We start from the raw sequence: 55676 nt of genomic DNA, 5'->3' as shown, positions 1-55676 counted from the left end.
TGGCGCTCGGGCCGACCGACAAGCGGCCGGCCGACTTCGTTGCGGATACGGCGGCCGACCGGCCCGGCGCACTGGAGCGGTCGCGCCCGCGGGCACAGGACACCGACGATCCGGGCCGCCTCGACCAGCTGCTCGCCCTGCCCCGGGCGCACCTGATCGTCGACGGCTACAACGTCACCAAGCGCGGCTTCGCCGAGATGTCGCTCGAGCAGCAGCGCAAGCGGCTGATCACCGGCCTCGGCGGCATCGCCGCGCAGACCGGCGACGAGATCACCGTGGTCTTCGACGGCGCCGAGCGGGTGCACGGGCTGCCGCCCGCGCCGCGCGGCGTACGGGTGCTCTTCTCGCGCAAGGGCGACACCGCCGACGAGCTGATCCGCCAGCTCGTGCGCGCCGAGCCGCCGGGCCGCCCGCTGGTGGTGATCTCGTCGGACCGCGAGGTCGCGGACGGGGTGCGCCGGCACGGCGCGTACCCGATGGGTGCCGATTCCCTGCTGCGCCGGCTGGCCCGGTCCTGATTTTTGTCGTACCCCCTCCATAGCGTGACTGTCACCGATGGTGGTCGGTCCGCGACAGCTTTCCTCTCCCCCCGCGCGGGCCGCACCGCCAGGCCGAGGAGGGAAACGATGATCATCGACTGCGGGCGTTGTGCCGAGCGGCGCGATGAGTGCAACGGATGCCTGGTCAGCACGCTTTATGACACCCCGGACGGCATCGCCGACCTGACACCCGGCGAGCTGCGCGTGCTCGAGACGTTCGAGCTGGCCGGCTTCGAGGTCGAGCTGCTCGAGACGCCCCCGCCGCCCGTCGAGGTCCCGTTCTACCAACGCCGCCACCACGTGGCGTGATCACCGCTCTAGGATGTTCGGTCATGACAGGCGGACCGGACCGATGACACCGCGCCAGTGGGCGGCGTGCGCGCTCGGCGTGCTCGTCGTGGCGCTCGTCGTCTACGCCGCGGTGGTGATTCCGTGGCACCGGCCGCCCGCGCCGCGCGCCGACCAGCTCGACGCCCTCGGCCGGCTGCCCGGCGACCAGGTGCGGCGGGCCCGGGCGTTCCACGCCGACCTGCGCCCGGCGTCCTACGGCGCGCTCGCGGCGGGGCTCATCGGCGCGCTGGTGCTGGGGCTCACGCCGCTGGGCGCGCGCCTGGTGTCGTTCGCCGGGCGCCCGTTCGGCGACCGCTGGGTCGCGCAGGCCGTGCTCGGCGGGCTCCTCGTGGTGCTGGTCATCGAGGTGATCACCCTGCCGTTCGCGGCGTGGCGCCACACGATCGTGGTCCGCTACGGCATCTCCACCCAGAGCTGGGGCGCGTGGGCGGCCGACGTGGCCAAGTCCTATGCGGTCGGTGCGGTCATCGGCGGGCTCGCCCTGCTCGGCTTCTACACGGTGACCCGGCTCGCGCCGCGCTGGTGGTGGGCGTTCGGCGCGGCGGGCGCGGCCGGGCTGGTCGTGCTGCTGTCGTTCGTGCTGCCCGTGGTCGTCGAGCCGATCTTCAACCGGTTCACGCCGATGGCCGAGGGCCCGCTGCGCACCCAGCTGATGAGCCTGGCGGCGCGCGACGGCGTGCCGGTGCGCGACGTGCTGGTCGCCGACGCCTCGCGCCGCACCCGGGCCGTGAACGCGTACGTGTCCGGGTTCGGGCCGACCCGGCGCATCGTGGTCTACGACACGATGCTGACCGAGGCGACGCCCGACGAGGTCGTCTCGGTCACCGCACACGAGCTGGGCCACGCCAAGCGCGGCGACGTGGTCACCGGCACGATCATCGGCGCGCTTGGCGCGGCCGCGGCGGTGATCGTGCTGTTCCTGCTCGGCTCGCTGGGCTGGCTGCTGCGGCTGGCCGGCACCGACTCGATGGGCGAGCCGCGCACGATCGCGCTGCTGCTGGCGCTGGTCACCGTCGCCGGCCTGATCGGCGGCCCGATACAGGCGCTGGTCTCCCGGCGCGTCGAGGCCCGGGCCGACGCGCACGCCCTCGACCTGACCGGCGACGCGGCGACGTTCGAGGCCATGCAGCGCCGCCTCGGCTCCGTGAACCTCTCCGATCCCGACCCGCCGACCTGGGAGTACCTGATGTTTGCCTCACACCCGTCCACGGTGGAGCGGATGGCCGCCGCGCGCGCGTACGCCCGCGGGGAGCGCTGATGGGCCGGACCCTGCTGGTCACCAACGACTTCCCGCCGCGGCCGGGCGGCATCCAGCAGTTCGTGCACAACCTCGCGGTGCGCCGGCCGCCGGGCTCGGTCGTCGCGTACGCGTCCACGTGGAAGGGCGCGGAGAAGTTCGACGCGGAGCAGCCGTTCGAGGTCGTCCGCGAGGACACCGGCGTGCTGCTGCCGACGCCCGCCGTCGCCCGGCGGGCCGCCGAGATCGCCCGGTCGCACGGCTGCGACAGCGTCTGGTTCGGCGCGGCGGCGCCGCTCGGGCTGCTTGCCGACGGGCTGCGGCGGCGCTCGGGCATCGAGCGCGCGGTGTCGCTGACGCACGGGCACGAGATCGGCTGGGCGGCCCTGCCGGGCGCCAGGCAGCTGCTGCGCCGGACCGCACGCGGCAACGACGTGGTGACCTACCTGACGGAGTTCCAGCGGGTACGCCTCGACCGGGCGCTGCACGGCCTCACCGACCTGGAGCGGCTGACGCCGGGTGTCGACGTTGACGCCTACCACCCGGGCGTCGACGGCTCGGCGGTGCGGGCGAAGCACGGCCTGAGCGACCGTCCGGTGATCGTCTGCGTCTCCCGGCTGGTGCCGCGCAAGGGACAGGACATGCTGATCCGCGCCCTGCCGACGATCCGCCGCCGGGTGCCAGGCGCGGCCCTGCTCATCGTCGGCGGAGGCCCGTACCGGAAGAAGCTGCGGAAGCTGGCGCAGGCCGAGGGCGTCGAGTCCGACGTGGTCTTCACCGGCTCTGTCCCGTGGGAGGAGCTGCCGGCGCACTACGCCGCCGGCGACGTCTACGCGATGCCGTGCCGCACGCGCGGCGGCGGCCTCGACGTGGAGGGCCTGGGGATCGTCTACCTGGAGGCCTCGGCGACCGGGCTGCCGGTGGTGGCGGGCGACTCGGGCGGGGCGCCCGACGCGGTGCGCGAGGGCGAGACCGGCTACGTGGTCGGCGGCCGCGACGTGCCGGCGATCGCGGGACGGCTCGCCGACCTGCTGGCCGACCCGCTGCGCGCCAAGGAGATGGGCGCGGCCGGCCGGTCCTGGGTGGAGCGCGAGTGGCGCTGGGAGACCAAGGCGGCCCGGCTGACGGAGCTGCTGCGCGTGACCTGACGCCGGGGGTGAATGAGTAATCACTCCTCGTATATGGATGGACACGTCACGTGAGTGGGGCGTAGGAACGGCTCAGAGCCCACGGGACGGGAGCCGCCGATGCCGGACGCCATCCGCCAGGACGCCACCCACGAGCAGGACTCGAAACAGCAGGCCGACGAGCCGGACGGGGGCAGGGAACCGGAGGGCGGAGCAGGCCCACCCGGCAACCCACCCGGGCCCGCTCCCGGTAACCCACCCGGGCCCGCTCCCGGCAACCCACCCGGGCCCGCTCCCGGCGAGACGATGGGCGCCGGCGGTGAGGGCGAGTGGTCCGATGGTGAGGAGCTCGCCCTCCCGTACTGGCTGACCAGCACCGAGGAGGCCGCCAACACCACCTTCCTGCGGATGTTCCGGCGGCTGCCGCGGCTGCTGGTGTCCGCCTGGTCGCTCGCCTGGCAGGCCAGCCGGCGGACCACCGTCGCCGTCGCCACGCTGCAACTCGCCGCCGGGGTCGCCAGCGCGGTCGGGATCATCAGCGTCGTCGGCGTGTTCGACGGGCTGCTCCGCGACGGCGCAACGCCCGAACGCGTGCGTGCGGCCGTACCCTCGCTGCTCCTGCTCATCGGTGCCGTTTCCGTGCGGGGCCTGCTCAACTCCGCCGCCGCGGCGGCCAACGGCCGCCTGTCGCCCAAGGTCTACGAGGCGGCGGAGATGCGCCTGCTCGAGCTGACCACCCGGGTCGACCTGTCCACGTTCGACGATCCCGGCTGGCGCGACGCCATGGAACGCGCCCGCGACCGCGGGATCTCCGCCGCGCAGCAGCTCGTCGACCGGGCCATCGAGCTCGGCACCAACCTGATCGGCCTGGCCGCCGCCGCGGGCGTGCTGGCCGTGCTGCACCCCGTGCTGCTGCCGCTGCTCGTGCTCGCCGTGCTGCCCATCGGCTGGGCCGCGGTGCGGTCGGCGCGGCTCGGCTACCGGCGGGTGCTGCGGCTCATCGCCGTCTGGCGGCGGCAGCGGATGCTCGCCGAACTGCTCGCCGCGCGGGAGCCCGCGCCCGAGCTGCGGGCCTTCACCCTGCGCGAATACCTGCTCGCCGAGGTGCGGCGGCTGCTCGCCGTCTCGACCGGCGAGGAGATCCGCATCTCCGGCCGCCAGGTGCGCACCACCCTCGTCGGCACCGCGCTGAGCGGCGTCGCCACCGGCTTCACCTATGCCACGCTGCTCTGGCTGCTCTGGACCGGCCGCATGGAGCTCGCGGTCGGCGGCGCTGCCGCGTACGCGATAAGCATGGGCATCGGGAAGCTCACCGAGCTTGCCTTCACCGCCAACCGGGTCTTCGAACAGGGTCTGTACTTCGCCGACTTCCAGGGGTTCTGCGACCTGTCGCGGGCACGCACCGAGCCGGCGCCCGGCCGGGCGGCGCCGGCGCTGCCCCGGGAGATCCGCCTGGACGGCGTCACGTTCAGCTATCCCGACGCCGAACGGCCCGCCGTGCGGGACGTCAGCATGACGCTGCGGCGCGGAGAGATCATCGCGCTGGTCGGCGAGAACGGCTCCGGCAAGTCCACCCTGGCCAGCCTGCTCGCCGGCCTCTACTGGCCGCAGGGCGGCACGATCCGCTGGGACGGCGTCGACGTCACGGCCTGCGACCCGGACACGGTCCGCGGCCAGGTCGCGGTCGTGATGCAGGAACCGACCCGGTGGCCGCTCTCCGCGCGATCCAACATCACCATCGGACGGTACGAGCGCGGCGTCGACGCCGCGGTCGTGCTCGAGGCGGCCCGGGCCGGCGACGCGCACGACTTCGTCATGGAACTCGCCCGGCAGTACGACACGCTGCTCTCCCGGCACTTCACCGACGGCGCGGACCTATCCGGCGGGCAGTGGCAACGACTCGCGGTCAGCCGGGCGTTCTACCGCGACGCGCCGCTGCTGATCTGCGACGAACCGACCGCGAACCTCGACGCCCGCGCCGAACACGAGGTCTACCGCCGGCTGCGCCTCCTCGCCGCCGGCCGCACGGTCGTGCTGATCACGCACCGGATGGCGAGCGTGCGCGAAGCCGACCGGATCTACGTGCTGGACCACGGCACGGTGGTCGAGGAGGGCGACCACGGGTCGTTGATGGCCGAGGGCGGCATCTACGCGCAGCTGTTCGGGCTGCAGGCCAGCGCCTATCACTCGGCGTCGTAGGTCACATCGCGGCGCGGCCCGATCGCGTGCCAGAGTGGGCGGATGGACACCACCGGCCTGATCGTCGTCGCGGCGGTCCTGCTGCTGGGCACCGCCGCGGGACTGTGGCGGCGCCGCGCCGACGGGCGCCTGCGCTCCGTAAAGGCCCCGGGCCGGGCTCCGTCCGCTGCGCCGCCGCCTCCCGTCGCGGCCTCGCCTGCTGGCACGGTCTCGCCCGGTGGTGCGGTGCCGACTGGTGGTGCGGTGTCGGCTGGTGGCACGGTCTCGCCCGGTGGTGCGGTGTCGGCTGGTGGTGCGGTCTCGCCTGGTGGCACGGTCTCGCCCGGTGGTGCGGTGCCGGCTGGGGACGCGGTGTCGCCTGGTGGTGCGGTCTCGCCCGGCGGCGCGGTGTCGGCTGGTGGTGCGGTGTCGGCTGGTGGTGCGGTCTCGTCTGGGGACGTGGTGTCGCCTCTCGGGATGGTTTCGTCGCTGGGCGTTGCGGAGCCGGTGGATGCGACGGTCGGACGGCCGGATGCCGCGGGCGGCGCGGACCCGAGCGCGGCGGGGGAGCGGATCGACCCCGACCTGCTACAGGCGCTCGGTGTGCGGGCCGCGCCCGCCACCTTGCTGCAATTCTCCTCGGCGTTCTGTGCGCCGTGCCGGTCGGTGCGGCGGATCAGTTCCGAGGTCGCCGGCATGCTGCCGGGCGTGCAGCACGTCGAGGTCGACGCAGAGAGCCACCTGGCGGCGGTGCGGGCGCTGGGCATCTGGCGCACCCCGACCCTGCTGGTGCTGGACGCCGAGGGCCGGGTAACCAAGCGCGCGACCGGCGTGCCCGGAAAGCCGCAGCTCATCGCGGCCCTGGCCGACCTGCTGCCGGAACGCTAGGTCCCTGGCCGTTCGGAGGCGTGGGAGATCCACTTCATGGCCGAACTTTCCGCGCTGGTTCCCCCAAGGATTCATTGAAGGCGGATGCATGCGTCGTGGGTTGTCTCATGGATGCGCGGGCGACTTCTAGGCGTGGTGGTGACGTTTAGGCGCGGTGGTGACGTTAGGCGCGCTTGGCATCGTCGGGGCGGCGCCGCGCCCGGATCCGGGATCGGCCCTGGCCTGCGAATCTGCACCCGCGCGCCGGTGATGGGACTCACCACGACGGCGGGGCCTCGGCGTGCCACGCTCACAGAATGCAGCTTGATCCGCGTGGGCCGCGGTTCGCCGCGGTGCTGACCACCGTCGTCCTCGCCGTCGTTCTGGTGACCGGCTGGGGTTGGCTCGCGCTCGCGCAGACGATCGTCTTCGCGATCACGGCCGCCGACCCGCGCCGCGGACCCTACGCACTCGTCTACCGCGCCCTGATCGCACCGCGGCTCGGTCCGGCGACGGAGCGGGAGGACGCCGCCCCGGTGCGCTTCGCGCAGCTCGTGGGCTTCACCTTCCTCGCGGTCGCGTCGATCGGCTATCTCAGCGGCGCGACGGCGCTCGGCGTGGTGTTCACCGCTTTCGGTCTCCTAGCGGCGTTCCTGAACGCGGCTTTCGGCCTCTGCCTCGGCTGCGAGGCCTACCTCGCCGCCCGCCGCCTGACGGCCCGCCGCGCCTGACACCAAGTCACCCGACCCGAGGGCGGTACTGCCGGGCCGCCGGCCGCGCTCGACGGCAGGCCGCGCTTGCTGCGCTTAGCGGCGGAGGCGACCGCTTCGAGGTTGAGCGGTCGGCGGCGGCAGGTCGCGCTGAGGGGAGATCGCCCGGCCCGAGATGGGCGGTCGCATGCCGGCAGGTCGACCGATTCGACGCTGGACGTTGGGGACGCGGCAGGTCGCGGCTGGCGGCAGGCCGCGTTTGTTGTGCCTGGCGATGGGCGACAGCTCTGGGGCTGGTCGATCGGACGTGGTCGGCTGCGCTTGATGAGGGGCCTGGCGCGTTGGCGGTGGGCGACCCCGGTGCGGGCCGGGCGGGAGTGGTGTGGCGGGTGATCTGGGTGGCGGGTGGGTGAGTAGTGGGGCGTGTGGTGGGTGGGGGCGGTGGTGTTTCGACGGGTCTGGAATTGAGTAGGTCCAGAATCGCCCAGGATGCCGGGAGCGTGCCTGGAAAAGCGGATCCGCCCGCCGCCCCGGGTGGGGGTGACGGGCGGATGCGGGGTGGAGATCAGAACTTCGGGGCGTCCGGTGCTTCGAGGAGGCCGAGACGGAGTGCGGTCATCAGCGCCTGTGCGCGGTTGGCCGCGCCCAGCTTCTCGTAGAGCTTCGAGATGTGGGTCTTGGCCGTGGACTCGCTGACGAACAGCTGCTTGGCGATGCCGGCGACGCTCATGCCGTCCGCCAGCAGGCGCAGGACCTGGCCCTCGCGCGGCGACAACTGCGGGCCGGAGGGTGCCAGGCGTCGCTTCATCGCCTCGGCGAGGTCGGCGGCGGTGAAGGCGCTCGGTGCCGAGGCGGCGTGCCGGGCCGCGGCGACCACCTCGTCGGCGGGGGCGGTCTTGGGCACGAATGCGCTGGCCCCGGCCTCGAGGGCGCCGAAGAGCTGGTCGTCGCCCGCGTACATGGTGAGCACCACGATGCCCATGTTGGCGTTGTTCTTGCGCAGGGCGCGTGTTGCCTCGAGGCCGCTGCCGTCGGGCAGGCGCAGGTCCATGATGACCACGTCGGGCTGGAGTGCGCCGGCCTGCCGGACGGCCTCGGCGGCCGTGGCGGCTTCCCCGACGACCTCGAACTGCCGGTCCCGCTCGAACGCGTGCCGCAGCCCCTTACGAATCAGGTCGTGATCGTCGACGAGCAGCACCTTGGTGCGGGTCGTCGGCATCGGACTGGTCGACATGCTCGGGTTACTCCCCTTCTGGTGCGGAAACGCTATCCCGCACGCTATCGCGCCGAGCCGAGGTTCCGAGCACTACCGCAACGGTTGTCCCGCTGGGGTGTCGCGGTCTGATCTCCAGCCGGCCCCGGATACGTTCCGCCCTCTCGGCCATGATCGCAAGGCCGTAGCGGCCGTCCGGTCGATCATCGGCGAAGCCCTTGCCGTCGTCGGTGACCTCGATCTGCGCGTACGGCGGGTCGACCGTGCACGTCACCCAGAGGTTTGACGCGCCGGCGTGCTTGCGGGCGTTGGTGATCGCCTCCTGGGCGATGCGCAGGAGCTCGGCCTCCGTCGCGGCGGGCAGCCGGGCGGTGGACTCGTCGAAGGTGAAGTGCACCCGCAGGCCGGCCGAGGTGCCCAGCGTGCGGGCGTACTCGGCGATGGCCGCGGCCAGGCCGCCGTTGCGGTCCACCTCGGAGCGCAGCTCGAACAGGCTCAGCCGCAGCTCGGTGATGACCCGCGTGACCTCGCCGCGCAGCGTGCGCAGCTCCTCGGCCGTCTCGTCCGCGCCCTCGGGCAGCGTCGCCTGCGCGTTGTCGATGCCGTAGCCGACCATCACGAGCTCCTGGGCGACGCCGTCGTGGATCTCGCGGGCCAGCCGCTGACGTTCCTCATTGGTCGCCAGCGAGCGGACGTCGTCGAAGAGCAGCGCCGCCTCCAGCCGCAGCGCGGCCGGTCCGGTCACCTCGGTGACCCGGGCGACCACCGCCGACGGGTACGCGTTGGCGACGTCGGCCTCCAGGATCACCAGGCCGATCGTGCGCACCCCCGCGACCAGCGGCACCACCAGCGACGAGGCGTCGCCGCCGCGGTGCGAGCGTGCCTGCGAGCGCGAGGCGGTCTGCGGCTGCTGCGAGGCCCAGGCGTCGGCGATCGCCGAGTCGGCGTCGAGGGTGACCTCCCAGTCGACCCGCTCCGCCCCGGTCTGCGCCAGCACGACGAGGCGCCCGCCGCCGCTCGCCGACAGCACGGCGGCGCGGTGGCCGGGCGCGGCGGCGCGCAGCTCCTCGAGCAGGTGCTCGGAGATGCCGCCCGGGTCGAGGGTGGCGCCGGGCAGGGAGCGGGCGACGCTGCGCAGCTGGGTCAGCAGCCGGGTGGCCTCCGCGTAGGGCTGGGGCTTGTTCTCCACCGGGGCCATGAGCTGGCGCATGGTGTCGGCCGCGAACGTGATGATCGCGCCGAGCACCAGCCACTGGCCGCCGGCGGCCAGGTAGCCGGGCTGGGTGATGATCTTTACGCCGTTCGCGTCGCCGGACAGTATGCCGCCGACGACCATCGAGACGGTCGCGACGCCGAGCAGCGCGGCGCCCTCGGTCGGCCGGCGCCGCAACGCCGCGGCCAGCAACGGGACCGCCAGGTAGGGCAGCACCGCCTCGGCGCCGAAGCCCGCGTCGACGGTGCCGGTCGCGTTGGCCGCGGCGGCGACCGAGCCGGCGGCCAGGCCGGTGATCGTGACCTCGGCGAACCGGCCGAGCGGCGCGGCGATGCGGTGATCCGGGCAAAAGATGGCCGGCAGCGCCGCGACCAGCAGCAGGGCGATCCAGCGCAGCTGGCCGATGTCGTGGGTGGCGATCAGGGTGAGGACCGCGACGAGGGCGAGCATGACGAGGCGGGCCGCCACCGCGAGCGGATGGATGCGCTCGGGAACGCGGGCTGAGGCTGGCACGTGACGGATCGTAGCCGCACCCTGTGACAACGGCCCATCGGCGATCCGAAACGGCGGGCCGCGGCGCCGGCCTGGCCGGGTCACGGCGATCGAGATGCCGCCACGGTCCGGCGGCAGCCGGGCTTGGCGTATCGGATCGGGACTGGGCCTGTCTGGTGGTCGGCTGGGTCTGGCGTATCGGATCGGGGCCGGGCCTGTCTGGCGGTCGGCCGGGTCTGGCGTATCGGATCGGGACCGGGTCCGGGGCTGCGGATCCGACCCGGCGAACCGCGGTCCCCGGTGGCCCGGATCCGGGTCCGCACGGGGTAGCCTGCCAGCCATGGCGGACAGCTCGACGCAGTCGATCCAGGTCCAGGCGCCCCTTGATCAGGTGGCGGCGGTGATCTGTGACTTCCCGCGCTACCCCGAATGGGCGGACGCGATGAAGCAGGTCGAGGTCATCGAGGAGTACGAGGACGGCTACGCCGCCCAGGTCCGCTTCGTCATGGACGCGGGGCCGCTCTCCGACGACTACACCCTGGACTACGCGTACGCGGAGGATCTGTCCCGGATCGAGTGGCACCTGGTCGCGCCGTCGAAGATGCAGCGCACCCTGAACGGTTCCTATGACCTGTCCGACAATGGGGACGGGACGACCACGGTGCAGTACATGCTCGAGGTGGAGCTCTCCATCGGCATGCTCGGCATGTTCCGTCGCAAGGCCGAGAAAATGATCATGGACACGGCGCTGAAGGAGCTCAAGCGCCGGGTCGAGAGCCTCGCCGAGGCGTAGCCGGCCCCACGGGCCGGGCCCGTCGGCGGCCGGGAGCAAGGGGAGCAGGACATGCCAGGGACCACGGGAACGGCACGCCAGGAAGCCGAGCGGCTGGTCGCCACGGTGCTCGCGATGGTCGCGGAGGGCGGCGCGGGTGCCGCGCGCCCCGGCCGCGACGATTCATCCGGTACGCCCGGACTGGGCGACCTGCTGTCCGGCGTGGTCGGTCAGTTCCTGGGCGGCGACCGTAGCGAATCCGGGGCTGCCGGGCAGCAGAACGCCGGGCAGCATGGCGGCTGGGCGACGGGCAGCGCGGAGTGTTGCGTGTGTCCGGTGTGCCGGGCGATCGCCGGGCTGCGCAACCCGACCGCGGAGTCCGCCGAGCGGCTGGCCAGCGGCGCGGGCGACGTGGCGAGCGGTCTGGCGCGGATGCTCCGCGGCCTGTCGGCCATCTCCAGCGCCGCCGGGGTCCGGTCGAAGCCGCAGCCGCCGCCTCGGCCGACGCCCACTCCGGACGAGGCGTGGTCGGCGGCGACCCGCGGCGGGACCGCACGGCCGGCGGAGCGCATTCCGACCGAGCAGGACGTCCGGGAGGGCGCCGACCCCTGGACGGCGGCGACCCGGACCCCCCGCCCCGCACCCGACCCGAAGCCGTCGTCACCCGAGACGCCCGCGGCGGCCGGCAAGGCGCCCGTCCAGGACGGCTCGGCCGACCCCGGCGCGGACGCGGATGACTCCGGGCCGGTCGTGGAGACCCGGCCGACCGGCGACCCTTGGGCGGCCGCGACCCGGACACCGGGGCGACTCGCACCGACCAGGCGGCCCGGAGCACCGAGGCGCCCGGTTGCGCCCGAGTCCTCGGCGCCATCCGGGCGATCCTCGGCGACTGGGCGCCCGGCTACCCCTGAGCACTCTGCGGCGCCCGAGCGGCCTGGGACGCCTGGGCGGCCTGCGGCGTCTGCGCAGGTTGTGACACCCGAGCAGTCTGTAGCGCCTGGCGCGGCTGTGGTGTCTGAGCACTCTGTGGCGCCTGATGCGGCTGTGGTGCCTGAGCACTCTGCGGCGCCTGATGCGGTTGTGGTGCCTGAGCAGGCTGAGGCGGCTGAGGTGCCTGACGCGGCTGAGCAGGTTGTGGCGGCTGAGCGCCCGGTGACCCCTGAGCCATCTGCGGCATCCGAGCGGCCTGGGGTGCCGGGGCGGCCTGCGACATCTGGGCGGCGTGCGGCATCTCGGAAGCCGGCGGCGGCGGGGAAGTCGGGGGTGGCTTTGGCCTCTGGGGAGGCTGTGGCCGCTGAGGCGGGTGTGGTTTCTGAGCAGTCTGTGGCGTCTGGCGAGGCTGAGGCGGGCCGGCCCGTCGCGGAGCGGGCGGGGATTTCGGAGCGGGAGCAGGTCGGGGACGGCGCTGCTGCGGTTGAGGACGCCGTCCCGCGTACGGAAGAAGGGGTTGGGTAGTGGCAACGTGATGGGCGCCACCACGGTCACCGTTGTTGCAACCCGGCAAATGGCGACACGAGGGTCGGTACCGGCGTGGCGGAGATGCCCAGCGTGGATCATGATGTTCCGGGCACTGTGCCGGTCGCCTAGGCGGCCGAGGACCGGGGCGGTGGTGCGGGCGACGACGCCCGGCCGCGCGACCCGGTGCAAGACAACAAGAGGGGAACTGGCGGCGTGACGCTGACCATCGGAATCGACGTCGGCGGCACGAAGGTGGCCGGCGGGGTGGTGGACGAGCAGGGCGTGGTGCTGGCTCAGACCCGCCGCGAGACCCCGGCACACGACCCGGAGGGCACCCGGGACACGATCGTGGCGGTGGCCGCCGAACTGGCCGCCGCGCATCCCGACGCGAAGGCCGTCGGTATCGGTGCCGCCGCCTGGATCGACGCGGCGGGGGCGACGGTGCTGTTCGCGCCGAACCTGGCGTGGCGGGACGAGCCGGTGCGGGACTACGTCTCGAAGGCCGTCGGGCTGCCGACCGTGCTGGAGAACGACGCCAACGTGGCCGCCTGGGCCGAGTTCCGCTACGGCGCGGCGCGGCAGGCCGACGACTCGATGGTGATGATCACGGTTGGGACCGGGATCGGCGGCGGGGTCGTGCTCAACGGCGTGCTGTGGCGGGGCGCGAACGGTGTCGCCGGTGAGCTGGGGCACGTGCAGTCCGTGCCCGACGGGCATCCGTGCGGCTGCGGCCGGCTCGGCTGTCTCGAGCAGTATGCCAGCGGCAACGCCCTGGTCCGGTTCGCGCGGGCCGGTGCGCGGCAGGAGCCGGGGCGGGCCGAGCTGCTGCTCGAGCTCGCCGGCGGTGACGCCCTCGCGGTCAGCGGGCGGATGGTCACCGAGGCCGCGCAGCGCGGTGACGGGGTGGCCCGGGACGCGTTCGCGCAGATCGGCTACTGGCTCGGGGTGGCGATGGCCGACCTGGCGCAGATCTTCGACCCGCAGGTGCTGGTGGTCGGCGGTGGCGTGATTGACGCGGGTGAGCTGCTGATGGGGCCGACCGAGCGGACCTATCGCGAGCAGCTTGCCCAGCGGAACCGCTTCCCGGTCGCCGAGATCAAGGCGGCCGAGACCGGCAACACGGCGGGCGTGCTCGGCGCGGCCGACCTGGCACGACGGATCTGACGGGCGCCCGGCAGATCCGAACTAGCGACGAGGAGCACGACGTGTCCGGGGTCCCGCTGCGGGTGTTGAGCTACAACGTGCACGGGCTGCGCGACGACCGGGCGGCCCTGACCGGGCTCGTCCGGGACCTCGAGCCGGACGTCGTGATCGTGCAGGAGGCGCCGCGCCGGTTCCGCTGGCGGCACAAGTGCGCGGCCCTCGCCGACGACGTCGGCATGGTGGTCGCCGCCGGCGGGCTGCCGTCGCTGGGCAATCTGCTGCTTGTCAGCCTGCGGGTGCGGGTACACGAGACCTGGTGTCTGCGGTACCCGCTCAAGCCCGGGCGGCACCTGCGCGGTGCCGCGTTCGCGCGCTGCTCGGTGCGGGGTGCCCGGTTCACCGTCGCCGGCTCGCATCTGGCCACCGACGCGGGGGAGCGGCCCGACCAGGCCGCCCGCTGGAAGGAGGCCCTGTCCGTCGTCGAGGGGCCGCTGATCGCGGGCGGGGACCTCAACGAGGGGCCGGGTGGCGGTGCCTGGCGTACGGTCGCGGACGGCCTCGTCGACACCGCCGGGGCCGCCTGTTCGACGCTGACGTTCCCGGCGACGCTGCCCCGGGTGCGCATCGACGCGATGTTCGTATCGCCCGATATCGGCGTCACGCGGTACGAGGTCGTCGGCACCGAGCGGGCCCGCCGGGCCAGTGATCATCTTCCGGTTCTGGCGGAACTCGCGCTGCCCGCTTCGTAGCCCGATCGCGCGCTTCCGAGTTGGGTTCGCGTCTGCGAGTATCTGCGGGTGCAAGACACCTCAGACATTGCGGACCGGCACGACGCGGTCTGTGTGATCGGCGCGGGCGGCAGCGGCCTTGCGGCGATCAAGAACCTGCGTGAGCAGGGCTTCTCCGTCGACTGCTACGAGCGGGAGACGTCCGTCGGCGGCGCCTGGAACTGGCGGCACGACCGCAGCCCGGTGTACGCGAGCACGCACCTGATCTCGTCGCGCCCGCTCACCGAGTTCCCCGACTTCCCCATGCCGGACGACTGGCCGGACTATCCGCACCACAGCCAGATGCTGGGCTACCTGGAGCGCTACGCGCGGCACTTCGGGCTCGGCGACAGCATCTGGTTCGGCACCGAGGTCGTGGCCGTCACGCCCGTCGGCGACGGGCGCTGGGACGTGACGACGCGCAGCACCGGCGGCGGCGCCGAGCGGATCCAGCGGTACGCGGCCGTCGTCGTCGCCAACGGGCACAACTGGTCGCCGAAGAAGCTGCCGGTCGACTCGTCGGCGTACCGGGGGCAGGTGATCCACGCGTCGGCGTACAAGGACCCGGCGCAGCTGCGCGGCCGCAAGGTGCTCGTCGTCGGCGGCGGCAACACCGGCTGCGACATCGCCGTCGAGGCCGCACAGCAGGCCACCACCGTCTGGCACTCGACCCGCCGCGGCTACTGGTACGCGCCCAAGTACGTCCTGGGCCGCCCCGCCGACCAGGTCAACGACAAGATGCTTCAGCTGCGCCTGCCGCTGCGGCTGCGCGAGTGGATCTACCGCCGCACGCTGCGGCTCACGGTCGGCGACGTCACCCGGTTCGGGCTGCCCCGGCCCGACCACCGCCCGTACGAGAGCCACCCGGTGGTCAACAGCCAGCTCGTCTACTACCTGGGCCACGGCCGGATCACCCCGCTGCCGGACGTCACCGGGCTGGACGGGTCGACTGTGGAGCTGGCCGACGGCCGGCGCGTCGAGCCCGACCTGATCATCACGGCGACGGGCTACCTGCCGCGGTTCGAGTTCCTGGCTCCCGAGCTGCTCGACATCGACGAGGACGGCAAGCCGGACCTGCACCTGCACGCGTTCGCCCGCAAGCACCCGACGCTCGCCGTGATCGGCCTGCTCCAGCCCGACGCCGGGCTGTTCCCGCTCGCGCACTGGCAGAGCGTCGCGGTGGCCCGCTGGCTGCGGCTGCGGCTGTCCGACCCGGAACGGGCGGCCGCGGTGCAGCAGAAGGAGTCGGCGCGGCCGCTGCGGTCGTGGACCCGGCTGCGGGTCGTGCCGTCGTCGCGGCACTGGTTCGAGGTCAGCCACACCAGCTATCTGCGGGTCATCGAGGACCTGCTCAAGCGGATGGAGGGAGTGGCGTGAGCTCGCAGGTGCTGCGGTTCGAGGACTGGACGGCGCCGGTGCCGGCGGTGGAGCGGGAGGTTGTCGAGGCGCTGCCGCAGAGTCCGCAGGAGCTGCCGCCGGTGCTCTTCGTTCCCGGGATCGGGCACGGTGCCTGGGCGTTCGCCGAGCACTGGCTCGCGCACACCGCCTCACGGGGCTTCGCGGCGTACGCGGTGAGCCACCGGGCCGAGGGTTCGCTGCGCGCGTACGTGCACGACGTGGTCCAGGTGGCGGCGAGCCTGCCGCGCCAGGCCGTGCTGGTCGGCCACGGCGCCGGCGCGCTGCTGGTGTCGCACGCGCTGACGCGCTACCCGGCCCGCGCCGCGGTCCTGGCCGCGCCGGTGCCGCCGGGCTGGTCGGCGCTCGGCGCGGCGCTGCGGGCCAACCCGTTCGGCACGCTGCCTGCGTTGTTCGGCGCCGCGCCCCGGCTGAGCCGCCGACAGCTCTTCGGCGCCGACCTGGCGGAGGCGGAGGCCTACCGCGGGCGGCTGGTGCGGACGCCGGCCCGGATCTACCGGCAGGTGCTGTTCGCCAAGCCGGCGGCGGCGCCGGTCGGCGCGCCGCCGACCCTGGTCGTGGGCAGCCCGGACGACCGGGTGGTGCCGCGCTCGGCACTGGACCGCGCGGCGGCCCGGTACGGCGGCGCACCGCTGTTGTTCCCGGGCATGAGCCACGACCTGATGCTGGACACCAAGTGGCAGGAGCCGATCGACGCGATCCTGGACTGGCTCGACAAGGAGCTGGCCACGACCTAGCGGCGCAGGCCGGCCGCGAGCCGGCCGGTGTGGTCGAGGGCCGTGAGGTATGCCCGGGCCCACGCCAGGATGTCGTGGGTGGCGAGGTGTTCGCGCATCGCCGTCATCCGGCGTTCCAGGTCCGCCGGGTCGGCGTCCATCGCCTGCAACAGCGTCGTCTTCAGCCCGTCGACGTCGTGCGGGTTGACCAGGAACGCGTCCTCGAGCTCGGCCGCCGCCCCGGCGAACTCGCTGAGCACCAGCGCGCCCGTGTTCGCCGCGCGGGCGGCGACGAACTCCTTCGCGACCAGGTTCATGCCGTCGCGCAGCGGCGTCACCACCATGACGTCCGCCGTCTGGTAGAGCGCGGCCAGCTCGGCGCGGTCGAAGGACTGGTTCAGGTAGTGGATCGCGGGTTCGCCGACGCGGCCGTACTCGCCGTTGATCCGGCCGACCTCGCCCTCGATCCGGTCCCGCAGGACCCGGTAGCTGTCGACCCGCTCCCGGCTCGGCACGGCCACCTGCACCATCACGGTGTCGCGGACCTTGACCCGGCCGTCGCGCAGCAGCTCGCTGTACGCCGTGAGGCGGTGCTCGATCCCCTTTGTGTAGTCGAGCCGGTCGACGCTGAGCAGCACCCGCCGCGGCTGTCCCAGGTCGGCGCGCAACTGCTCGGCGTGGCCGACCACGTCGGGCCGGGCGGCGAGCGCCTGCATCTCGGCCACGTCGATGGAGATCGGGAACGCGCGGGTGCGCACCACCCGGCCGTCGAGGGTGATCTGGTCGTCGGTGGTCCGGGCGCCGAACAGCTTCACGGCGAGCTGGGCGACGTTGTGTGCCGCCTGCGGCCGCTGGAAGCCGACCAGGTCCGCGCCGAGCATCCCGCGCAGCAGCTCGGAGCGGCGGGGCAGCTGCATGAACAGCTCGGGTGGCGGGAACGGCACGTGCAGGAAGAAGCCGATCAGCACGTCCGGGCGCAGCTCGCGGAGCAGCTGCGGCACGAGCTGGAGGTGGTAGTCCTGCACCCAGATCGCGGCGCCGGGCTCGGCGACCTCGGCCGCCGCCTCGGCGAAGCGCCGGTTGACGTCGCGATAGGTCTCCCACCAGCCGCGGTCGAAGACCGGCTGCTCGACGGCGTCGTGGTAGAGCGGCCAGAGCGTCGAGTTGGCGAAGCCCTCGTAGTAGCCGCGTAGCTCCTCTTCGGACAGCGCGACGGGCCTGATCCGCAGGGTGCCGATGTCGGGCAGGGCGGGCGCGGTGTCGATGCCGCCGTCCCAGCCGATCCATGTCGCGGGGGTCTGCTGGAGGATCGCGTGCAGGGCGCTGGCGAGGCCGCCGGGGCTGCGCCGCCACTCGCAGGCGCCGTCGGGGGCGGCGTTGTCATCCAGCGGAAGACGGTTGGCGACGACCACGAGCGAGCTCTGGCGCATCCACGAGAGGCTACGCGATGACTACCGAGCGAAACAATGATGCTGGATTATGTCGCTTTTCATACGACCGCGCCGTCATCGAAGTCATCGTCGTCGTCACCGGAGCGCAGTCGCCAGACCAACGTCACGGCGCCGCCGACGATCGCGGTGAAGCCGATCAAGGTCACGTAGTTGCGGTCGATCGGCAGCAGCCAGGGGAAGAGGAAGAGCACGAAACCGAGGACCACGCCCAGCACGCCGGCGACCGCGTACTTGGAGATGTGCGGCAGCGGCGGCGGGGGCGGTGGCGTGTAGCGCTCGTCGTCGCTGTCGTCGTCCGTGCCGGTGCCGAACGTGTCCAGCCCGTCGAGCAGCGACGGCTCGTCGGTGCGGCGGCGGTTCAGCGAGACGCCGGAGATGTCGGTGGCCGACGGGAGCGTGCCGCCGGGCTGGCGCGGCGGCCGCTCCGGCCCGTCGCTCTTGGGCGGGTCGGGTGCCCGGGTCGGGTCGACGCCCTCGGCGGCCGGCCACGGCGGGGCGGTCGGATCGACGGCGGTGTGGAAGCCGGCCACGATCTTGGCCCACTCGGCGTCGACGTCGCTCTGGTCGCCGCCGGTGCGGGTGCTGGGCCGGGGCGCGGGCGGGGTGGGGTCGGCGCCGCCGGTCAGCTTGTCGAGGTGCTCGCGGGCGGTGTCGAGGTGGGTGCGGTCGACGTAGAGCCGGTCCGTGGGGCGAGCGGGGAACGTGGTGGCGCGCAGGATGGGGTTGAGGTCGGCGGACGGTTGCAGGTATGCGGCGATGCCGCCGGCCGCCAGCACGTCGAGCAGGTGCTCACCCACGCGCGGATCGACGTCGCCCGCGACCGCATAGTCGGCCGCGTCGAGTCCGTTGTCCCGCCGCCCGCGACGGGCGCCACCCGCTGACACCCTGCTTCACTCCTCGCTCCGCGCCGTCGCGCGTCGTGTCCGCCCCATCCGGCGGAGCCGTCTGGCCGTGTTGCACCGGCCCGACCGTGTCTTGAATGGTGACACGACAGACGCCGGTTGCGGGAGTGCGTTGTGGCGTGCCGCTCCCGCTTCGTACGCTTTCCTCTGCCCACGACCGTGGCGCGCGGGAAAGGACTTCGGTGTTCTACTGGCTGCTCAAGTACGTGGTGCTCGGACCCGTCCTCAAATGTCTGTTCCGCCCCGATGTGAGGGGGCTCGACCACGTTCCGGCTTCCGGCCCGGTGATCCTTGCCTGCAATCACCTCTCATTCTCCGACTCGATCTTCACACCGCTGCTGGTGAAACGGCGGGTGACGTTCGTCGCCAAGGCGGAGTACTTCACCGGTAAGGGCATCAAGGGCTGGCTCATGCGGCAGTTCTTCGTCAGCACCGGGACCATCCCGGTGGACCGTTCGGGCGGCAAGGCGGCCCGGGCGGCGCTGGACACCCAGTTGCGGGTGCTGCGCTCGGGCAACATCGCCGGCATCTACCCGGAGGGCACCCGCTCGCCCGACGGCCGGCTCTACCGCGGCAAGACCGGGGTGGCCCGGCTGGCGCTGGAGAGCGGCGCGCCGGTCGTGCCGGTGGCGCTGCTGAACACCGACGAGATCCAGCCGACGGGCAAGCTCATCCCCAAGATCAAGCGAGTCAAGGTTCGCTTCGGCGAGCCGCTGGACTTCTCCCGCTACGCCTCCTCGCTCGGCGACCGCTTCGTCGAACGCGCGGTCACCGACGAGATCATGTACGAGCTGATGACCCTCAGCGGCCGCGAGTACGTCGACGTCTACGCCGCCAGCCTCAAGACCGCCATCGTCGCGCCGACGCCCACCAGGACGCCCGTGAACGACTGACCCCTTAACGGTCGGCCATGCCGGCTCGGCGGCGTAGGGCCGATACGTCGGTGACCACGATGCGGCGGCCCTCGGTGCGCAACCAGCCCCGGCTCGCGAAGGAGCCGATGGCCTGGTTGACGCTCTGCCGGGAGCCGCCCGCCATCTCGGCGAGCTGGCTCTGGTTGAGCTCGATCGTGATCATCGGCGCCTGGCTCTCGCCGGCCAGCCGCACCAGCGTCTTGGCGACCCGGCCCGGCAGATCGAGGAAGACGTGGTCGGCGTTCTGCTCGGTGAGCCGGCGGATGAGCGCGCCGACCGAGCGCATCACCGCGTCCAGGATGCGGGGGTTGGAGTGCACGAGGTCGATGAAGGCGACCCGGGAGAGGGCGAGCGCCTGGCTGTCCTCGATCGCCTCGGCCGAGGCCGAGCGGGTCAGCGCGTCCAGAAGGGACACCTCGCCGAGCACGTCGGGCGGGCGCACCACGGTCAGGACCGCGCGCTCGCCCGTCGGTGCGGTGCGGAAGACGGCGATGGCGCCGCGCCGGAGGATGATCAGGGAGTCGCCGGGGTCGTGCTCGACAAAAAGGATCTGACCTTTGCGGTAGGTCCGCGGCACGGCGGCGGCGATGACGCGCTGCCGGACGTCCGGCTCCAGGCCGGCGAACATGTCCACGCCTGTGAGCGCGTCACCCTGCTCTGCTAGGCGATGATCCACGGTAAAGTCCCTCTCCCCGGTCGGGACCCCCGTGGACGTAGTTGTCCGGCGCCGGCCCCACGACGCGAACGATCACTCTTAGCATGAAGAGCGCTGTCGACGCCATTTGATACATCCAGCAGACGCATACGATCATCTCGCGCTCATAGCTTTCTGTACACCCTCCAATCGCCCCGCGTGACTATCGCCCATGGTGTCCGTCGGCATTACGGTCTGTACCGGGATAATCGCCGCCGTGCCGGATGACGACCTTCTTCGATCGACGTTGCGTGACCGATGGCACCTCGTGGCCGCGGACATCACGGCGCTCAGCGGCGGGATGCTGTCGCGCTGCTGGGACGTGACCGCCGGCGGCGAGCGCCTCGTGGTCCGACTGGCCGACCCGGCCGCCCGCCTGCCCGTCGAGGCGGGGCTGGCCGCCGCGGAACACCTGCGTGGCACCGGGATCCAGGCGGGCGAGCCCGTGCGTACCCTCTCCGGCGGACTCACGGCGGAGACGTCCGCCGGTGCGTTCGCCGTGCTCCGCCGGGCGCCGGGCCGGACCCTGGACGGCCGCGACCCGATCGACCAGCAGTTCTGGGGCGACCGCCTGGGCGCGGTGCACCGCGCGCTGCAGGGCTTCCACCACCCGGGCCTGCGCCGCTGGAACCTGCTCGACCCGGACGCGCCGCACCTGGCGATCGAGCCGTGGCTGCGCCCGGCGGTCACCGACGCGGTCACGGCGATGACCAGGCTGACGGTGACGGACCGGCTCACCTACGGCGTGCTGCACGGCGACCCGGCGCCGGAGACCTTCCTGGTCGACCCGGCGACGGGCCGGGCGGGCCTGCTGGACTGCGGCGCGAGCGGCACCGGCCCGCTGCTCTACGACGTGGCGGCGGCGGTCGTCTACGCGGGCGGCACCGAGACCGCGGCGGAGCTGCTGGACGGCTACCTCGCGGCCGGCCCGGTCGACGAGGGCGAACTGCACGCGGCGCTGCCGGTGCTGCTCCGCTTCCGCTGGGCGGTGCTGGCGGACTGGTCGGCGCGGCGCCTGGCCGGCGGCGAGCGCGAGGGTGCCCGCGAGGTGACCCGCGCGGCGCTGGCGCGGGCCAGGGAGGCCCTGGCGGAGACGACCGGGCGGCCATAGGCGAGGATGGTCCGCGATGGCCTACCGGTATTTCTATGACTGCGAATTCATCGAGGACGGCCGCGTGGTCGACCTCGTGTCGATCGGCGTCGTCGACGAGTTCGGCCGCGAGTTCTACGCGGTCTCGACCCAGTTCGACGACTCCCGTGCGGTGCCCTGGGTGCGCCGCAACGTGCTCGACAAGCTCCCGTCCCCGGCGGACCCGGCCTGGCGCTCGCGCGAGCGCATCCGCGACGACCTCTACGAGTTCCTCCGCGAACCGGTGCGTGGCCGCGACGAGCAGATCGAGCTGTGGGCCTGGTACGCGGCCTACGACCACGTGGCGCTCGCCCAGCTGTGGGGTGCGATGCCGGCGTTGCCGCGCGAGATCCCCCGCTTCACCAAGGACCTGCGCCAGCTCTGGGACGAGCTGGGCCGGCCGGCGCTGCCGACCGCGCAGGGCCGCCACGACGCGCTTGTGGACGCGAAGCACAACCTCGCCCGATGGAACGCCATGACCGAGGCCAGATCCATCGCGAGGTGACGGGAAGTGACCGCCGGCCGGGCGCCCACGCGGGTGCCGCCGGCACCGGAAACCCTTTGCTCGTCAGGAATATTACCGGCGAGTAACCGCGGGGCGCTTTGGCCCTGGCCGGACCCGACGACTACAGTGCGTTTGCGACCCGCCCCGGGACCCGGCAGTGCAGCCGGATGACCGATTCCCCAGGGAGACGGGCATCTCGCGACCCGATCAGGGAGGACGAGTAATCATGCGCATCGGCGTGCTCACCGGCGGCGGCGACTGCCCCGGTCTGAACGCGGTGATCCGGGCCGTCGTCCGTAAGGGCGTTGCCACTTACGGACACGAGTTCGTCGGATTCCGCGACGGGTGGAAGGGCCCCCTTGAGGGCCTCACGAAGCCCCTCGGCATCGCCGAGGTCCGGGGAATCCTGCCGCGCGGCGGCACCATCCTCGGCTCTTCCCGTACCAACCCCTTCAAGATCGAGGGCGGTGTCGAGCGGATCAAGGCCAACCTGGCCGAGCAGGGCGTCGACGCGCTGGTCGCGATCGGCGGCGAGGACACCCTCGGCGTCGCGACCAAGCTCAACGACCTGGGCGTGAACGTCGTCGGCGTGCCGAAGACGATCGACAACGACCTCAACGCCACCGACTACACCTTCGGCTTCGACACCGCGGTCAACATCGCGATGGAGGCCATCGACCGGCTGCACACCACGGCCGAGTCGCACCACCGCACCCTGGTGGTCGAGGTCATGGGCCGGCACGCCGGCTGGATCGCGCTGCACGCCGGCCTCGCCGGCGGCGCCAACGTCATCCTGCTGCCGGAGCGCAACTTCGACGTCGACCAGGTCGCCACGTACGTGACCAAGCGTTTCCAGGTCGAGTACGCCCCGATCGTCGTGGTCGCCGAGGGCGCGCAGCCGCTCGAGGGCCAGATGGTGCTGCACAACCAGGAGCTCGACGCGTTCGGCCACGTCCGCCTCGGCGGCATCGGCCAGTGGCTGGCGCAGCAGCTGGAGGAGAAGACCGGCAAGGAGGCCCGCACGGTCGTTCTCGGTCACATCCAGCGCGGCGGCACGCCCAGCGCGTTCGACCGGGTGCTCGCGACCCGGTTCGGCCTCCAGGCGATCGACGCCGTGCACGAGGGTGACTTCGGCAAGATGATGGCGCTGCGCGGCACCGACATCGTCCGGGTCCCGCTCGCCGACGGCACGGGCGAGCTCAAGACCGTTCCGATCGAACGGTACGACGAGGCCGAAGTCTTCTTCGGCAGCTGAGCATCGCACTGGTTGAAAGGGCGGGCGTTGCCAGACGCCCGCCCTTTCCTCTTTGATCGGGAGGACGCATGACTGTCGTCGCGGTGCTCGGCGCCGGCAAGATCGGTGAGCTGGTGCTGTCCGGCCTGCTCCGCGCGGGCTGGCCCGCGGAGAGGCTGCTCGTGACCGCCCGCCGCCAGGCCCGCGCCGAGGAGCTGCGGGAGCGCTACGGCGTCCGGGCGGTGGACAACGCGACCGCCGTCGCCGAGGCGGACGTGCTGGCCATCGCGGTGAAGCCGCAGGACGCGGACGCGCTGCTGAGCGAGATCGGTCCGAAGATCCCCGCGGACAAGCTGATCATCTCGCTCTGCGCGGGCCTGCCGACCGGCTTCTTCGCGGCCCGGCTGCCCGAGGGCACCCCGGTCGTGCGGGTCATGACGAACACCCCGGCGCTCGTCGACCAGGCGATGACGGCGATCTCGGCCGGCTCGCACGCGACCGGCGAGCACCTGGCCGTCGCGGAGGAGATGTTCAAGCCGCTCGGCGCGACCATCCGGGTGCCGGAGTCGCAGCAGGACGCCGTCACGGCGCTGTCCGGCTCGGGCCCGGCCTACTTCTACCTGCTGGTCGAGGCGATGATCGACGCCGGGATCCTGCTCGGGCTGCCGCGCCAGGTCGCGCACGAGCTGATCGTGCAGACGGCGATCGGCTCCGCGATCATGCTGCGCGACTCGGGTGAGCACCCGGTGAAGCTGCGCGAGGCCGTCACGTCGCCCGCGGGCACGACGATCTCGGCGATCCGCGAGCTGGAGAACCACGGCGTGCGCGCGGCCCTGCTGGCCGCGCTGGAGGCGGCCCGGGACCGAGCGCGGGAGATCGCCGCGCAGGCCTAATACCAGATGGCTATGCGGGTGCCGTTGTTCTCCTCCGGGGGGCTCGGGTGGCTCAGCGCCGCACCCGTCGCCATCCGGTGCGCGCTCCACGCCACCGCGGCCGCGTCCAGCACGTCGTCCGGCGGCGCCTGACCCGCCGGGCCGAGGTGGTCGGGCAGCACGATGCCGTGCCGGGCGAGCAACTCCCGGCGCCGGGCCTGCCCGGTCCAGGTCTTCTTCGCGTACGCGAGCGGCTCGCCGGCCATCTGCCGGAACGACACCTCGGGGTGTGCCTCGAAGAGCAGGCCCGGGTGCCGTTCCCAGATGGCGTTGGCCTCGAGCAGCTTCGGGCGCAGCGCCCACGACTGGCGGCTCAGCCCGGCGCCGGTCAGCTCGCGGCAGAGCCGGTTGGCGGCGGCGAAGTCGCCCTCCTGCCACACGGCCTTCGGCGGCACCCGGAAGACGCTGCTGCGCCGCGGGCCGAGCTGGTCGGCGGCGAGGGTGTCGGCCGCGCGCCAGCGGTCGGGGAGCATGCCGAGGGGGATGTCGACGCCGATCACCGCCGCGCCGGAGCTGCCCGCGACGATCTCGTAGAGCGTGGACGCCAGCATCGCCCGGCCGAAGGCACCGTCGCGCAGCTCGACACCCACCCAGCCGAGGGCGTACGCGTCGACGCCGATCACGTGGATGCTCATCGGCCGCTCAGCGGGGGAGCAGTTTCTCGATGACGGCGACGACCTCGCCGTCCTGCGGTTCGGTCCGCGGGCCGAAGCGGGCGGCTACCTCGCCGTCGGGGGCGACCAGGAACTTCTCGAAGTTCCATCCGATGTCAGGGCCGTCGCCGACCAGCTCCTGGTAGAGGCGGTGCCGTCCGGGGCCGTTGACCTCGACCTTCTCGGTGATCGGGAACGTGACGCCGTAGTTGACCTGGCAGAAGTCCTCGATCTCCGCGGCGCTGCCCGGCTCCTGGCCGCCGAACTGGTTGCACGGGACACCGAGGACGACCAGGCCCCGGTCCGCGTACGTGCCGTGCAGCTGCTCCAGGCCGGCGTACTGGGGAGTGAGTCCGCACTTGGAGGCCACATTGACCACCAGGACGACCTGGCCGCGGTAGCGGTCCATATCGGCCGATCCGCCGGAGAGTGCGTCGATGTCGACGTCGAAGATGGTCATGACCGCAGACTACGCGCAGTGGCCGAGTGAGTGCACGCCGTCGCTTCCAACTCCGAAAAGTTAACGCCGCGCTTATTCCGCGTTGACCTTCTTGACTGAAGTTCATAGATATGACTACCGTCTCTTCAACTTCCCTTTGGAAGGTTTCCTAACTGTTCTTGAGGAGACGCAGTGATGAAATCCCTCCGCCGCGCCTTGTGGGCCGGGGCCGTCGTGGCGGTCGTGACCGCTGCGATGCCCATGGTGCACGCGTCGGCTGCCGCTGCTTGTGCCACCGCCTGGAGCCCCACCGCGGTCTACACCAAGGACATGACCGCGTCACAGTCCGGCAAGAACTTCACCGCCAAGTGGTGGACCCAGAACGAGAGCCCCGACACCCACAGCGGTCAGTGGGACGTCTGGATCGACAACGGCGCCTGCGGCGGCACCACACCCCCGACCACGCCGCCCACCACGCCCCCGACCACACCCCCCACGACCCCGCCCACGACCCCGCCGACCACGCCGCCGACCACGCCGCCGGGTGGCAAGGCCGTCGTCGGCTACTTCGCACAGTGGGGCGTCTACGGCCGCAACTACCACGTCAAGAACATCGTGACGAGCGGCTCGGCCGCCAAGCTGACCCACATCCTGTACGCCTTCGGCAACACCACCGGCGGCCAGTGCACGATCGGTGACTCGTACGCCGACTACGACAAGGCATACACGGCGGCGGACAGCGTCGACGGCGTCGCCGACACGTGGGATGCCGGCGCGCTGCGCGGCTCGTTCAACCAGCTGCGCAAGCTCAAGAAGGCGTACCCGAACATCAAGGTGATCTGGTCGTTCGGCGGCTGGACCTGGTCCGGCGGCTTCACCCAGGCGGCGGCCAACCCGACCGGGTTCGCGAACTCCTGCTACAACCTGGTCAAGGACTCCCGCTGGGCCGACGTCTTCGACGGCATCGACATCGACTGGGAGTACCCGAACGCCTGCGGCCTGTCCTGCGACGCCAGCGGCCCGGCCTCCTACAACAACGTGATCAGCGCGCTGCGCACCAAGTTCGGGCAGAACTTCCTGATCACCTCGGCGGTCTCGGCCGACGGCTCGAACGGCGGCAAGCTGGACGCGGCCGACTACGCGTCGGGCATCTCGAAGCTGAACATGGTCTACCCGATGACCTACGACTACTTCGGCGCCTTCGCACCGCAGGGCCCGACCGCACCGCACTCGCCGCTGACCTCGTACCCCGGCATCCCGCAGCAGGGGTTCTGGTCCGACGCGGCGATCCAGAAGCTGAAGAGCAAGGGCGTGCCGGCCAACAAGATTCTCCTCGGCATCGGCTTCTACGGCCGCGGCTGGACCGGCGTCACCCAGGCCGCACCGGGCGGCACGGCGACCGGCGCGGCGCCGGGCACCTACGAGGCGGGCATCGAGGACTACAAGGTCCTCAAGAACAGCTGCCCGTCGACCGGCACCGTCGGCGGCACCTCGTACTCCAAGTGCGGCAGCAACTGGTGGAGCTTCGACACCCCGGGCACCATCGCCGGCAAGATGACCTACGCGAAGAACCAGGGCCTCGGCGGCGCGTTCTTCTGGGAGTTCTCCGGCGACACCAGCAACGGCGAGCTCGTCACCGCGATCAAGAACGGCCTCGGCTGAGCTACTGATCGCCAGTTCCTAGAGAGTGGGGCGCCGGGATCCTCCCGGCGCCCCCTTTGTGCCGACGATTAGGCTTCCCGTCATGCGCCGAGAGTGGCATCAGCTCAGTCATCCCGGGGTCGGCGCCACGGCCCTGCAGACCTCCCGTCCGTCCACCGACTCCGCCGAGGACGAGGCCCTCGGCCTGGACCGGTGGCGTTCCCTGCCGCGGGTGCAGATGCCGCCCTGGCAGGACCTGGACGAGGTCGCGTCGGTCTGCCGCGTGCTCGACACCGTCCCGTCGATCGTCGCGCCCTACGAGGTCGACCAGTTGCGGCACCGCCTCGCCGAGGTGTGCGAGGGCCGGGCGTTCCTGCTACAGGGCGGCGACTGCGCCGAGACCTTCGCGGACAACACCGAGAGCCACCTGCTCGCCAACGCGCGCACGCTGCTCCAGATGGCGGTCGTGCTGACCTACGGCGCGTCGATGCCGGTGGTGAAGGTGGCCCGGGTCGCGGGGCAGTACACCAAGCCCCGGTCGGCGGCGACGGACTCGCTCGGGCTGCCGGCGTACCGCGGCGATCTGATCAACTCGCTGGAGGCCAACGAGGCCGCCCGGGTCGCCGATCCGCAGCGCATGATCCGGGCGTACGCGAACTCGGCCGCCGCGATGAACATGCTGCGGGCGTACCTGTCGGGCGGCCTTGCCGACCTGGCCGGCCTGCACGACTGGAACAAGGACTTCGTCCGGGCCTCGCCCGCCGGCGAGCGTTACGAGGCGATCGCCCGCGAGATCGACCGTGCACTCGACTTCATCCGCGCCTGCGGCATGACCGAGGACGAGGCGCTGCGCACGGTCAGCCTGTACTGCTCGCACGAGGCCCTGGCGCTGGAGTACGACCGCGCGCTCACCCGGGTCTCCGACGGCAAGGCCTACGGCCTCTCGGGTCACTTCCTGTGGATCGGCGAGCGCACCCGGCAGCTCGACCACGCGCACATCGACTTCATCAGCCGCATCGCCAACCCGATCGGCGTCAAGCTCGGCCCGGGCACCAGCCCGGAGACCGCCATCGAGCTGTGCGAGAAGCTCAACCCGGAGAACGAGCCGGGCCGGCTCACGCTGATCAGCCGGATGGGCAACGGCAAGGTCCGCGACACCCTGCCGCCGATCGTGGAGAAGGTCACCGCCAGCGGCGCCAAGGTCGTCTGGCAGTGCGACCCGATGCACGGCAACACGCACGAGTCGTCGAACGGCTACAAGACCCGGCACTTCGACCGGGTCGTCGACGAGGTGCTCGGCTACTTCGAGGTGCACCGCGGCCTCGGCACCCACCCGGGCGGCATCCACGTCGAGCTGACCGGCGAGGACGTCACCGAGTGCCTTGGCGGCGCGCAGGGCATCGAGGACCTCGACCTGCCGGACCGTTACGAGACCGCCTGCGACCCGCGGCTCAACACCCAGCAGAGCCTCGAGCTGGCGTTCCTGGTCGCGGAGATGCTCCGTGGCTGACCTGCGCTCGGACACCGTCACCCGGCCCACCGCCGGGATGCGCGCGGCGATGGCGGCCGCCGAGGTCGGCGACGACGTCTTCGGCGACGACCCGACGGTCATCGCGCTCGAGCGGCAGGTGGCCGGGCTGTTCGGGCACGAGGCGGCGCTGTTCACGCCGACCGGCACGATGGCCAACCAGATCGCGCTGCAACTCGTGGTGCCGCGCGGCGGCGAGCTGCTCGCCGGCGGCGACGCGCACGTCGTCGCGTACGAGCTCGGCGCGGCCGCCGCGCTCGGCGGCATCTCCACCCGCACCTGGCCCTCGGTCGGCGCGGCCCTCGACGTCGATCAGATCGACGCGATGATCCGGCCGGCGGGCTACCCGTCGGTGCCGACCCGGGCGATCGCCGTCGAGCAGACCCACAACCTCGGCGGCGGCACGGTGATCAGCCTGGAGACCCTGCGCGGGCTGCGCGCGGTGGCGGACCGGGCCGGCGCCGCGCTGCACTGCGACGGCGCCCGGATCTGGCACGCGCACATCGCCGACGACGTGCCGCTCGACGTGTACGGCCGGCTCTTCGACACGCTGTCGGTGTGCCTTTCGAAGGGCCTCGGCGCGCCGGTCGGCTCGCTCGTGATCGGCAGCGCCGAGAAGATCGCGGAGGCCAGGGTGATCCGCAAGCGGCTCGGCGGCGGGATGCGCCAGGTCGGCATCCTGGCGGCGGCCGGGAGCTACGCGCTCGACAATCACCTGTCCCGGCTCGCCGAGGACCACGCGCGGGCGTGGCGGCTGGCCAAGGCGCTCGAACCGTTCGGCGTGATCGAGGCGGACCGGGTCCGGACCAACCTGGTGCCGCTGGACCTGAGCGCGGCCAAGCTGGACGCGCCGTCGCTGGCCGCCGCGGCGGCCGAGCGCGGTGTGCTGATCGCGGCGATGCTGCCGCGCACCGCACGCCTGGTGACACACCTGGACCTGACCGACTCCGATGTGGAGAAGGCGGCCTCCGTGCTGGGCGAGCTGCTCTCCTAAGGCGTGTTCTTCGGGTCGCCGGAGACCAGGCGCAGGCCGGGCCGGTTCCGGTCCGGCGTGCGCCGGTCCTTGCGTTGCTGGTCCGGCGCGCTCGGCTCGGTGGTCAGGACCTGGCCGAACACCGCGTAGCGGTGCACGCTCGTCGGCCCCGGTGTCGTCAGCCGGGCGAGCGCGGCCGCGGCCGCCAGGTCCGCGGGCAGATAGACGACCAGCCGCTGACCGTCGTCCGCGGGCAGTTCGAGCGTCTCGTAGGCCAGGCGGATCTCGCGGGCCTCGGGGTGGTAGAAGCGCGTGACGCCGTTGGCGCAGGCCGGCCCGGACACGGTGTCGTACCGCCGGGCGAACGTGTCCCCGGCCGTGACGGTCAGCTCGTCCACCAGCGCCGCGACGTCCGGGTCCGCGTGGAACGGGCCCTGCTTCAGCGCGGCGACCTGCTCGTCGGCGACCTTGTCCCAGTCGGGGTAGACGGTCCGGGCCCGCTCGTCGGTGAACACGAAGCGCAGCAGGCTGGGCGGCGTGCCGTCCAGCAGCCCGGCGGCGCCGGCCACCGCCGCGTAGCTCGTCGTGTGCGCCAGCGCCTCGCCCAGGTGGTTGAGCAGCACCGCCAGCGCCGGCTCTAGCGTCTGCAACAGGGCCAGCACGGCCGGCCGCACCTCGCGGGCGGGACCGGCCTTGCCGTGGCCGGCGAGGCCGGCCTTGGCGAGCTGGTACAGCCGCGCCCGTTCGGCCGGGGTGAGCCGCAGCGCGTCGCCGAGCGCCGCCAGCACCGGCGCCGACGGGTGGTGGTCGCGGCCCTGCTCGAGCCGGGCGACGCGCTCCGCGCTGATCCCGGCGAGCGTGGCCACTTCGGAGCGGCGCAGTCCGGGCTTGTTGCGGCGACCCCCGTCGGGCAGCCCGGCCTCGGCGGGGTCGATCGCCTCCCGCCGGGCCCGAAGGTACAGCCCGAGCTCGTTGCCGCTCACCTCAGGAGCCTAGCGTCTGTCCCTACGGCCGGAGACCCTTGAGGACGGCGATATCGGCCGCGTGGCCCTCGTGCTCCTTGCTCGGCGTCTCGACGATCACCGGAACGCCCGCGGTCGCGGGGTGCGCCAGCAGCTCGGCGAACGGCGCCGTGCCGATCCGGCCCGCGCCGATGGTCTCGTGGCGGTCGCGGGTCGAGCCGCACTCGTCCTTGGAGTCGTTGGCGTGTACCAGCTGGAGCCGGCCCGGGCCGACCGCCGCCACCAGGGCGTCCAGGGTCTCGGTCATGCCGCCGGGCCGGGCCAGGTCGTGCCCGGCCGCCCAGGCGTGGCAGGTGTCGAAGCAGACGCCCAGCCACGGGTGGTGCTCGACCGCGTCCAGGTACGGCCCCAGGTCCTGCACCTTCGACGCCAGGCTGCGCCCGCCGCCCGCGCTCGGCTCCACCAGCAGCCGCGGCAGGCCCCGCTGTGCCGCCGTGTCCAGCAGCGGCAGCAGCGCCTCGCGGAGCCGGTGCAGCGCCTTGCCGCCGGGGTCCTCGTCGACGGAGCTGCCCGCGTGGAAGACGACCGCCGTCGCGCCGATCGCGGCGCCCCGGTGCAGCGCGTGCTCCAGCGTCTGCGCGGACCGCTCGACGGTCAGCTCGGTCGGCGAGCCGAGGTTGACCAGCAGCGAGGCGTGGATGTACGCCGGCAGCCCCCGCTCGCCGCAGCCGTCCCGGAACAGCGTGTCCTGCTTCGGGTCGCCGGGCGGCAGCGCCCAGCCGCGCGAGTTCGAGACGTAGACCTGGAGCGCCTCGGAGCCGGCCGCGTCCGCGTACGGCAGAGCCGCCTTGGCCAGTCCACCCGATGTCTTGGTGTGCGAGCCGACCGGCCGGCTCACCTGCACCCCAGCACCACTTCGCTCTGCGGCGGCACCGGGGTGCCCGGCGGCGGGTTCTGGCCGACGACCACGCCGTTCGGGTTGCCGTCGACGCGGACCCGCAGGTTCTGGCCCTGCACGGTCTGCTGCGCCAGCGGGCACAGCTGGTTGGTGAGGTCCGGGACGGCGATCGCCGGCGGCCCCTTGCTGACCTGGAGCTTGATCTCGTCGTCCTGCTCGGCGCCGCTGCCCGGCTTGGGGGACTGGCCGATGATCTGGTCGGCGGGCTGGTCGCTGTCCTTGTACTCCTCGACCACGCGGAGCCCGAGCCGCTCCGCCTCGGCGCGGGCCTCGTTGATGTTCCGGCCCTGGAAGTCCGGCACGGTGATCGGCGCGCGGCCCTTGCTGACCACCACGGTGACGGTCGCGCCGGGCTTGAGCTCCGTCGCGGCCTTCGGGTCGGTGGAGATGACCACGCCCTCCGGCACCGAGTCGCTGTACTTGCCGGTGCCCTGCTTGAACTTCAGCTTCGTGGCCTCGATGTCGCCGCGGGCCGCGGCCGCCTCCAGGCCGACGACGTCGGGCACCGGGTAACGCTCGGGGCCCAGCGACAGCGAGACGGTGACGACGCCGCCCTTGATGATCTTCTCGGCGGGCGGCGGGTCCTGGCTCAGCACGATGTCCTTGGCGACGGTCTCGCTGAACGCCCCGGTGCCGATGCGCAGCTCGAAGCCCTCCTTGGCGGCGGCCTGCTCGGCCTGCGCCCGGCTCATGTTCACCAGCTGCGGCGCGTCGGTGTAGCGGCCGAGCGTCACCCACCAGGTGCTGCCGACGACGGTGAGCACCATGACGACGACCGCGGCGAGGATCAGGATGCGGCGCCGGTCGGCGCCGACGGTGCCGACCACGGTGCCGCCGGAGACCGGCGGCCCGCCGGCGCGGCGCTGGCCGCGGGTGCGGGGCGCCTGCTCGGGCAGGCGGGCCCAGGTCGGCCGGTCGCCGGGCAGGGCGGTGGTGACGGCGGGCACGAGCGTGGTGGCGTCGCCCGCCACCGGGCGCGCCGGCACCTGGCGCAGCAGCGCGGTCTCCACGTTCGCCGCGCCGAGGTCGTCGCGGACCACCTGCACCTCGGCGAGCATCGCGCCCGCGTCGGTCGGCCGGGCTCCCGCGTCGCGGCGGGTGGCCCGGGTGACCAGGTCGTCGAGCACGATCGGCAGGCCCTTGACGATGCTGGACGGCGCCGGGACGTCGTTGTCGACGTGCTGCCAGGCGACCTCGACCGGCTCGCCGTCCTCGTACGGCACCCGGCCGGTGAGCATCTCGAAGAGCACGATGCCGGCCGAGTAGACGTCGGTGCGGGCGTCCGCGTGCCCGTCGGTGACCAGTTCGGGCGCGACGTAGGCCACGGTCGCCATCAGCTGGCCGGCGTCGTCGCTCGAGCTCGCCTCGACGGCGCGGGCCAGGCCGAAGTCGGCCACCTTCACCACGCTGTCGACCAGGTTGGCGATGCCGCCGCTGGGCGCCTCGGCGACCAGCACGTTCTCCGGTTTCACGTCACGGTGCACCAGCCCGGCGCGGTGCGCGGCGGCGATGGCGGCGAGCATCTGCTCCAGGATCGCCAGCGCCTCGACCGGGTTGAGCCGGCGGCGCTGGGTGAGCAGGTCGCGCAGCGTGCGGCCCTGCACGTACTCCATCACCAGGTAGGGCAGGCCCTGGTGGCGCCCCTGGTCGTACACGGCGACGACGTTGGGGTGGGTGAGCCGGGCGATCGTCTTCGCCTCTTCGGTGAAGCGATCGACGAAGTGCACGTTCGTCGCCTGCGACGGGTGAATGATCTTCAGCGCGACGGTCCGCTCGAGCCGGTCGTCCACCGCCGTGTACACGGTCGCCATGCCACCACGGGCGACCCGGCCGGTGATCCGGTAGCGCCCGTCAATCGTCGTGCCGATCAATGCGTCGGCGACTGTCGTGTCCATCGGCGTGAAGTGTATGTGTCCTTCCGGGCGTGGCAGACGAGGATCCTCACAGCTGAGACCTAACGGGTATAACGCAGGGCGGTGACCAGGGCATTCAGGAGAAAACGACCCGCGTGGCCGAGACCCCACAAGTCGTTTTGTCATTACAAATCGGATCAGTGACGGTGTGCGCGCCGTGGTCGGCTCCGGCGCTCGTCCATGCCGTCCGGCTCGCCGGACGGGGTCGGCGAGGCCGTCGTTGTCGGCTCCTCGGACGGCGGCGCGCTCTCGGACGCCGAGGCGCTCGGCGACGCGGTGGCCGACGGGCTCTGCGGCGTCGGCACCGGCGCGGTCGGCGTGGGCACCGGCGGGATCAGGCAGCAGTCGGTCGGCCGGGTCGCCGGCGTGACGCTACCCACCGTCGTCCGCAGCCGCGGCGCCGTCGCCGGCCGCCTCGCCGCCGCGCCGCCGGCCGGCGGCAGGATCCGGACCGTGCCCGGCGCGGTCGTCGCCGGTGCCGGCCCGGCGGGTGCGGCAACGACGCCGCGGCCGAGGCCGGAGTTGGACTGGTCACCCTCGGAGTCCTGCGGCGCCCGCGCCGCCAGCGGGTACGGCTCGGCGCCCGCGGGCCGGTCGGCGACCAGCGCGTCGATCCCGGTGACGACGGCGTAGTAGCTGCCCGCGGCGCCCGCGACGGCCAGGGCGCCGAACGCCGCCACCGCGGCCAGCCGGCGCGGCCTCGGCACGACCTCGTCGCCGTACGAGGTACGCAGCCCGCCGGTGCCGAGGCCACCGAAGGTGCTCATCCCGGTCGAGGTCACGTCCTGGTAGCCGGGGGCGGTGTCCGGTACCGCGGCCGCCTTCCCCGTGTCCGGGCCGCGCCGGCCCAGGTCGTAGCGCACCGAGCGCCAGGCGCCGGTCACCTCGTTGCGGGCTCTCCGCCACAGGGTCATCGGGACACTTCTCCGATCTCGAGCAGCCGGGGCGTTCCCGGTTCCGCATGCTCCGCTTGGTCAGCCGCGGAGCGGGCATGGCACGCTGGTCGGGTGACCGAATCAGTAAGCGTGGGTGACGCGGCGGCGCCGCAGCCCGCCGGCCCGACCGAGTGGATCAACCTGCCCGACGTGGCGGACAAGCTCGGCTTGTCGATCAGCAAGGTGCACCAGATGATCCGCGACGGCGCGCTGCTCGCGGTCCGGCGCGACGGCATCCGCGTGGTGCCGGCGGAGCTGGTGGCCAACAGCACCGTGCTCAAGCACCTCCCCGGCGTCATCACCTTGCTTCGCGATAACGGGTACAACGACGAAGAAGCGCTCCGGTGGCTCTATGAGCCGGACGCGACGGTCGACGGCTGCGGCGCCAAGGGCCTCGGCGGCGACCGCGCCCGCGAGGTCAAGCGGCGCGCGCAGGCGCTCGGCTTCTGAGCCACGCATGCGGCATCTCGCATACCTGTCGGTGCTCGCGGGATGCCTGGCGGCGGCCCTGTGGCTGGAGCCGGTGCTGAGGGTCAACGTGCTCCGCCGGTGGCGGCGGCTGCTGCTCACGCTGCTGCCGGTTGCGGTCGTCTTCGTGCTCTGGGACCTGGCGGCGATCGCGGCCGGGCACTGGAGCTTCGACCCCGAGCAGATCACCGGCGTACTGCTGCCCGGCGGGCTGCCGATCGACGAGGTGCTGTTCTTCCTGGCGGTGCCGACCTGCGCGATCCTCGGCTTCGAGGCGACCCGGGCCGTGCTGCGACGTCCGGCGGGTGACGAATGACCTACACGGCCGCCGCGGTGCTCGGCGTGCTCGGCGCGCTGGCCGTCGACCTGTTCGTGCTGCGTACCCGGCTGGTGACCCGGGCCGTGTTCTGGGCGACGTACCCGATCATCATCGTGTTCCAGCTGCTGTCGAACGGGATCCTCACCGGCCGCCGCATCGTGATCTACAACCCGAACGCGATCCTCGGCCTGCGGCTCGTGTACGCGCCGGTCGAGGACCTGCTGTTCGGCTTCGCGATGGTGCTGCTGACGCTCTCGGTCTGGGTGTGGCTAGGCCGGCGCGGCGTGCAGCGCGGCCCGGCCGCGGGCGAGGGCAGCGGGCTGCTGCGCCGGCTGCGCGGGCGCGCCTGATTCACACCGCGCGCCGGGTTGCCGCGTCCGCCAGTTCGAGCAGCACGGCCCGGGCCTCGGTGTCCAGCTCCTCGGTGCGGGTGAGCGCGGCGAGGGCCTGCCCGGTCAGCGACGAGATCCGCTCCTCGGTCCGGGCCAGCGCCCCGCAGTCGCGGATGATCGCGCGGAGGCGCTCGACGCCCGCGTCGTCAAGTTCCGGGTCGCCGAGCCGGGACTCCAGCTCGTCGCGCTCCGCCGGCCCCAGCGCGGCATGCGCCGCCGCGACCAGATATGTCCGCTTTCCCTCGCGCAGGTCGTCGCCGGCCGGCTTGCCGGTCTGCGCCGGGTCGCCGAAGACCCCGAGCACGTCGTCGCGCAGCTGGAACGCCTCGCCCAGCGGCAGCCCGTACCCGGAATAGGCCGCCGAGACCGATTCCGGCGCGCCGGCCAGGGCCGCGCCGAGCAGCAGCGGCCGCTCGACGGTGTACTTCGCCGACTTGTACCGGGCCACCTTGCCCGCCCGCTCCAGCGAGGTGTCCCCGGTGGCCTGGGTCAGCACGTCCAGGTACTGGCCGACGGTCACCTCCGTGCGCATCGCGTCGAAGACCGGCCGCGCCCGGGCCAGGTCGGCCAGGTCGACGCCCGAGGAGTACAGCAGCTCGTCCGACCAGACCAGCGCCAGGTCGCCGAGCAGGACGGCCGCGTTGTCGCCGAAGCCCGACGCGTCGCCGCCCCAGCCCGCCTCCGCGTGCCGCGCCGCGAACCGGCGGTGCACCGACGGCTCGCCGCGGCGGGTGTCGGAGCGGTCCATCAGGTCGTCGTGGATCAGCGCGCTCGCCTGCACCAGCTCCAGCGCCGAGACCGCCGTCACCACCTGGTCGGAGTCGACGCCGCCGGCGCCGCGGTAACCCCAGTACGCGAACGCCGGGCGCAGGCGCTTGCCGCCGCGCAGCACGAACTCCTCGAGGGCGTCGGCGACGTCGGCGAGTACCCCGTCGATCGTCAGGAGCCGGACACGCCGGTCGGCGAGGAAGGCGGCGAGGGCTTTGTCGACGCGCGGGCGCAGGCCAGCGCGTTCCAGCGGGGAGGTCACGGGGCAAACCTAGCGGGTCGGTACGCCCGTGCCAGCCGGTACAGTCTGGGTGTGTCTCTCGGACTTCCTTCACGGCTACCGACGTCTCCGGCGATCGGTGAGCTCATCCGTCGTCCGGATCCGACGTTTTCCTTCGAGTTCATGCCGCCCAAGACGCGCGAGGGCGAGCAGCTGCTCTGGCAGACGATCCGGGAGCTGGAGACGCTGCGCCCGGACTTCGTCTCGATCACCTACGGGGCCGGCGGCAGCACCCGGGACACCACCGTCGCGGTGACCGAGCGGGTCGCGACCGAGACGACGCTGCTGCCCATGGCGCACCTGACCGCGGTCGGCCACTCCGTGGCCGAGCTGCGCAACGTCATCGGGCGGCTGGCCGGCGCCGGCATCCGCAACGTGCTCGCGGTCCGGGGCGACCCGCCCGGCGACCCGATGGGCGAGTGGGTGCGGCACCCCGACGGCGTGCTCTACGCCGAGGACCTGGTGCGGCTGCTGCGCGAGTCCGGCGACTTCAGCGTCGGGGTGGCGGCCTTCCCCTACAAGCACCCGCGCTCCGCCGACGTCGAGACGGACACCCGCAACTTCATCCGCAAGTGCCGGGCCGGCGCCGACTTCGCCATCACCCAGATGTTCTTCGAGGCCGACGAGTACCTGCGGCTGCGCGACCGGGTGGCCGCGGCGGGCTGCGACACGCCCATCGTGCCCGGTGTGATGCCCGTCCTGAGAATGGCGACCATCACTCGGGCCGCGCAGCTCTCCGGTGCCCCGTTCCCGCGTGCCCTACAGGCCCGCTTCGAGCGCATCGCCGACGACGCCGACGGCGTGCGCAAGCTCGGCATCGACCTGTGCGGCGAGATGTGCCAGCGGCTGCTCGACGAGGGCGTGCCCGGCATCCACTTCATCACCATGAACCGTTCGACGGCGACCCGCGAGGTGTGGCAGCGGCTGGCCGCCAACGTCCCGGTGTGACCTGGGCGGAGTACGCCGCGGCCTGGTCCAGGCTGCACGGCGGCTTCGACCCGGACGCCGCCTCGCCGCTGGTGCGCGGCTGGATCCGGCTGACCTACCGCGGCGGCGTCCTGCTCGGCCGGCTCGGCGTCGGCCCGGCGGCCGTCACCGCGTCCGGGCTGGCGCTCTGCCTCGGCGTGCCGGCCGCCGCCCTGCTCGGCCCCGCCGGGCTGCTCCTCGGCGCCCTGCTGGTGCTGCTCGCGGCCGCCGCCGACGGCCTCGACGGCGCCGTCGCCGTGGTCACCGGCCGGACCTCCCGGCTCGGATTCGTCTACGACTCGGTCGCCGACCGGCTCGGCGAGCTGGCCTGGCTGACCGCGTTCTGGATCGCGGGCGCGCCGGGCTGGCTGGTCGTCGCCGGCGGCGCGGTGAGCTGGCTGCACGAGTACATCCGGGCCCGGGCCGCCGCCGGTGGCATGCCGGGCCTCGGCGTGGTGACGCTGGGCGAGCGCCCCACCCGGGTGTCCGTGGCGATCGCCGGCCTGCTCGTCGGCGGCCTCGCCGGCCTCGCGGACGCGGCGTGGGCGCCGCCGGTGATAGTCGCGGCGGCCGTCGTCTGGGCCGCGCTGGGCCTGGCCGGACTCGCACAGCTGGCGGCCGCGGTCCGCGCCGAGCTGTCGGGCTGATCGATCTTTATTCGGTTGTCCACGATGGGCCGCCGCACCTACCTTCTTCACCAACGACGTGTTCCGGATCACCGGGACCTAGGGAGATCACGTGACGGCCGACCGGTACGAGAGTGGGGCAGCAGGCCCCGGCTGACGCCTTGCGCGCACGCCGGTCGCCGCTCGTCTCCCTGTTCGGAGGCGGGCGGCTTTTGCGTGTACGGGAAACAGAGGAGGTGACCCGCGATGAGTGTGGTCCTTGTTCTCAACGCCGACTTCGGGCCTCTGCACCGGGTCAGCGTCCGGCACGCCATCCGCATGCTGTTCCGCGAGGTGGCGGTCGTCGAGGAGGCGCGGCCGGACGCCCGCATCGGCGTCTTCCCGATCCCGACCGTCGTCCGGCTGGTCAGCTACGTGGTGACCCGCTGGCGGCACAGCCGCGGCCCGGCCTGGTCCCGCGGCGGCGTGCTGACCCGCGACGGCCGCACCTGCGCCTACTGCGGCGGCGCGGCGTCCACCATCGACCACGTGCTGCCGCGCTCGCGCGGCGGCGGCAACACGTGGCTCAACACCGTCGCGGCCTGCGGGCGCTGCAACCAGCGCAAGGGTGACCGCACGCCGGCGGAGGCGCGGATGCCGCTGCGCCGGGCGCCGACGGCGCCCGGCTGGGCGGCACTGGCCGCGCACTGAGGACGACGACCGGCGGGTTCACACGGGGGTCCGTCGGTCGTCCATCAGCAAAATCATCCGGTACGGGATGATCCCGCGCTATCGTTCGGTAATGTCCTCCGCCGCGCCCGAGCGCACCGTCCGTGACCTGACCGGCCTGCTCAACATGGCCGGTCACGCCCTGTCCAACCGGCTGGCCGCCGCGCTCGCCGAGGTCGATCTGACCCCCCGCATGCAGTGCGTCCTCCTGCACGCGCTGGAGGAGGAGCGGACCCAGATCCAGCTCGCGGCCCTCTCCGATCTCGACAAGACGACCATGGTCGGCACCGTCGACGACCTGGAGCGGCGCGGGCTGGCCGAGCGCCGCCCGTCCGCGACCGATCGCCGGGCCCGGATCATCGCGGTGACCGAGGCCGGCCGGGCCGCGGCGGCGCGGGGGCAGCGGATCGTCGACCGGGTGCACGCCGAGGCGCTGGGCGCGCTGCCCGAGTCGGAGCGGGACACCTTCGTGGCGGCGCTGGTGCGGCTGGTCGGCGAGGCCGCCGACCCGGGGCCGCGGCCGGTGCGCCGCGCCCGGCAGCCCGCCCAATAGGTGGCAAGCAGATAGTCCGTAAGCAGACTATCTGCTACGGTCGGACCATGGCTGCTTCCGTACCCCTTCGTGACCGGCGGCGTGCCGCCGCGCTCGCCGTGCTCTGCGCGATGGCGCTGATGATCGTGCTGGACAGCACGATCGTGGCCGTCGCCGTGCCCGCCATCCAGGCCGACCTGGGCTTCTCGCCGACGGGCGTCGCCTGGGTCGTCAACGGCTACCTGATCGGCTTCGCCGGGCTGCTGCTGCTCGCCGGCCGCCTCGGCGACCTGATCGGCGCACGCCGGGTGTTCCTCGCCGGGCTTGTCGTCTTCACCGCGGCGAGCCTGCTCTGCGGCCTCGCCACGACCGCGCCGCTACTTGTCGCGGGCCGCTTCGTGCAGGGCGTCGGCGGCGCGCTGGCGTCCGCGGTGATCTTCTCGCTGATCGTGCGGCTCTACCCGGAGCCCGGCTCGCAGGCCCGGGCCATCGGCGTCTTCAGCTTCACCCAGGCCGGCGGCGCGGCCTTCGGCTTCGTCGCGGGCGGCCTGCTCACCGATGCCGCCGGCTGGCCGTGGATCTTCCTGGTCAACCTGCCGATCGGCGTGGCCGTGCTGGTCGTGGCGCTGCGGGTGGTGCCCCGGGAGGCGGGGGCCGGCCTGCGCGAGGGCCTGGACGTCAGCGGCGCGATCCTGATCACGCTGGGCCTGTCGCTCGGCGTCTACGCCATCGTGGACGGCGGTTTCCGGTACGGCGTGGCGGCCCTGCTCCTGGTCGTGGCCTTCCTCGTACGCCAGCGGTACGCCCGCACCCCGCTCGCGCCGCTGAGCGTGCTGAGCCGCGGCCGGCTGCTGGCCACCGGGGCGGCGGTGGTGCTGATCTTCGCGACCGGCATGGGATTCCAGTTCGTGAACGCCCTGTTCCTGCAGCGGGTTCTCGGCCTGGACTCGATCGGAACGGGCCTCGCGTTCCTGCCGACCCCGATCGTGATCGGCGTGCTGTCGCTGCTGGTGGCGCCGCGGATGATCGCCCGGTTCGGCGTCCGCCCGGTCCTGCTGGCCGGGCTCGGCATGCTGGCCGCGGGGCTCGCGCTGCTGGTACGGGCGCCGGCCGAGGCTCGGTACGCGACCGACGTGCTGCCGTCGCTGATCATCATGGGCCTGGGCATCGGCGTGGTCATCCCGGCGATCATCATGCTGGCGATGGCCGGGGCGGAGCCGGGCGAGACCGGGCTGGTGTCCGGTCTCACCAACACCGCGCAGCAGGCCGGCGGCGCGCTGGGCCTGGCGGTACTGGCGGTGGTCGCGGCCCGGGTCACGGACGCGAGCCTGGCATCCGGGCTGGGCGAGGTCGCGGCGCTGCGCGACGGCTACAGCCGCGCCTACCTCACCGCCGCGGGATTCGTGACCGCCGCAGCCATCATCACCGCCCTGCTGCCGTCACGCCCGCCGTCAATAGTGGACGCGACCCCCGATGACCAGCCGTCCACCGTGGGAGGTGCCCCCAACGTGATCCTGTCCAAGGACGCGTGCGAGTCCGGCGCCCGGTAGCGCGGCACGCATCCTCGGTCATGTCAACGTATTGTTGACGCCGTGACCGAGGACGTGACCGAGGATGCGCCGCCGCAGGCTCCGGAGCTCGGGCGGCTCGCGGAGATCGGCGCCGCGCGGGCCCGCCTCGACGAGCGTGAGCTCGAACTGATCGACCGGGCACGCCAGGCCGGCGCGACGTGGGTCCAGGTCGCGGCGGCGCTCGGCCTGGCCAGCCGCCAGGCCGCCGAGCAGCGCCGCCAGCGCCTGATCGCCGCCGCCCGGTCCCGACGCCACGACCAGGACCTCCGCTACGCGCACAGCATTGTGATCCTCCGTGTCGCGGTCGGCGAGCTGCACCGGGGCATCGCCGCCGACCGGCGCTGGGACGACCGCTTCACCCGCGCCGCCCTGGTGCGCGCGACGGTCGCGACGGCCCTCGACGCCCCGCCCGGCGGGCTCTTCGCGCTCGCCGAGCAGGCCGCCGCCGACCTGGACCGGGTCGAGGCGGACCGGCTGCCCGGACACATCCGCGTCGCCCTCGACGGCCTCCGGCAGGCGCTGTCAACGGATCATTGACAAAACGTCCGGCTCTTGCAGCCGAACGCGCTCAACTTCAAGGATGTGAGTCACTTCGACTCAATCTTGGGGGCCTGAATGCGGCGCAACGCTGTCCTGTTCGTGGCGATCTCCCTGTTGTCCGGCTTCGGCAGCAGCGCGATGTCGCTGGTCGCGGGCATCTGGATCCTCGACCTCACCGGGTCGCCGAGCCTCGCCGCGCTGGCCGGGCTCTGCGTCTACGCGCCGACCCTGGCCGGGCCGTGGCTCGGCGGGCTGCTCGACCGGGTGCCGTGCCGCCCCCTGATGGTCGCCACCAACCTGCTGCTCGCCGCGGCGCTGCTGAGCCTGTTCGCGGTCCGCTCACCCGCGCAGACCTGGCTGATCTTCTGCGTCTCCACCGCGTACGGGATCAGCTATGTCCTGCTGGATGCCGGCGAGTCGGCGCTGTTGCCGTCCGCGCTCCCGCCGGGGGAGCTCGGCGACGTCAACGGCTGGCGCTCCAGCGCGCAGGAGGGCATGAAGCTGATCGCCCCGCTCGCGGGCGCGGGCCTCTACGCCTGGCGCGGCGGCCCGGCGGTCGCGGCGCTGAGCGCGGCGATGCCGGTCCTGGTCGCCGTCCTGTACGCGGCCCTGCGGCTGCGGTCGGCGCCGGTGATCGCCGGCCCGCCGCGCGAGCGTGGCGTCCGTGCCGGGCTGGCGGTACTCGCGGGCACGCCGCTGCTGCGCTCGACCGTCACCCTGGCCGCGGTCGCGATCGCGATGTCGGGCTTCGCGACGGCCGCGCAGTTCCAGGTGGTGACGGCGGATCTGGGCCTGGCGGCCACGTTCCTCGGTGTGCTGCTCAGCGCGCAGGGCGCCGGGTCCATCGTGGCGGGTCTGGTGGCCGGCCGGGTGATCGCACGGCGCGGGGTGGTGTTCGTCGGGGTGGCCGGCGCGGCGCTGTTCGCGGCCGGCCTGCTGGCCCGGTGCCTGCCCTGGTGGCCGGCGCTGGTGGTGGGCGCGGTGATCGGCGGCATCGGCCTGCCGTGGACGCTGATCGCGGCGGTGACCGCGGTGCAGACACACACGCCGCGGGCGATGCTGGGCCGGGTGTCGGCGACGGCGAACACCGCGATGTTCGGCCCGATCGCCGTGGCGACCCCGCTCGGCGCGGCCGCCGTCCACCTCGGCGCCCGCCCGGCCCTGCTGATCGGCGCCGCCGGCTGCCTGGCCGCGGCGATCGTCGTCGCCCGCCGCCGAATCCCGTCCCGCGAACCCTGCCACGGGTCCGCCGCCGAACCGGACGTGGCCGCCGAGCCGGACCTGACCGCCGGCCTGACCACCGGGCCGGATCTGACCGCCGGGCCAGGCCGGGCCGCCGAGCCTGCCCGGTGATCCTGAATTTCACGGAGGTCTCCGGGGCCGGAGCTGCGGCTCGCGCCACGTCGGAAACGGCTCCTTGAACGGCCGGCTGATAGCCTCCGGCGAGAGCTGAGGAGGCGGGGATGGCGGCGGGTGCTGGGGTGCGCCGGCAGCGGGCCGCGCAGACGGAGGCCGAGCTCAAGGCCGCCGCGGTGCGCGTCTTCGCCCGGCTCGGCTACCTGAACACGAAGATCACCGACATCACCGCCGAGGCCGGCCGGGCGGCGGGGTCGTTCTACACCCACTTCGCCAACAAGGAGGCTCTGCTCGAGGCGCTGCTGACCGACCTGCTCGCGCAGGGCGACGCGGCCGCGGCCGACGCGCGGCACGGCGACGACTTCAGCGACCGCGACGCGGTGCGTTACCACGTGGCGAGCTACTGGTACTTCCACTCCGAGCACCGCACGCTGCTCGGTGCCCTGCAACAGGCCGCCACCGTCGACGAGTCCTTCGCCGAGCGGGCCCGGGCGCTTGTCGATCCCGACATCCACCACATCGCCGCCCACCTGGTCCGCGCGCGGGAGGCCGGCCTGCGGCTGCCCGGCGATCCGGTGGTCGTGGCGACTGCCTTCACCACGCTGATGCCGGCCTTCGCCGCGATGTGGCAGTCGGGGCAGGGCCCGGCGCTCGGCCGTGACCTCTCCGACGCCGAGGCGATCGAGACGCTGACGTCCCTCTTCTATGCCGCGATCGGCGGCGTCAACCCGTAGCGGAACCGGCGTGGCCACCCCGAACGGGATGACCACGCCGGCCGGGCGCGAAGAGGCTACTTCTTGCCGAGGCTCTTGCGGTAGTCGTCGTTGAGGCGGCCGATCAGCGTCAGCGGAATCCCCTTGGGGCAGACCGTCGTGCACTCGCCGGCGTTGGTGCAGCCGCCGAAGCCCGCGTCGTCGTGCGCCTCGATCATGTCGATCACGCGGCTGGCCCGTTCCGGCTGGCCCTGGGGTAGCAGGCCGAGGTGCGCGACCTTGGCCGCGGTGAACAGCATCGCGGAGCCGTTGGGGCAGGCCGCGACGCAGGCGCCGCAGCCGATGCAGGTGGCCGCCTCGAACGCCGCGTCCGCGTCCGGCTTGGGCACGGGGGTGGCGTGCGCGTCCGGCGCCGTTCCGGTCGGCGCGGAGATGTAGCCGCCGGCCTGGATGATCTTGTCGAACGCGGTCCGGTCCACGACCAGGTCCTTGATCACCGGGAACGCCGCCGCCCGCCACGGCTCGACGTCGATCGTGTCGCCGTCGGCGAAGTGGCGCATGTGCAGCTGGCAGGTGGTGGTGGCCTTCTCCGGGCCGTGCGCCACGCCGTCGATCACCATGCTGCACGCGCCGCAGATGCCCTCGCGGCAGTCGTGGTCGAAGGCCACCGGGTCGTCGCCGTCGAGGATCAGCTTCTCGTTGAGGACGTCGAGCATCTCCAGGAAGCTGGCGTCCGGCGAGATGTCCTTGACGTCGTAGCTGACCATGCGGCCCTTGTCGTCGGGGCCCTGCTGGCGCCACACGCGCACCTGGATGTCCATTACTTGTAGCTCCGTGTGCTCGGGTGGACGTATTCGAAGTTGAGCTGCTCCTTGCGCAGCGTGGGCGTCTCGCCGCCGTACTCCCAGGCCGCGACGTAGCTGAACTCGTCGTCCTGGCGCAGGGCCTCGCCGTCCGGCGTCTGGCTCTCGGCGCGGAAGTGCCCGCCGGCCGACTCGGCGCGGTGCAGGGCGTCGATGCACATCAGCTCGCCGAGCTCGAAGAAGTCGGCGACGCGGCCGGCCTTCTCCAGGTTCTGGTTGAGCTGCTCGCCGGTGCCGGGCACCTTCACCCGGGTCCAGAACTCCTCGCGCAGGCCGCGGATGAGCCCGATGGCCTTGGTCAGGCCCTCCTCGGTGCGCTCCATGCCGCAGTACTCCCACATGATGTGGCCGAGTTCGCGGTGGAACGAGTCGACAGTGCGGTCGCCGTTCACCGCGAGCAGCTTCGCCAGCCGGTCCTCGACCTGGCTGCGCGCCGCCACGACCTCCTCGTGGCTCTCGTCGATCTTCTCGAACGGGCCGGCCGCGAGGTAGTTGTTGATCGTGTTCGGCAGCACGAAGTAGCCGTCCGCCAGGCCCTGCATCAGCGCGGACGCGCCGAGCCGGTTGGCGCCGTGGTCGGAGAAGTTCGCCTCGCCGATCACGAACAGGCCCGGGATCGTCGACTGGAGGTTGTAGTCGACCCAGAGGCCGCCCATCGTGTAGTGCACGGCGGGGTAGATGCGCATCGGCACCGCGTACGGGTCCTCGCCGGTGATGCGCTGGTACATCTCGAAGAGGTTGCCGTACTTGGCCTCGACGGCCTTGCGGCCCAGCCGCTCGATCGCGTCGGCGAAGTCGAGGTAGACGCCGAGCCCGCCGGGGCCGACGCCGCGGCCCTCGTCGCAGACGTTCTTGGCCGCGCGGGACGCGATGTCGCGGGGTACCAGGTTGCCGAACGACGGGTAGATCCGCTCCAGGTAGTAGTCGCGGTCGTCCTCGGCGATCTCGGCGGCCGGCTTGCCGCAGTCCTCGCGGCGCTTGGGTACCCAGACCCGGCCGTCGTTGCGCAGCGACTCGCTCATCAGCGTGAGCTTGCTCTGGTGGCTGCCGGACTCGGGGATGCAGGTCGGGTGGATCTGCGTGTAGCAGGGGTTCGCGAACAGCGCGCCCTTGCGGTGCGCCCGCCAGCTCGCCGTGACGTTGCAGCCCTTGGCGTTGGTGGACAGGAAGAACACGTTTCCGTACCCGCCGGAGGCGAGCACGACGGCGTCCGCGAGGTCCGTGGTGATCTCGCCGGTGACCAGGTCGCGGACGACAACGCCGCGGGCCTTGCCGTCGACGATGACCAGCTCCAGCATCTCGTGCCGGGCGAACATCTCGATGTTGCCGAGCCCGATCTGGCGCTCCATCGCCTGGTACGCGCCGAGCAGCAACTGCTGGCCCGTCTGGCCCCGGGCGTAGAACGTGCGCGACACCTGGGTGCCGCCGAAGGAGCGGTTGTCGAGCAGGCCGCCGTACTCGCGGGCGAACGGCACGCCCTGCGCCACGCACTGGTCGATGATGTTCACGCTGACCTGGGCGAGCCGGTACACGTTGGACTCGCGGGCGCGGAAGTCGCCGCCCTTGACCGTGTCGTAGAAGAGCCGGTGGATCGAGTCGCCGTCGTTGCGGTAGTTCTTGGCGGCGTTGATGCCGCCCTGCGCGGCGATCGAGTGCGCCCGCCGCGGGCTGTCCTGGTAGCAGTAGGACCGCACCCGGTAGCCGGCCTCCGCGAGGGTCGCCGCGGCCGAGCCGCCGGCCAGGCCGGTGCCGATGACGATGACGCTCAGCTTGCGCCGGTTGGCCGGGTTGACCAGCTTGCCGGCGAACTTGTGGCGCTCCCAGCGGGTCTCGATCGGTCCGTCGGGCGCGGCGGTGTCGGCGATGTCCTCGCCGTCGTTCCAGAACGTCATGATCAGTCCACCAATCCGGTGAGCACGGCGAACGGCACCGACAGGTAGCCGACCACCAGGGCGACGGAGAGCAGCAGGGCGGCGCCGCGGGCGATGCGCTCGCCGCGGGCCGTGCGCTGGCCCAGGGTGCGGACCGCGCTGAACAGGCCGTGCCGCAGGTGGAAGCCGACGGCCACGATCGCGAGCGTGTAGAAGAGGGTCACGTACCAGCGGTCAGGCGCGAAGTCGGCGACCACGTTGGCGTGCGGGTGCTGCCGGTCGCCGACCGGGTTCAGCGTCCCGGTGGTCAGGTCGAGGATGTGGAAGATGACGAACAGCAGGATGATCACGCCACCCCAGCGCATGGTCCGGGCGGCGTAGCTGCCCTGGATCTTGGGCCGGTGCACGTAGCGGACCGGGCGCGCCTTGCGGGCCCGGCGGGCCAGGATGGTCGCGGCGGCGATGTGCCCGGCGACGGCGAGGGTGAGCCCGCCGCGCTGTAGCCAGAGGTACCAGTCCTGCGGCAGCAACGGGGTGCCGATGGTGCGCAGCCAGTGCGCGTAGTGGTCGAACGTCTCGGCGCCGAAGAAGATCTTCAGGTTGCCGATCATGTGGGCGTACAGGAAGCCCACGAGCAGCAGGCCGGTGACGGCCATGAGGATCTTCAGTGCGATCGAGGACCGCGCGCCGCGACGAGGCTTGGGTGCCGCCGTCTTCTTCGCCGGCCGTGCCGTCGTCCTCGGAGCTGGAGTGCTGATGTCTACCGCCACACCTGGACGGTAGGAAGCATTGGGCGATTCGTCTAATGCATGATCGTCGCGGTCATCATAGCTATAGGCTATGAAAGTGCAGCTACAGCAGCTCCGATACTTCCTAGCAGTGGTAGAAACCCGGCATTTCACTCAAGCCGCGGACCAGATGGGCGTCTCACAGCCGACTTTAAGTAAGCAGATTCACACCCTCGAGGAGACCCTCGGCGCGCCGCTCTTCGAGCGCGTCCGCGGCGCCGTCGGGCTCACCGCGGCCGGCGAGACCCTGCTGCCCCTCGCACGCCGGATGGTCGCCGACGCGGACGCCGCCCGGGACGCGGTGCAGGAGATCGTCGGCCTGCGCCGCGGGCGGGTCCGGGTCGGCGCGACGCCGAGCCTCTGCTCGTCGCTGGTCCCGACGGTGCTGTACCGGTTCCGCGCCGAACACCCGGACATCGAGCTGCACGTGAACGAGGGCAGCTCGCAGGACCTGATCGCCGACCTGCTCGCCCGCGACCTGGACCTGGCCCTGATCGTCCAGCCGGAGCACGGCGTCGACGAGTCCCTGCACACCGCGCCGCTGCTGCAGGAGAGCCTGGTCGTCGCGTCGGTCCGCTCCGGTCCGCCGCCGACCGCGCGGGTGCAGCTCGAGCTCGACGAGCTGCGCGACCAGCCGCTGGTGATGTTCCGGCCCGGCTACGACCTGCGGGACGTGACGCTCGAGGCGTGCCGGCGCGCCGGCTTCACGCCAAGGTTCGCGGTCGAGGGCGGCGAGATGGACGCGGTGCTGGCGTTCGTCGAGGCCGGGCTCGGCATGGCGCTGGTGCCGAGCATGGTGCTGGTGAACCGGCCCCTGCTGCGGGCGACGCCGCTCGCGCCCCCGGGCATGCGCCGGACGATCGCGCTGGCGCACCGGCGACGGGCGGTGCTGCCGCACGCGGCCGAGGCGCTGCGCGCGACCCTGCTTGACCACATCGCCACCGGCGAACTCCCGATCGGCGTCCAGCCCCTCTAGCCGATGCCGCGCGATGCCCGGCCGATCGCGTCGGCGACGATCTTTGCGGACAGGGTCACCATCGGGAGGCCGCCGCCGGGATGCGTCGAGCCGCCGACCAGGTACAGGCCGTCGACCGGGCCGCGGTTCCCCGGGCGCAGCAGCCCGCCGGCGGTCCCGTAGATCGTCCCGCCCGGTGCGCCCGTCGCCTCCTCCAGGTCGGCCGGTGTCCGTGTCTCGGCGAACAGCAGCCGGTCGCGGACGTCCAGGCCGCGCCGCGCCAGCACGTCGAGAATGTGCGCCGCGTACGCCTCGGCCAGCCCCGGACGCCGCCAGTCGACCGCGCCGTACGACGTGCCGTGCCGGGGCGCGTTCACCAGCACGAACCACGCCTCCGTGCCCGGCGGGTGCACCGCCGGATCCTCGGCGCGGGTCACGAAGATCGTCGGGTCGGCGGCGGGCCGGGCGCGGGCGCCGGTGCCCGGCGAGCCGAAGACCGCGTCGAACTCGGCGTCGTAGCAGCGGGGGAAGAACACCGTGTGGTGCGCCAGCTCCGGCGTCCGTCCGCGCACGCCGAGCAGCAGCACGAAGCCCGCCAGGCTGCGGTCCGCGAGGGCGCCGAGGCGCGTCGGCGCCGGCAGCAGGTCCCGGTACACCGTCAGGGCGTCCGCGTTGGACACCACGAAGTCGGCCGGCACGATCTTCCCGGAACCGAGGCGGATCCCGGTCACGCGCCCGGCGGACGTGCCGATGCCCGCGACCGGCGACGAGGTCGTGATCTCCACGCCGAGGTCCTGGCAGCGGGCGAGCAGCGCGGCGGACAGCCCGCCGAGGCCGCCCGGCAGGTACCAGCCGCCGAACGCCAGCTCCGCGTACGGGATCGCGGCCAGCGCCGCCGGCGCGCGGCGCGGATCGGCGCCCGTGTAGGTCGCGTACCGGTCGAGCAGCATCCGCAGCCGGGGGTCGCGCAGATATCGGCGGCCCAGCCCGCGCAGCGAGCGCCACGGCGCGATCGCCGCCAGGTCGCCGACCCGCCAGGACAGCGCGGCGAGCGTCGCCGGCGTGACCTCGCGCCGCAGCACCGAGCGCCAGGACGCGTGCCAGATCCGCTCGGCCCGGACCCAGAAGCGCGCCCAGTCGGCGCCCGCCGCCGCGCCGAACGCCTCCTCGATCCGGGACCGGAAGATCTCCGGGTCGGAGCTCGAGTCCAGTGTCGAGCCGTCCGGGAAGACGTGCCGCACCACCGGATCCAGCGCCGCCGGCGACAGGCCGAGCCCCAGGTCCGCGAAGATCCCCGGCAGCGTCAGCAGGCTCGGGCCGGTGTCGAAGCGGAAGCCGTCGCGCTCGTAGCCGCCGAGCTTGCCGCCGACGGAAGGCGCGCGTTCGTGCACGGCCACCCGGTGCCCGGCGGCGGCCAGCCGCGCGGCCGCGGCCAGCCCGCCGACCCCCGCGCCGATCACCGCGATCCTGCTCATACCGGCCTTCCGCGCCAGGTCAGCAGCCCGCGCCGGCGCAGCGCGAACGACCGCACGACCAGCCACCCGAAGATCAACACCGAGATCGGATGCGCCAGCGCGTCGGGCCAGGCCCGCCCGCCGGTCGCCCTGGCCGCGACCACCCGGCCCAGAACACCCATCCCGTACGCGCACAGGCTTGCCGCCGCGAGCCAGGTGGCGCCGGCTCCCGCCAGCAGCAGGGCGGCAAGCGGCGGTGCCGCGTACAGGATGAGGAGCAGGACCACGACGGCGGCCGCGCCGGCGGGTGACCCGAAGGACGCCCACAGCGACTTGCTGTAGCCGTCCCGCAGGTCACGCCACGTCGGGTACATCAGGCAGTCGGCGAATGCCGAGGCGTCCGCGAGCGCGACGCGGCCGCCGGAGCGCTTGACCGCGCGGGCCAGCCCGATGTCCTCGAGCACGTCGCCGGCAACGGCCGCGTGCCCGCCGGCCCGCTCGTAGCCGGCCCGGTCCGCGACCAGCCACTGCCCGCCGGCCGCCGCAAGCGACGGCCGCGGCGAGCGCTCCATCGCCCGCAACGGCAGGAACGTCAGCCAGGACCATTGCAGCAGCGGCTGCACGAGCCGGCCCGCCCCGACGATCCGCGGGTACGGCGACAGCAGGTCCACCCCGCAGCCGCGCAGCAGCGCGACGCCGCCGGCGATCGCGTCCGGCGCGAGCACGACGTCCGCGTCGACGAAGACCAGCACGTCGGCGTCGCCGGCGGCCTCGGCCAGCCGCGCGCAGGCGTACGGCTTGCCGAGCCAGCCGTCCGGCGGCGGCGCGCCGGTCAGCAGCCGCACCCGGTCGCCGGCGACCGCCCGGACCACGTCGGCGGTGCCATCGGTCGAGCCGTCGTCCAGCACGACGATGTCCAGGTGCGGCACGCCGGCCTGTGCCAGCAGGGCACGCAGGCACGGCGTCACCCGCTCGGCCTCGTCGCGGAGCGGCAGCAGCACGGCGACGCGTTCCATTGTCGTCTGCCCGGCGGCGGGGCGCCGCAACAGGGCCGCGTTCACGATCGTGTGCGCGGTCAGCGCCGCCGGCGCCAGCAGGACGAGCCAGATCACCGGCGGGACAGCCGTACGAGAAGGGGCAGCACGACCGCGCCCATCAGGACACCGCCCCACAGCGCCGAGGCCGGCAGGCCGAGGAAGACCGCGTGGGCGAGCACGCAGGAAGCGTACGTCCAGATCCAGAGGGCGAGTATCGGCGCGTCCCGGTCCGCGGCGACGGCGGCCCGCGGGCCCGCCGCGGCGGCGAACACGGCCATGAGCAGCAGCGCGAAGCCGAGCCAGCCCAGGTAGTTGCCGATCGGGATGCCCGGAACGCCGGGCAGCGCCGGCGTCGGCGAGCGCCAGGTCCAGTAGCCCTCGGCGACCATCTGCGGGTCGAGGAACAGGTCCCAGGCCGCCAGCCCCGCGCCGGCGACCGCGATCCGGGCGACCCGGGACCGGGCCAGCCGCAGCGCCGCCAGCCAGGCCGGCCAGGCCATCCAGGTCCAGGCCAGCGGGATGACCAGCGGTACGCCGAGCAGCTTGGGCCCGAGCCGGCCCGAGTAGTCGTAGGTGCCGAACGGGAAACCCGTCGCGACGCCGAGCGCCTCCACCGCGAAGCCGCACAGGGTCGTCGTGGCGATCAGCGTGACCGCCGTGCGTACGCCCCGGGTGAGCAGCGCGTGCGAGACCGAGAGCAGGTAGCCGAGCACGACGGTCAGCACGGTCAGCGCGGCCCGCGCGCCGCCGCCGGTCAGCGGGTAGCAGATCTGGGTCAGGATCAGGGCGCCGAGCAGCGCCCAGGGTATTGCCCGGGTCACCGTTAGATGCCGACGGTTCCGGGCGCGTCCTCGGTCGCCGGACGGCTCGCGAGCGGCAACTCCCGGCCGAGGATCGCGAACGCGCGCTCGTCGCCGGGGAAGATGAAGTCGCGCAGCACGTCGGAGAAGCCGAACCGGCGGTACAGCCGCCAGGCCCGGGAACGCTGCTCGTCCGCCTCGGGCGTGGACAGCAGCACGGTCGAGCCGTCGGCCATCGACAGCAGCGCGCGCAGCTGCCGGGCGCCGATGCCGTGGCCCTGCGCGCTCGGCCGGACGTGCAGCTCGACGACCTCGAAGCAGCTGCCGAGCCAGAATCGCCGGGCCGGCTCGTCGAGGGCGGACCGCACCTGGTCGTGCCACCATTGGCCCGGCCCGGAGACGTAGCCGTAGCCGAAACCCGCGAGGTGCCCGTCGGTGGTCAGGGTGGCGACGGCCCGGAATCCGGCCCGGCGCACGTGCGCGCCGATGTAGCCGCGGCGGGTCTGCAACAGCTCGGCGCGGTAACCCATCGCCTCGCCGTAGACGCTCACCACGTCGTCCAGCCGCCGGAGCATGTCGTCCGGCTGCCAGGGAACGAGCCTCATCGCTCTCCTTCCTGCCAGCCCAGCACGGCCCTGTCGCCGCTGATGTCGCGCACCGCGAACCGGGCGAACAGGTCCTCGGCGTACCACCGGGCGGCCGGCGTGCGTGCGATCACCGCGCGGTGCTCCGGCTGACGGTACGCGAAGCCGGTCAGATCCGTCTCGCTGCGCCAGAGGCTGACGGTGCCCTGCCAGCCGATCGGCGCCTCACCGATGCCGAAACGGGCGAGCAGCCCCGGCGCCGCGGCCAGCTCCCGAGCCACCGGCGTGATCGCCCGCCAGAACGTCAGCGCCCTTGCCGGGCGCAGCCGGGCCCGGGTCAGCGCGAGCACCGGGCCGTCGGCGCGCCCGCCGCGCGGGTCGCCGAACGGCTCCCGGCCGGACCAGCGCCCGCGGCTGGCCAGCGGGGTCAGGTCGACCCGGGCGGCCTGCTCAGCGAGCCGGCCCCACGCGGCCCCGGCCGGCCCCAGGTCGCCGCCGGCCGGACTGTCCCAGGCCAGTACGGCCGCGTACCGGGTCAGGTCGGCGTCGCCCGGGCCGAAGCTCGTGCCGGTGGCCGTGCCGAGCAGCTTGCCGAAGCGCACGCCGGGCAGCGCCCGCAGCCGCCGGCGATCGACCGCCATCCGCAGCAGCGCGCCGCCGAGCGCGCGCCGCGGCACCCGCCACACGTGCAGCGTGACCAGCGGCGGTACGGCGCTCATCCCGCCAGGCTACGGAGCACTCTTGATCCTGAGCTCGGTGACCCTGAGCCGGGGGAACGAGGTCTCGCCGATCTTGTCGTAGCGGGCCTCGATCACCGTGCCCTGCTCCGGCGGCAGCAACTCGTCCAGCGGAAGCCCCCGCGGATCGGTCGAGACGACCCAGATCCGGGTGGTGCCCGCCAGGCAGGCGGCCGGGTCCTGGCAGGCCCGCTGCCGCCACGACCAGCTCGGCGCCCGCGACGCGTCGATCAGCGCCTCCCGAGGTCGCCGGTCGGGCGGCAGGTCGCGCCACTCGTAGCGGAAGCCGCGGTACGCGTACTGGTAGCCGGTGAAGACGACGGCGTCGCCCGGCTGCTGGTGCACCCGGATGAAGGCGGCCGCCGAGCGGAACCCGAACTCGGTCAATATCCCGTCGCCGCGGATCAGCACCTGCTGGTCCCAGCTCGCGAAACTCAGCCCGGCCAGCGTCGCCGCCAGCACGGCCGCGCCGGCACCGCGGGCGCCGGCCTCGGCGGTGAGGCGCCGCAGCGCGTACGCGGCGGCCAGCACCCACGCCGGAATCGTGAAGAGCAGGTAGCGCGGGTAGAAGAACGAGAACTCGTGGAACGTGTAGTACGCGAGCACCGGCGGCAGCAGCACCCAGACGGCCAGCATCGCGGCGCCCACGCGGTCCTTGAAGGCCAGCCCGGCCAGCGCGGCGAGGCCGAACACCAGGAAGAACCCGGCCGCCGCCGGGCTCATGAACAACTCGGCCGGGAACTGCTGCACGCGCTCCCAGGTCGGGTCGGGTACCCAGCTGATCTGGCCGCCCTGCCCCCGCCCGACGAGCACCAGCGGCGCGCTGACCAGCACGGCGGACCCGGCCGCGGCCGCCCAGCCGACCAGGATCCGCCGCCGCCGCTCCCGGTCCGCCCGGGCCGCCGCGGCGACGGCGACCAGGTGCGCGGCCAGCGCCATCAGCGCGACCAGGTGGCTGGCGGCGACCCAGGCGACGGCGAGGCCGTAGCAGAGCCAGCGCAGCGCGGACGGGCGCTCCAGCGCGCGGAGCAGCAGCAGGATCGCGGCGACCGAGGCGAGCACGGCCATCGCGTACGGGCGGGCCTCCTGGCCGTAGCGGGTGACCGCCGGGACCGCCGCCAGCAGCAGGCCGGCGAACAGCCCCGCGGTCGCGTCGAAGAGCCGCCGCCCGACCAGGGCGGTCAGGGCGGCGGCGCCGGCCATGCACAGCGCGGAGGGCAGCCGGAGCGCGACGGCCGAGTCGCCGAACACGGCGGTCCAGCCGTGCAGCAGGACGTAGTACGGCACCAGCACGAAGTCGACGGTCTCGGCGAACCGCCGCAGGTCGGCGAACGACAGCGAGGCCGCCCACCAGGTGGCGTGCTCGTCGCGCCAGAGCTGCCGCTCGCCGATCCCGATCAACGTCACGACCAGCGTGACCGCGAACGGTACGGCGGCGAGCACCGCCGTCTCCCGCCGCTTTATGTCGGTGTCGATGGCGCTACGCCACGTCTATAGCGGTGCCGCCGGTGACACGGAGCAGTTCGGCGTACGTGATCGGGAAGACCACCTGGGGCACCCCGCCCGCGGCCCAGATCTCCGGGTAGCCCGCGAGGGCGGTGTCGACCAGGGTGCGCACCGGCTTCGGATGCCCGAGCGGGGCGACGCCGCCGATCGGCTGGCCGGTGTGCAGCCGGACGAACTCGGGCGTGGCCCGCCCCAGCTTCGCGAGCCCCAGCCCGGCCGCGACTTTCCGGGTGTCGACCCGGTGCGCGCCGGAGGTGAGCACGAGCAGCGGCTCACCGTCCGCGTCGAAGATCAGCGAGTTGGCAATCTGTCCTACCTCGACGCCGAGGGCCGCTGCCGCCGCGGCGGCCGTGTGCACGCCCTCGTCGAAGACGGTCATCCGCGGCGCACCGCCGTCGGCGGTGCGGGCGTCCGCGTTCACGAGCGCGGCCTCGACCGCCTGCACGTTGGGATGGTTCTCCATCGGACCATTGTGCCCGGTGGGGTGGGTGTCGTGGTCGTCAGCCCCGCGTCCCTTTTGGAGCCGCCTTATCGGGGAGCACGGTGGTGGAATCCACTATTGCTCCCGCAAGCTGCTGCGATGTCAGTCCTATGGCCGTCGCGAGGTTCGTTCCCTCCCCGGTCACCGAGTCCTTCCGCAGGTCAGCTCCGCGCAGATCGGCGCCGTGCAGATTGGCTCGGCTCAGATCCGCGCCACGCAGATCCGCGCCGCGAAGGTCGGCTTTCTCGAGATTGGCGTCATTCAGTTCGGCCAGGGAGAGGTCCGCTTTCCGCAGGTCCGCCCCGACGAATCGGCTCTTCGTCAGCTTCGAGACCCGGAAGCGGGATCCACTCATGCTCGCGCCGTCGAAGTTAGATCCGACCGACGACACGTGTCTGAATAGGGTGCTCGTCTCGTCGTATTCCAGGTCCGGCGTCTCGTAGTCATCACCTAGGTTCGCCGAACTGAAAACGGCGCCGCGCAGATCGGCCTTCCGGAAGTCGGACGCCACGAACGCGCATATGTTGCCGATATCGGCCTTGCGAAGGTCCGCGCCGGCGAAGTTCGATTCCAGGAATACCACATTGTCGAACCGGGCTCCGCTCAGATTCGATCCCCGTAGGTCGATGTTCGAGAACCTCGCGTCGCGAATTCTCATTCCGCCCAGGCCGAGGCGGGCGTCGCCGACGTCGACGAACGTGTCTTGCCCTGCGAACGGGTCCGGGCGGCGTCCCAGCACCGTGAAGGCGGCCCGGATGTCCGTGGGGGAAGCCGGCGTACCTGAAGCCGCGACTGCGGAGCGGGGTGAGTGCTGGCGTATGAACGAGCTCAGCACCTCGATCACGGTAGGCCTGTATTCGCTCGACTCCCGCATCAACCGCTCGAGCGCATAAATGCCGCCGAGCCGGATGCTGATTTTGTCTTTACCCTCTTGGCCCAGCTGGTCGATCGCCTTGACGAATCGTTCCGCCTGTTGGCCCTGCACCGCGATCTCCAGCTGGCGGCGGGTGGCTTCCGCCTGCTCACGGTTGAAGCTTCCGGTGATGTAGAGGCCGATCCCGACGAGGAGGACGGAGATCAGGCCGCCGATGTTCGTCCACCGCTGCCACCGATCGGCCCGAGTCCGTTCAGGACGGGGTCTTCTGAGCCGGCCACTTCGTTGCAACTTCAAGATCGATGGTCTTGGTCGGCGCATGGCACCCGATGTTAGCCCCGATAATCGTGATCATTTCCGGCGTGGTGACGGGCCGTCGGACCGAAGGTTGAGATCGGCGGCCGCACTCATCGACTCACAGTCGCTACGCGCCGGTCCGCGGCAACCCGCCCCTCCTACACGCCGACGGCGGCGGCGCTGGCGTCCCAGAGCCTGGCGGCGAGCTCCGGGTCGGCGGCCCGGCGG

56 protein-coding genes (2 of these 56 only partly in view) are annotated in these 55676 nt (G+C 72.9%); 32 read left to right on the top strand and 24 right to left on the bottom strand.

Annotated features, from left to right (window positions below; translation table 11 throughout):
* The 7 genes from BJ971_RS30410 to BJ971_RS30380 all read left to right on the top strand — a co-directional run.
* A protein-coding gene (locus BJ971_RS30410) for an NYN domain-containing protein (RefSeq protein ID WP_184996589.1) crosses the window boundary here: on the top strand, positions 1–518 show its 3' portion. It extends 1093 nt beyond the left edge of the window; the window shows 518 of its 1611 coding nt (coding positions 1094–1611); its start codon lies off the left edge, out of view; the stop codon is at positions 516–518.
* Between the two features lie 108 nt (positions 519–626).
* A complete protein-coding gene (locus BJ971_RS30405; protein ID WP_184996588.1) occupies positions 627–848 on the top strand; it encodes a hypothetical protein in 222 nt (73 codons plus the stop codon).
* 43 nt (positions 849–891) lie between these two features.
* Positions 892–2148, top strand: coding sequence for a M48 family metallopeptidase (locus tag BJ971_RS30400; protein ID WP_184996587.1), 1257 nt, complete (start codon positions 892–894; stop codon positions 2146–2148).
* On the top strand, positions 2148–3275 hold the full coding sequence (locus tag BJ971_RS30395; RefSeq protein WP_184996586.1) for a glycosyltransferase family 4 protein: 1128 nt from the start codon (positions 2148–2150) through the stop codon (positions 3273–3275). The genes BJ971_RS30400 and BJ971_RS30395 overlap by 1 nt, the downstream gene beginning before the upstream one ends.
* Before the next feature lie 99 nt (positions 3276–3374).
* Positions 3375–5453: an ABC transporter ATP-binding protein gene (locus tag BJ971_RS30390; protein ID WP_239087396.1), complete on the top strand. Its 2079-nt coding sequence runs from the start codon at positions 3375–3377 to the stop codon at positions 5451–5453.
* A 42-nt stretch (positions 5454–5495) separates the two neighbouring features.
* Positions 5496–6320 carry a TlpA family protein disulfide reductase gene (locus BJ971_RS41725; protein ID WP_184996585.1) on the top strand — a complete coding sequence of 275 codons (825 nt, stop codon included), beginning with the start codon at positions 5496–5498 and terminating at the stop codon, positions 6318–6320.
* A 296-nt stretch (positions 6321–6616) separates the two neighbouring features.
* Positions 6617–7030 carry a DUF4395 domain-containing protein gene (locus BJ971_RS30380; RefSeq protein WP_184996584.1) on the top strand — a complete coding sequence of 138 codons (414 nt, stop codon included), beginning with the start codon at positions 6617–6619 and terminating at the stop codon, positions 7028–7030.
* A gap of 544 nt (positions 7031–7574) precedes the next feature.
* Here the strand turns inward: BJ971_RS30380 and BJ971_RS30375 are convergent.
* Together BJ971_RS30375 and BJ971_RS30370 are read right to left on the bottom strand one after the other, a co-directional pair.
* Positions 7575–8243 (bottom strand): response regulator transcription factor, encoded by a 669-nt coding sequence (locus BJ971_RS30375; protein WP_023359837.1) that lies wholly within the window; start codon positions 8241–8243, stop codon positions 7575–7577.
* 7 nt (positions 8244–8250) lie between these two features.
* Entirely contained in the window at positions 8251–9948 is a 1698-nt protein-coding gene (locus BJ971_RS30370; protein ID WP_184996583.1) for a GAF domain-containing sensor histidine kinase, read from the bottom strand.
* A 319-nt stretch (positions 9949–10267) separates the two neighbouring features.
* On the opposite strand from BJ971_RS30370, the gene BJ971_RS30365 reads away from it, so the two are divergent.
* From BJ971_RS30365 to BJ971_RS30345, 5 genes are all read left to right on the top strand, one after another.
* Entirely contained in the window at positions 10268–10720 is a 453-nt protein-coding gene (locus BJ971_RS30365; RefSeq protein ID WP_184996582.1) for an SRPBCC family protein, read from the top strand.
* A gap of 1650 nt (positions 10721–12370) precedes the next feature.
* Positions 12371–13321: an ROK family glucokinase gene (locus tag BJ971_RS30360; protein ID WP_184996581.1), complete on the top strand. Its 951-nt coding sequence runs from the start codon at positions 12371–12373 to the stop codon at positions 13319–13321.
* A gap of 41 nt (positions 13322–13362) precedes the next feature.
* Positions 13363–14049, top strand: a complete 687-nt coding sequence (locus BJ971_RS30355) for an endonuclease/exonuclease/phosphatase family protein (protein WP_184996580.1) — start codon at positions 13363–13365, stop codon at positions 14047–14049.
* A 48-nt stretch (positions 14050–14097) separates the two neighbouring features.
* Entirely contained in the window at positions 14098–15444 is a 1347-nt protein-coding gene (locus BJ971_RS30350) for a flavin-containing monooxygenase (protein ID WP_184996579.1), read from the top strand.
* Entirely contained in the window at positions 15441–16220 is a 780-nt protein-coding gene (locus BJ971_RS30345; protein WP_184996578.1) for an alpha/beta hydrolase, read from the top strand. Before BJ971_RS30350 ends, BJ971_RS30345 begins: the two co-directional genes overlap by 4 nt.
* Here BJ971_RS30345 and BJ971_RS30340 read toward each other — a convergent pair.
* Together BJ971_RS30340 and BJ971_RS30335 are read right to left on the bottom strand one after the other, a co-directional pair.
* Positions 16217–17629 carry an alpha,alpha-trehalose-phosphate synthase (UDP-forming) gene (locus BJ971_RS30340; RefSeq protein WP_184996577.1) on the bottom strand — a complete coding sequence of 471 codons (1413 nt, stop codon included), beginning with the start codon at positions 17627–17629 and terminating at the stop codon, positions 16217–16219. The genes BJ971_RS30345 and BJ971_RS30340 overlap by 4 nt on opposite strands.
* A 59-nt stretch (positions 17630–17688) precedes the next feature.
* Positions 17689–18534 carry a DUF308 domain-containing protein gene (locus BJ971_RS30335; RefSeq protein ID WP_184996576.1) on the bottom strand — a complete coding sequence of 282 codons (846 nt, stop codon included), beginning with the start codon at positions 18532–18534 and terminating at the stop codon, positions 17689–17691.
* 200 nt (positions 18535–18734) lie between these two features.
* Here BJ971_RS30335 and BJ971_RS30330 point away from each other — a divergent pair, with 200 nt between their 5' ends.
* Positions 18735–19445, top strand: a complete 711-nt coding sequence (locus BJ971_RS30330; RefSeq protein WP_184996575.1) for a lysophospholipid acyltransferase family protein — start codon at positions 18735–18737, stop codon at positions 19443–19445.
* Positions 19446–19449: 4 nt separating this feature from the next.
* Here BJ971_RS30330 and BJ971_RS30325 read toward each other — a convergent pair whose 3' ends face one another.
* Complete coding sequence (locus tag BJ971_RS30325; RefSeq protein ID WP_184996574.1) at positions 19450–20142, bottom strand: Crp/Fnr family transcriptional regulator; 693 nt, start codon at positions 20140–20142, stop codon at positions 19450–19452.
* 235 nt (positions 20143–20377) lie between these two features.
* Between BJ971_RS30325 and BJ971_RS30320 the strand changes: the two genes are divergently transcribed.
* The 4 genes from BJ971_RS30320 (at position 20378) to proC (ending at position 23921) form a co-directional block, all read left to right on the top strand.
* Positions 20378–21271: a phosphotransferase enzyme family protein gene (locus tag BJ971_RS30320; RefSeq protein WP_184996573.1), complete on the top strand. Its 894-nt coding sequence runs from the start codon at positions 20378–20380 to the stop codon at positions 21269–21271.
* A 16-nt stretch (positions 21272–21287) separates the two neighbouring features.
* Complete coding sequence (locus tag BJ971_RS30315) at positions 21288–21794, top strand: polyadenylate-specific 3'-exoribonuclease AS (protein ID WP_184996572.1); 507 nt, start codon at positions 21288–21290, stop codon at positions 21792–21794.
* 226 nt (positions 21795–22020) lie between these two features.
* Positions 22021–23049 (top strand): 6-phosphofructokinase, encoded by a 1029-nt coding sequence (locus BJ971_RS30310; RefSeq protein WP_184996571.1) that lies wholly within the window; start codon positions 22021–22023, stop codon positions 23047–23049.
* Between the two features lie 68 nt (positions 23050–23117).
* A complete protein-coding gene (gene proC / locus BJ971_RS30305) occupies positions 23118–23921 on the top strand; it encodes a pyrroline-5-carboxylate reductase (protein WP_184996570.1) in 804 nt (267 codons plus the stop codon).
* Here proC and BJ971_RS30300 read toward each other — a convergent pair.
* Complete coding sequence (locus BJ971_RS30300) at positions 23918–24595, bottom strand: DUF429 domain-containing protein (protein ID WP_184996569.1); 678 nt, start codon at positions 24593–24595, stop codon at positions 23918–23920. The genes proC and BJ971_RS30300 overlap by 4 nt on opposite strands.
* A gap of 7 nt (positions 24596–24602) precedes the next feature.
* On the bottom strand, positions 24603–25073 hold the full coding sequence (locus tag BJ971_RS30295) for a glutathione peroxidase (RefSeq protein ID WP_184996568.1): 471 nt from the start codon (positions 25071–25073) through the stop codon (positions 24603–24605).
* 171 nt (positions 25074–25244) lie between these two features.
* On the opposite strand from BJ971_RS30295, the gene BJ971_RS30290 reads away from it, so the two are divergent.
* From BJ971_RS30290 to BJ971_RS30280, 3 genes are all read left to right on the top strand, one after another.
* Complete coding sequence (locus BJ971_RS30290; RefSeq protein WP_184996567.1) at positions 25245–26714, top strand: glycosyl hydrolase family 18 protein; 1470 nt, start codon at positions 25245–25247, stop codon at positions 26712–26714.
* Positions 26715–26796: 82 nt separating this feature from the next.
* Positions 26797–28203 carry a class II 3-deoxy-7-phosphoheptulonate synthase gene (locus BJ971_RS30285; protein ID WP_184996566.1) on the top strand — a complete coding sequence of 469 codons (1407 nt, stop codon included), beginning with the start codon at positions 26797–26799 and terminating at the stop codon, positions 28201–28203.
* Entirely contained in the window at positions 28196–29215 is a 1020-nt protein-coding gene (locus BJ971_RS30280) for a threonine aldolase family protein (protein WP_184996565.1), read from the top strand. The genes BJ971_RS30285 and BJ971_RS30280 overlap by 8 nt, the downstream gene beginning before the upstream one ends.
* On the opposite strand, the gene BJ971_RS30275 is transcribed toward BJ971_RS30280, so the two are convergent.
* The 4 genes from BJ971_RS30275 to BJ971_RS30260 all read right to left on the bottom strand — a co-directional run bounded on the left by BJ971_RS30275 (position 29212) and on the right by BJ971_RS30260 (position 33941).
* Positions 29212–30177 (bottom strand): helix-turn-helix transcriptional regulator, encoded by a 966-nt coding sequence (locus BJ971_RS30275; protein ID WP_184996564.1) that lies wholly within the window; start codon positions 30175–30177, stop codon positions 29212–29214. The genes BJ971_RS30280 and BJ971_RS30275 overlap by 4 nt on opposite strands.
* Positions 30178–30199: 22 nt before the next feature.
* Positions 30200–31060, bottom strand: coding sequence for a deoxyribonuclease IV (locus BJ971_RS30270; RefSeq protein WP_184996563.1), 861 nt, complete (start codon positions 31058–31060; stop codon positions 30200–30202).
* Complete coding sequence (pknB, locus tag BJ971_RS30265; protein WP_184996562.1) at positions 31051–33009, bottom strand: Stk1 family PASTA domain-containing Ser/Thr kinase; 1959 nt, start codon at positions 33007–33009, stop codon at positions 31051–31053. Before pknB ends, BJ971_RS30270 begins: the two co-directional genes overlap by 10 nt.
* Positions 33010–33164: 155 nt before the next feature.
* Positions 33165–33941, bottom strand: coding sequence for a hypothetical protein (locus BJ971_RS30260; RefSeq protein ID WP_184996561.1), 777 nt, complete (start codon positions 33939–33941; stop codon positions 33165–33167).
* Positions 33942–34034: 93 nt separating this feature from the next.
* Between BJ971_RS30260 and BJ971_RS30255 the strand changes: the two genes are divergently transcribed.
* The 3 genes from BJ971_RS30255 to BJ971_RS30245 are packed head-to-tail and all read left to right on the top strand — an operon-like array spanning position 34035 to position 35099.
* Entirely contained in the window at positions 34035–34412 is a 378-nt protein-coding gene (locus tag BJ971_RS30255; RefSeq protein ID WP_184996560.1) for an Rv2175c family DNA-binding protein, read from the top strand.
* Between the two features lie 7 nt (positions 34413–34419).
* Positions 34420–34746, top strand: coding sequence for a lycopene cyclase domain-containing protein (locus BJ971_RS30250; RefSeq protein ID WP_184996559.1), 327 nt, complete (start codon positions 34420–34422; stop codon positions 34744–34746).
* Positions 34743–35099, top strand: a complete 357-nt coding sequence (locus BJ971_RS30245) for a lycopene cyclase domain-containing protein (RefSeq protein WP_184996558.1) — start codon at positions 34743–34745, stop codon at positions 35097–35099. The genes BJ971_RS30250 and BJ971_RS30245 overlap by 4 nt, the downstream gene beginning before the upstream one ends.
* Position 35100: 1 nt before the next feature.
* Here the strand turns inward: BJ971_RS30245 and BJ971_RS30240 are convergent, their stop codons facing one another.
* On the bottom strand, positions 35101–36159 hold the full coding sequence (locus BJ971_RS30240) for a polyprenyl synthetase family protein (protein WP_184999190.1): 1059 nt from the start codon (positions 36157–36159) through the stop codon (positions 35101–35103).
* A 63-nt stretch (positions 36160–36222) separates the two neighbouring features.
* Here BJ971_RS30240 and metF point away from each other — a divergent pair, with 63 nt between their 5' ends.
* The 8 genes from metF (at position 36223) to BJ971_RS30200 (ending at position 43222) form a co-directional block, all read left to right on the top strand.
* Positions 36223–37137 (top strand): methylenetetrahydrofolate reductase [NAD(P)H], encoded by a 915-nt coding sequence (gene metF / locus BJ971_RS30235; RefSeq protein ID WP_184996557.1) that lies wholly within the window; start codon positions 36223–36225, stop codon positions 37135–37137.
* Positions 37134–37802, top strand: a complete 669-nt coding sequence (locus BJ971_RS30230; RefSeq protein WP_184996556.1) for a CDP-alcohol phosphatidyltransferase family protein — start codon at positions 37134–37136, stop codon at positions 37800–37802. The genes metF and BJ971_RS30230 overlap by 4 nt, the downstream gene beginning before the upstream one ends.
* A gap of 225 nt (positions 37803–38027) precedes the next feature.
* Entirely contained in the window at positions 38028–38471 is a 444-nt protein-coding gene (locus BJ971_RS30225; RefSeq protein WP_184996555.1) for an HNH endonuclease, read from the top strand.
* Between the two features lie 91 nt (positions 38472–38562).
* Positions 38563–39042 carry a MarR family winged helix-turn-helix transcriptional regulator gene (locus BJ971_RS30220; protein WP_184996554.1) on the top strand — a complete coding sequence of 160 codons (480 nt, stop codon included), beginning with the start codon at positions 38563–38565 and terminating at the stop codon, positions 39040–39042.
* Positions 39043–39089: 47 nt separating this feature from the next.
* On the top strand, positions 39090–40571 hold the full coding sequence (locus tag BJ971_RS30215; protein ID WP_184996553.1) for an MFS transporter: 1482 nt from the start codon (positions 39090–39092) through the stop codon (positions 40569–40571).
* A 42-nt stretch (positions 40572–40613) separates the two neighbouring features.
* On the top strand, positions 40614–41129 hold the full coding sequence (locus BJ971_RS30210; RefSeq protein WP_239087397.1) for a hypothetical protein: 516 nt from the start codon (positions 40614–40616) through the stop codon (positions 41127–41129).
* Positions 41130–41207: 78 nt separating this feature from the next.
* Positions 41208–42485 (top strand): MFS transporter, encoded by a 1278-nt coding sequence (locus BJ971_RS30205; protein WP_184996552.1) that lies wholly within the window; start codon positions 41208–41210, stop codon positions 42483–42485.
* Positions 42486–42595: 110 nt separating this feature from the next.
* Positions 42596–43222: a TetR/AcrR family transcriptional regulator gene (locus BJ971_RS30200; protein WP_184996551.1), complete on the top strand. Its 627-nt coding sequence runs from the start codon at positions 42596–42598 to the stop codon at positions 43220–43222.
* Between the two features lie 56 nt (positions 43223–43278).
* On the opposite strand, the gene BJ971_RS30195 is transcribed toward BJ971_RS30200, so the two are convergent.
* From BJ971_RS30195 to BJ971_RS30185, 3 genes are read right to left on the bottom strand one after another with little or no spacing between them, the layout of a single operon-like run.
* Positions 43279–44022: a succinate dehydrogenase/fumarate reductase iron-sulfur subunit gene (locus tag BJ971_RS30195; RefSeq protein ID WP_184996550.1), complete on the bottom strand. Its 744-nt coding sequence runs from the start codon at positions 44020–44022 to the stop codon at positions 43279–43281.
* A complete protein-coding gene (locus tag BJ971_RS30190) occupies positions 44022–45956 on the bottom strand; it encodes a fumarate reductase/succinate dehydrogenase flavoprotein subunit (protein ID WP_184996549.1) in 1935 nt (644 codons plus the stop codon). Before BJ971_RS30190 ends, BJ971_RS30195 begins: the two co-directional genes overlap by 1 nt.
* Before the next feature lie 2 nt (positions 45957–45958).
* Positions 45959–46603, bottom strand: a complete 645-nt coding sequence (locus tag BJ971_RS30185) for a succinate dehydrogenase cytochrome b subunit (RefSeq protein ID WP_260415904.1) — start codon at positions 46601–46603, stop codon at positions 45959–45961.
* Between the two features lie 172 nt (positions 46604–46775).
* Here BJ971_RS30185 and BJ971_RS30180 point away from each other — a divergent pair, with 172 nt between their 5' ends.
* Entirely contained in the window at positions 46776–47699 is a 924-nt protein-coding gene (locus BJ971_RS30180; protein WP_184996547.1) for a LysR family transcriptional regulator, read from the top strand.
* Here BJ971_RS30180 and BJ971_RS30175 read toward each other — a convergent pair.
* The 9 genes from BJ971_RS30175 to BJ971_RS30135 all read right to left on the bottom strand — a co-directional run.
* A complete protein-coding gene (locus BJ971_RS30175; RefSeq protein ID WP_184996546.1) occupies positions 47696–49153 on the bottom strand; it encodes a phytoene desaturase family protein in 1458 nt (485 codons plus the stop codon). The two genes, BJ971_RS30180 and BJ971_RS30175, sit on opposite strands and share 4 nt — an antisense overlap.
* A complete protein-coding gene (locus tag BJ971_RS30170) occupies positions 49150–50244 on the bottom strand; it encodes a glycosyltransferase family 2 protein (RefSeq protein WP_184996545.1) in 1095 nt (364 codons plus the stop codon). Before BJ971_RS30170 ends, BJ971_RS30175 begins: the two co-directional genes overlap by 4 nt.
* The gene (locus BJ971_RS30165) at positions 50241–50990 is read right to left on the bottom strand and encodes a carotenoid biosynthesis protein (protein WP_184996544.1); all 750 of its coding nucleotides are present in this window, start codon (positions 50988–50990) and stop codon (positions 50241–50243) included. The genes BJ971_RS30170 and BJ971_RS30165 overlap by 4 nt, the downstream gene beginning before the upstream one ends.
* Before the next feature lie 2 nt (positions 50991–50992).
* Complete coding sequence (locus tag BJ971_RS30160; RefSeq protein ID WP_184996543.1) at positions 50993–51574, bottom strand: GNAT family N-acetyltransferase; 582 nt, start codon at positions 51572–51574, stop codon at positions 50993–50995.
* Positions 51571–52272 carry a monooxygenase gene (locus BJ971_RS30155; RefSeq protein ID WP_184996542.1) on the bottom strand — a complete coding sequence of 234 codons (702 nt, stop codon included), beginning with the start codon at positions 52270–52272 and terminating at the stop codon, positions 51571–51573. Before BJ971_RS30155 ends, BJ971_RS30160 begins: the two co-directional genes overlap by 4 nt.
* A gap of 9 nt (positions 52273–52281) precedes the next feature.
* Positions 52282–53733, bottom strand: coding sequence for a glycosyltransferase family 39 protein (locus tag BJ971_RS30150; protein ID WP_184996541.1), 1452 nt, complete (start codon positions 53731–53733; stop codon positions 52282–52284).
* A 37-nt stretch (positions 53734–53770) separates the two neighbouring features.
* A complete protein-coding gene (locus BJ971_RS30145; protein WP_184996540.1) occupies positions 53771–54259 on the bottom strand; it encodes a YbaK/EbsC family protein in 489 nt (162 codons plus the stop codon).
* Between the two features lie 37 nt (positions 54260–54296).
* Positions 54297–55448, bottom strand: coding sequence for a pentapeptide repeat-containing protein (locus BJ971_RS30140; protein WP_184996539.1), 1152 nt, complete (start codon positions 55446–55448; stop codon positions 54297–54299).
* 158 nt (positions 55449–55606) lie between these two features.
* Positions 55607–55676 carry the end of an SDR family NAD(P)-dependent oxidoreductase gene (locus BJ971_RS30135; protein WP_184996538.1) on the bottom strand. Its footprint extends 734 nt past the window's final position, so the window shows 70 of its 804 coding nt (coding positions 735–804); its start codon lies off the right edge, out of view; the stop codon is at positions 55607–55609.

It is taken from the genome of Amorphoplanes digitatis, assembly GCF_014205335.1.
GTDB classification, from domain to species: Bacteria; Actinomycetota; Actinomycetes; order Mycobacteriales; family Micromonosporaceae; genus Actinoplanes; species Actinoplanes digitatus.
This window is presented reverse-complemented; position numbering and strand designations above follow the sequence as displayed.

What these genes read in the sequence shown, in the direction of transcription:
- BJ971_RS30405 (WP_184996588.1), top strand. Translation starts at nt 627, where the DNA reads ATGATCATCGACTGCGGGCGTTGTGCCGAGCGGCGCGATGAGTGCAAC.
- BJ971_RS30400 (WP_184996587.1), top strand. Translation starts at nt 892, where the DNA reads ATGACACCGCGCCAGTGGGCGGCGTGCGCGCTCGGCGTGCTCGTCGTG.
- BJ971_RS30395 (WP_184996586.1), top strand. Translation starts at nt 2,148, where the DNA reads ATGGGCCGGACCCTGCTGGTCACCAACGACTTCCCGCCGCGGCCGGGC.
- BJ971_RS30390 (WP_239087396.1), top strand. Translation starts at nt 3,375, where the DNA reads ATGCCGGACGCCATCCGCCAGGACGCCACCCACGAGCAGGACTCGAAA.
- BJ971_RS41725 (WP_184996585.1), top strand. Translation starts at nt 5,496, where the DNA reads ATGGACACCACCGGCCTGATCGTCGTCGCGGCGGTCCTGCTGCTGGGC.
- BJ971_RS30380 (WP_184996584.1), top strand. Translation starts at nt 6,617, where the DNA reads ATGCAGCTTGATCCGCGTGGGCCGCGGTTCGCCGCGGTGCTGACCACC.
- BJ971_RS30375 (WP_023359837.1), bottom strand. Translation starts at nt 8,243, where the DNA reads ATGTCGACCAGTCCGATGCCGACGACCCGCACCAAGGTGCTGCTCGTC.
- BJ971_RS30365 (WP_184996582.1), top strand. Translation starts at nt 10,268, where the DNA reads ATGGCGGACAGCTCGACGCAGTCGATCCAGGTCCAGGCGCCCCTTGAT.
- BJ971_RS30340 (WP_184996577.1), bottom strand. Translation starts at nt 17,629, where the DNA reads ATGCGCCAGAGCTCGCTCGTGGTCGTCGCCAACCGTCTTCCGCTGGAT.
- BJ971_RS30315 (WP_184996572.1), top strand. Translation starts at nt 21,288, where the DNA reads ATGGCCTACCGGTATTTCTATGACTGCGAATTCATCGAGGACGGCCGC.
- BJ971_RS30310 (WP_184996571.1), top strand. Translation starts at nt 22,021, where the DNA reads ATGCGCATCGGCGTGCTCACCGGCGGCGGCGACTGCCCCGGTCTGAAC.
- proC (WP_184996570.1), top strand. Translation starts at nt 23,118, where the DNA reads ATGACTGTCGTCGCGGTGCTCGGCGCCGGCAAGATCGGTGAGCTGGTG.
- BJ971_RS30300 (WP_184996569.1), bottom strand. Translation starts at nt 24,595, where the DNA reads ATGAGCATCCACGTGATCGGCGTCGACGCGTACGCCCTCGGCTGGGTG.
- BJ971_RS30295 (WP_184996568.1), bottom strand. Translation starts at nt 25,073, where the DNA reads ATGACCATCTTCGACGTCGACATCGACGCACTCTCCGGCGGATCGGCC.
- BJ971_RS30285 (WP_184996566.1), top strand. Translation starts at nt 26,797, where the DNA reads ATGCGCCGAGAGTGGCATCAGCTCAGTCATCCCGGGGTCGGCGCCACG.
- pknB (WP_184996562.1), bottom strand. Translation starts at nt 33,009, where the DNA reads ATGGACACGACAGTCGCCGACGCATTGATCGGCACGACGATTGACGGG.
- BJ971_RS30260 (WP_184996561.1), bottom strand. Translation starts at nt 33,941, where the DNA reads ATGACCCTGTGGCGGAGAGCCCGCAACGAGGTGACCGGCGCCTGGCGC.
- BJ971_RS30250 (WP_184996559.1), top strand. Translation starts at nt 34,420, where the DNA reads ATGCGGCATCTCGCATACCTGTCGGTGCTCGCGGGATGCCTGGCGGCG.
- BJ971_RS30245 (WP_184996558.1), top strand. Translation starts at nt 34,743, where the DNA reads ATGACCTACACGGCCGCCGCGGTGCTCGGCGTGCTCGGCGCGCTGGCC.
- BJ971_RS30225 (WP_184996555.1), top strand. Translation starts at nt 38,028, where the DNA reads ATGAGTGTGGTCCTTGTTCTCAACGCCGACTTCGGGCCTCTGCACCGG.
- BJ971_RS30220 (WP_184996554.1), top strand. Translation starts at nt 38,563, where the DNA reads ATGTCCTCCGCCGCGCCCGAGCGCACCGTCCGTGACCTGACCGGCCTG.
- BJ971_RS30215 (WP_184996553.1), top strand. Translation starts at nt 39,090, where the DNA reads ATGGCTGCTTCCGTACCCCTTCGTGACCGGCGGCGTGCCGCCGCGCTC.
- BJ971_RS30205 (WP_184996552.1), top strand. Translation starts at nt 41,208, where the DNA reads ATGCGGCGCAACGCTGTCCTGTTCGTGGCGATCTCCCTGTTGTCCGGC.
- BJ971_RS30200 (WP_184996551.1), top strand. Translation starts at nt 42,596, where the DNA reads ATGGCGGCGGGTGCTGGGGTGCGCCGGCAGCGGGCCGCGCAGACGGAG.
- BJ971_RS30195 (WP_184996550.1), bottom strand. Translation starts at nt 44,022, where the DNA reads ATGGACATCCAGGTGCGCGTGTGGCGCCAGCAGGGCCCCGACGACAAG.
- BJ971_RS30190 (WP_184996549.1), bottom strand. Translation starts at nt 45,956, where the DNA reads ATGACGTTCTGGAACGACGGCGAGGACATCGCCGACACCGCCGCGCCC.
- BJ971_RS30180 (WP_184996547.1), top strand. Translation starts at nt 46,776, where the DNA reads ATGAAAGTGCAGCTACAGCAGCTCCGATACTTCCTAGCAGTGGTAGAA.
- BJ971_RS30175 (WP_184996546.1), bottom strand. Translation starts at nt 49,153, where the DNA reads ATGAGCAGGATCGCGGTGATCGGCGCGGGGGTCGGCGGGCTGGCCGCG.
- BJ971_RS30160 (WP_184996543.1), bottom strand. Translation starts at nt 51,574, where the DNA reads ATGAGGCTCGTTCCCTGGCAGCCGGACGACATGCTCCGGCGGCTGGAC.
- BJ971_RS30155 (WP_184996542.1), bottom strand. Translation starts at nt 52,272, where the DNA reads ATGAGCGCCGTACCGCCGCTGGTCACGCTGCACGTGTGGCGGGTGCCG.
- BJ971_RS30145 (WP_184996540.1), bottom strand. Translation starts at nt 54,259, where the DNA reads ATGGAGAACCATCCCAACGTGCAGGCGGTCGAGGCCGCGCTCGTGAAC.